At 72.5% G+C, this 57,671-nt stretch carries 49 protein-coding genes and 1 pseudogene (1 of these 50 running past the window's edge); 35 read left to right on the top strand and 15 right to left on the bottom strand.

Translation table 11 applies throughout. The features are described from left to right. From ACRYR2_RS14710 to ACRYR2_RS14695, 4 genes are all read left to right on the top strand, one after another. Positions 1-489, top strand: partial view of an ROK family protein gene (locus ACRYR2_RS14710; protein WP_432563627.1) — the 3' end only. 777 nt of this gene lie to the left of the window's left edge; 489 of the gene's 1,266 nt are visible here — the last part of the coding sequence; its start codon lies off the left edge, out of view; the stop codon is at positions 487-489. Between the two features lie 54 nt (positions 490-543). Then, a complete protein-coding gene (locus ACRYR2_RS14705) occupies positions 544-3,435 on the top strand; it encodes a family 78 glycoside hydrolase catalytic domain (protein ID WP_432563626.1) in 2,892 nt (963 codons plus the stop codon). A 120-nt stretch (positions 3,436-3,555) separates the two neighbouring features. Further along, positions 3,556-5,058 (top strand): MFS transporter, encoded by a 1,503-nt coding sequence (locus tag ACRYR2_RS14700; RefSeq protein ID WP_432563625.1) that lies wholly within the window; start codon positions 3,556-3,558, stop codon positions 5,056-5,058. A gap of 32 nt (positions 5,059-5,090) precedes the next feature. After that, entirely contained in the window at positions 5,091-7,919 is a 2,829-nt protein-coding gene (locus ACRYR2_RS14695; protein ID WP_432563624.1) for an alpha-L-rhamnosidase, read from the top strand. A 223-nt stretch (positions 7,920-8,142) separates the two neighbouring features. On the opposite strand, the gene ACRYR2_RS14690 is transcribed toward ACRYR2_RS14695, so the two are convergent. After that, the gene (locus ACRYR2_RS14690; protein WP_432563623.1) at positions 8,143-8,448 is read right to left on the bottom strand and encodes a transposase; all 306 of its coding nucleotides are present in this window, start codon (positions 8,446-8,448) and stop codon (positions 8,143-8,145) included. Between the two features lie 955 nt (positions 8,449-9,403). On the opposite strand from ACRYR2_RS14690, the gene ACRYR2_RS14685 reads away from it, so the two are divergent. The 7 genes from ACRYR2_RS14685 to ACRYR2_RS14655 are packed head-to-tail and all read left to right on the top strand — an operon-like array spanning position 9,404 to position 17,286. Continuing rightward, a complete protein-coding gene (locus ACRYR2_RS14685) occupies positions 9,404-10,735 on the top strand; it encodes an LLM class flavin-dependent oxidoreductase (RefSeq protein ID WP_432563622.1) in 1,332 nt (443 codons plus the stop codon). Further along, positions 10,735-11,229 (top strand): 2-oxo-4-hydroxy-4-carboxy-5-ureidoimidazoline decarboxylase, encoded by a 495-nt coding sequence (uraD, locus tag ACRYR2_RS14680; protein WP_432563621.1) that lies wholly within the window; start codon positions 10,735-10,737, stop codon positions 11,227-11,229. Before ACRYR2_RS14685 ends, uraD begins: the two co-directional genes overlap by 1 nt. Continuing rightward, positions 11,226-11,546: a hydroxyisourate hydrolase gene (uraH, locus tag ACRYR2_RS14675; protein WP_432563620.1), complete on the top strand. Its 321-nt coding sequence runs from the start codon at positions 11,226-11,228 to the stop codon at positions 11,544-11,546. The genes uraD and uraH overlap by 4 nt, the downstream gene beginning before the upstream one ends. 3 nt (positions 11,547-11,549) lie before the next feature. After that, positions 11,550-12,452, top strand: coding sequence for a factor-independent urate hydroxylase (gene pucL, locus ACRYR2_RS14670; protein WP_432563619.1), 903 nt, complete (start codon positions 11,550-11,552; stop codon positions 12,450-12,452). Between the two features lie 28 nt (positions 12,453-12,480). Next, on the top strand, positions 12,481-13,305 hold the full coding sequence (locus ACRYR2_RS14665; RefSeq protein WP_432563618.1) for an FAD binding domain-containing protein: 825 nt from the start codon (positions 12,481-12,483) through the stop codon (positions 13,303-13,305). After that, the gene (locus tag ACRYR2_RS14660) at positions 13,302-16,043 is read left to right on the top strand and encodes a molybdopterin-dependent oxidoreductase (RefSeq protein ID WP_432563617.1); all 2,742 of its coding nucleotides are present in this window, start codon (positions 13,302-13,304) and stop codon (positions 16,041-16,043) included. Before ACRYR2_RS14665 ends, ACRYR2_RS14660 begins: the two co-directional genes overlap by 4 nt. 31 nt (positions 16,044-16,074) lie before the next feature. Then, positions 16,075-17,286 carry an XdhC family protein gene (locus ACRYR2_RS14655; RefSeq protein ID WP_432563616.1) on the top strand — a complete coding sequence of 404 codons (1,212 nt, stop codon included), beginning with the start codon at positions 16,075-16,077 and terminating at the stop codon, positions 17,284-17,286. A gap of 71 nt (positions 17,287-17,357) precedes the next feature. On the opposite strand, the gene ACRYR2_RS14650 is transcribed toward ACRYR2_RS14655, so the two are convergent. After that, the gene (locus ACRYR2_RS14650; RefSeq protein WP_432563615.1) at positions 17,358-17,984 is read right to left on the bottom strand and encodes a nucleotidyltransferase family protein; all 627 of its coding nucleotides are present in this window, start codon (positions 17,982-17,984) and stop codon (positions 17,358-17,360) included. A 435-nt stretch (positions 17,985-18,419) separates the two neighbouring features. Then, entirely contained in the window at positions 18,420-19,481 is a 1,062-nt protein-coding gene (locus ACRYR2_RS14645) for an acetamidase/formamidase family protein (RefSeq protein WP_432563614.1), read from the bottom strand. Between the two features lie 66 nt (positions 19,482-19,547). Here ACRYR2_RS14645 and ACRYR2_RS14640 point away from each other — a divergent pair, with 66 nt between their 5' ends. From ACRYR2_RS14640 to ACRYR2_RS14625, 4 genes are all read left to right on the top strand, one after another. Further along, positions 19,548-20,825, top strand: coding sequence for a pyridoxal-phosphate-dependent aminotransferase family protein (locus ACRYR2_RS14640; RefSeq protein WP_432563671.1), 1,278 nt, complete (start codon positions 19,548-19,550; stop codon positions 20,823-20,825). Further along, a complete protein-coding gene (locus ACRYR2_RS14635) occupies positions 20,822-22,102 on the top strand; it encodes an allantoate amidohydrolase (RefSeq protein ID WP_432563613.1) in 1,281 nt (426 codons plus the stop codon). The genes ACRYR2_RS14640 and ACRYR2_RS14635 overlap by 4 nt, the downstream gene beginning before the upstream one ends. Before the next feature lie 29 nt (positions 22,103-22,131). Continuing rightward, positions 22,132-22,953 carry a MurR/RpiR family transcriptional regulator gene (locus ACRYR2_RS14630; RefSeq protein ID WP_432563612.1) on the top strand — a complete coding sequence of 274 codons (822 nt, stop codon included), beginning with the start codon at positions 22,132-22,134 and terminating at the stop codon, positions 22,951-22,953. A 112-nt stretch (positions 22,954-23,065) separates the two neighbouring features. Beyond that, entirely contained in the window at positions 23,066-24,667 is a 1,602-nt protein-coding gene (locus tag ACRYR2_RS14625) for an AtzH-like domain-containing protein (protein WP_432563611.1), read from the top strand. Positions 24,668-25,589: 922 nt separating this feature from the next. On the opposite strand, the gene ACRYR2_RS14620 is transcribed toward ACRYR2_RS14625, so the two are convergent. After that, positions 25,590-26,534, bottom strand: a complete 945-nt coding sequence (locus ACRYR2_RS14620) for a sugar phosphate isomerase/epimerase family protein (RefSeq protein ID WP_432563610.1) — start codon at positions 26,532-26,534, stop codon at positions 25,590-25,592. Between the two features lie 139 nt (positions 26,535-26,673). Between ACRYR2_RS14620 and ACRYR2_RS14615 the strand changes: the two genes are divergently transcribed. The 6 genes from ACRYR2_RS14615 to ACRYR2_RS14590 all read left to right on the top strand — a co-directional run bounded on the left by ACRYR2_RS14615 (position 26,674) and on the right by ACRYR2_RS14590 (position 33,383). Next, positions 26,674-27,723: an ROK family protein gene (locus ACRYR2_RS14615; protein ID WP_432563609.1), complete on the top strand. Its 1,050-nt coding sequence runs from the start codon at positions 26,674-26,676 to the stop codon at positions 27,721-27,723. Between the two features lie 57 nt (positions 27,724-27,780). Next, positions 27,781-29,307 (top strand): GMC oxidoreductase, encoded by a 1,527-nt coding sequence (locus tag ACRYR2_RS14610; protein ID WP_432563608.1) that lies wholly within the window; start codon positions 27,781-27,783, stop codon positions 29,305-29,307. A gap of 248 nt (positions 29,308-29,555) precedes the next feature. Continuing rightward, positions 29,556-30,866 (top strand): extracellular solute-binding protein, encoded by a 1,311-nt coding sequence (locus ACRYR2_RS14605; protein ID WP_432563607.1) that lies wholly within the window; start codon positions 29,556-29,558, stop codon positions 30,864-30,866. 2 nt (positions 30,867-30,868) lie between these two features. Then, positions 30,869-31,807 (top strand): carbohydrate ABC transporter permease, encoded by a 939-nt coding sequence (locus tag ACRYR2_RS14600; protein ID WP_432563606.1) that lies wholly within the window; start codon positions 30,869-30,871, stop codon positions 31,805-31,807. Between the two features lie 11 nt (positions 31,808-31,818). Next, positions 31,819-32,706, top strand: a complete 888-nt coding sequence (locus tag ACRYR2_RS14595) for a carbohydrate ABC transporter permease (protein ID WP_432563605.1) — start codon at positions 31,819-31,821, stop codon at positions 32,704-32,706. Positions 32,707-32,774: 68 nt separating this feature from the next. Next, on the top strand, positions 32,775-33,383 hold the full coding sequence (locus tag ACRYR2_RS14590) for a tRNA-specific adenosine deaminase (protein WP_432563670.1): 609 nt from the start codon (positions 32,775-32,777) through the stop codon (positions 33,381-33,383). A gap of 352 nt (positions 33,384-33,735) precedes the next feature. Here ACRYR2_RS14590 and ACRYR2_RS14585 read toward each other — a convergent pair. Both ACRYR2_RS14585 and ACRYR2_RS14580 read right to left on the bottom strand, forming a co-directional pair. Then, a pseudogene (locus ACRYR2_RS14585) lies at positions 33,736-33,903 on the bottom strand (LLM class flavin-dependent oxidoreductase); the annotation flags it as partial. A 488-nt stretch (positions 33,904-34,391) separates the two neighbouring features. After that, positions 34,392-35,033, bottom strand: coding sequence for a cupin domain-containing protein (locus ACRYR2_RS14580; RefSeq protein ID WP_432563604.1), 642 nt, complete (start codon positions 35,031-35,033; stop codon positions 34,392-34,394). A 248-nt stretch (positions 35,034-35,281) separates the two neighbouring features. Here ACRYR2_RS14580 and ACRYR2_RS14575 point away from each other — a divergent pair, with 248 nt between their 5' ends. Then, a complete protein-coding gene (locus ACRYR2_RS14575) occupies positions 35,282-35,746 on the top strand; it encodes an OsmC family peroxiredoxin (RefSeq protein ID WP_432563603.1) in 465 nt (154 codons plus the stop codon). On the opposite strand, the gene ACRYR2_RS14570 is transcribed toward ACRYR2_RS14575, so the two are convergent. Further along, positions 35,740-36,279: a helix-turn-helix domain-containing protein gene (locus tag ACRYR2_RS14570; RefSeq protein ID WP_432563602.1), complete on the bottom strand. Its 540-nt coding sequence runs from the start codon at positions 36,277-36,279 to the stop codon at positions 35,740-35,742. The genes ACRYR2_RS14575 and ACRYR2_RS14570 overlap by 7 nt on opposite strands. 71 nt (positions 36,280-36,350) lie before the next feature. On the opposite strand from ACRYR2_RS14570, the gene ACRYR2_RS14565 reads away from it, so the two are divergent. Genes ACRYR2_RS14565 through ACRYR2_RS14530 form a run of 8 tightly spaced genes read left to right on the top strand, consistent with a single transcriptional unit; the run spans position 36,351 to position 44,327 of the window. Continuing rightward, the gene (locus ACRYR2_RS14565; RefSeq protein WP_432563601.1) at positions 36,351-36,563 is read left to right on the top strand and encodes a hypothetical protein; all 213 of its coding nucleotides are present in this window, start codon (positions 36,351-36,353) and stop codon (positions 36,561-36,563) included. Beyond that, entirely contained in the window at positions 36,556-38,136 is a 1,581-nt protein-coding gene (locus ACRYR2_RS14560) for an ABC transporter substrate-binding protein (RefSeq protein WP_432563600.1), read from the top strand. Before ACRYR2_RS14565 ends, ACRYR2_RS14560 begins: the two co-directional genes overlap by 8 nt. Positions 38,137-38,140: 4 nt before the next feature. Further along, positions 38,141-39,070 carry an ABC transporter permease gene (locus tag ACRYR2_RS14555; protein ID WP_432563599.1) on the top strand — a complete coding sequence of 310 codons (930 nt, stop codon included), beginning with the start codon at positions 38,141-38,143 and terminating at the stop codon, positions 39,068-39,070. 14 nt (positions 39,071-39,084) lie between these two features. Further along, positions 39,085-39,993, top strand: coding sequence for an ABC transporter permease (locus ACRYR2_RS14550; RefSeq protein WP_432563598.1), 909 nt, complete (start codon positions 39,085-39,087; stop codon positions 39,991-39,993). Continuing rightward, on the top strand, positions 39,990-40,970 hold the full coding sequence (locus ACRYR2_RS14545; protein WP_432563597.1) for an ABC transporter ATP-binding protein: 981 nt from the start codon (positions 39,990-39,992) through the stop codon (positions 40,968-40,970). Before ACRYR2_RS14550 ends, ACRYR2_RS14545 begins: the two co-directional genes overlap by 4 nt. Beyond that, complete coding sequence (locus ACRYR2_RS14540) at positions 40,967-41,734, top strand: ATP-binding cassette domain-containing protein (protein ID WP_432563596.1); 768 nt, start codon at positions 40,967-40,969, stop codon at positions 41,732-41,734. The genes ACRYR2_RS14545 and ACRYR2_RS14540 overlap by 4 nt, the downstream gene beginning before the upstream one ends. Then, positions 41,731-43,059, top strand: a complete 1,329-nt coding sequence (locus ACRYR2_RS14535; protein ID WP_432563595.1) for an amidohydrolase family protein — start codon at positions 41,731-41,733, stop codon at positions 43,057-43,059. Before ACRYR2_RS14540 ends, ACRYR2_RS14535 begins: the two co-directional genes overlap by 4 nt. Then, positions 43,056-44,327 (top strand): amidohydrolase family protein, encoded by a 1,272-nt coding sequence (locus ACRYR2_RS14530; protein ID WP_432563594.1) that lies wholly within the window; start codon positions 43,056-43,058, stop codon positions 44,325-44,327. The genes ACRYR2_RS14535 and ACRYR2_RS14530 overlap by 4 nt, the downstream gene beginning before the upstream one ends. 43 nt (positions 44,328-44,370) lie before the next feature. Here the strand turns inward: ACRYR2_RS14530 and ACRYR2_RS14525 are convergent, their stop codons facing one another. Then, a complete protein-coding gene (locus ACRYR2_RS14525) occupies positions 44,371-44,838 on the bottom strand; it encodes an MmyB family transcriptional regulator (RefSeq protein WP_432563593.1) in 468 nt (155 codons plus the stop codon). A 173-nt stretch (positions 44,839-45,011) separates the two neighbouring features. Between ACRYR2_RS14525 and ACRYR2_RS14520 the strand changes: the two genes are divergently transcribed. Continuing rightward, positions 45,012-45,239 (top strand): Rossmann-fold NAD(P)-binding domain-containing protein, encoded by a 228-nt coding sequence (locus ACRYR2_RS14520; protein WP_432563592.1) that lies wholly within the window; start codon positions 45,012-45,014, stop codon positions 45,237-45,239. Between the two features lie 45 nt (positions 45,240-45,284). Here ACRYR2_RS14520 and ACRYR2_RS14515 read toward each other — a convergent pair whose 3' ends face one another. From ACRYR2_RS14515 to ACRYR2_RS14505, 3 genes are all read right to left on the bottom strand, one after another. Continuing rightward, complete coding sequence (locus ACRYR2_RS14515) at positions 45,285-46,961, bottom strand: thiamine pyrophosphate-binding protein (RefSeq protein ID WP_432563591.1); 1,677 nt, start codon at positions 46,959-46,961, stop codon at positions 45,285-45,287. A gap of 1 nt (position 46,962) precedes the next feature. Then, the gene (locus tag ACRYR2_RS14510; RefSeq protein ID WP_432563590.1) at positions 46,963-47,736 is read right to left on the bottom strand and encodes a cyclase family protein; all 774 of its coding nucleotides are present in this window, start codon (positions 47,734-47,736) and stop codon (positions 46,963-46,965) included. A gap of 89 nt (positions 47,737-47,825) precedes the next feature. Next, entirely contained in the window at positions 47,826-48,503 is a 678-nt protein-coding gene (locus tag ACRYR2_RS14505; RefSeq protein ID WP_432563589.1) for a GntR family transcriptional regulator, read from the bottom strand. Positions 48,504-48,726: 223 nt separating this feature from the next. Here ACRYR2_RS14505 and ACRYR2_RS14500 point away from each other — a divergent pair, with 223 nt between their 5' ends. Genes ACRYR2_RS14500 through ACRYR2_RS14490 form a run of 3 tightly spaced genes read left to right on the top strand, consistent with a single transcriptional unit; the run spans position 48,727 to position 51,745 of the window. Next, positions 48,727-50,028, top strand: coding sequence for an MFS transporter (locus ACRYR2_RS14500; RefSeq protein ID WP_432563588.1), 1,302 nt, complete (start codon positions 48,727-48,729; stop codon positions 50,026-50,028). Continuing rightward, complete coding sequence (locus ACRYR2_RS14495; RefSeq protein WP_432563587.1) at positions 50,025-50,798, top strand: HpcH/HpaI aldolase family protein; 774 nt, start codon at positions 50,025-50,027, stop codon at positions 50,796-50,798. The genes ACRYR2_RS14500 and ACRYR2_RS14495 overlap by 4 nt, the downstream gene beginning before the upstream one ends. After that, on the top strand, positions 50,795-51,745 hold the full coding sequence (locus ACRYR2_RS14490; RefSeq protein ID WP_432563586.1) for a C-terminal binding protein: 951 nt from the start codon (positions 50,795-50,797) through the stop codon (positions 51,743-51,745). Before ACRYR2_RS14495 ends, ACRYR2_RS14490 begins: the two co-directional genes overlap by 4 nt. A 32-nt stretch (positions 51,746-51,777) precedes the next feature. Here the strand turns inward: ACRYR2_RS14490 and ACRYR2_RS14485 are convergent, their stop codons facing one another. The 4 genes from ACRYR2_RS14485 to ACRYR2_RS14470 all read right to left on the bottom strand — a co-directional run bounded on the left by ACRYR2_RS14485 (position 51,778) and on the right by ACRYR2_RS14470 (position 56,542). After that, entirely contained in the window at positions 51,778-53,367 is a 1,590-nt protein-coding gene (locus ACRYR2_RS14485) for a phytoene desaturase family protein (RefSeq protein ID WP_432563669.1), read from the bottom strand. A gap of 68 nt (positions 53,368-53,435) precedes the next feature. After that, on the bottom strand, positions 53,436-54,764 hold the full coding sequence (locus ACRYR2_RS14480) for an MFS transporter (RefSeq protein ID WP_432563585.1): 1,329 nt from the start codon (positions 54,762-54,764) through the stop codon (positions 53,436-53,438). 195 nt (positions 54,765-54,959) lie between these two features. Beyond that, a complete protein-coding gene (locus ACRYR2_RS14475; RefSeq protein WP_432563584.1) occupies positions 54,960-55,160 on the bottom strand; it encodes a DUF6052 family protein in 201 nt (66 codons plus the stop codon). 32 nt (positions 55,161-55,192) lie between these two features. Beyond that, positions 55,193-56,542, bottom strand: coding sequence for a phenylacetate--CoA ligase family protein (locus ACRYR2_RS14470; protein ID WP_432563583.1), 1,350 nt, complete (start codon positions 56,540-56,542; stop codon positions 55,193-55,195). A gap of 161 nt (positions 56,543-56,703) precedes the next feature. Between ACRYR2_RS14470 and ACRYR2_RS14465 the strand changes: the two genes are divergently transcribed. Then, the gene (locus ACRYR2_RS14465) at positions 56,704-57,579 is read left to right on the top strand and encodes a PaaX family transcriptional regulator (RefSeq protein ID WP_432563582.1); all 876 of its coding nucleotides are present in this window, start codon (positions 56,704-56,706) and stop codon (positions 57,577-57,579) included. The last annotated feature ends 92 nt before the right edge of the window (positions 57,580-57,671 follow it).

The raw sequence follows: 57,671 nt of genomic DNA, 5'->3' as shown, positions 1-57,671 counted from the left end.
CTGGAGGCGTACGTCGGGGGTTGGGCCCTGCTGGACGAGGCGCAGCGCGCCGCCGCCGTCGGCAGCAGCCGTCACCTCGCCGCGGTCGCCGCGCGGCGTCCCGTCACGTTGGAGGACCTCGCCGCCGCCTCGGCGGCCGGGGATCCCGCCAGCGTCCAGATCGTCGTTCGCGCAGGCAACGCCCTGGGCCGCATGCTCAGCTACGCCGCCGCGCTCTTCGACCCCAGCGCGATCGTCATCACCGGCAACCCCGTCATCGACGACCAGCGGTTCGAGGCCGCGCTCCAGCGCGCCCTCCAGACGAACCTGCTGCCGGCCCTGGCCGACGGCATCACGCTGCGCGCGGGTGCGCCGGGCGGGGCCGACGCCCTCGCCGGGGGCGCTGAACTGGCTGTCCGGTCGTTGCTGTCGGCTCCCCACCTCGCGGTGTGGGCCGAGTCCGGCGCTCCCCGCGCCCTGGCCGGTGCGCGGCTGTCCGCCGCCGTCTGAACCGCCTTCCTCCACTCGCGCTCCACGGGCGCGGCCCACCTTCCGAGGACCCGCATGTCGATCCCCCTCGACGTCACCGTCGAACGCCTCCACGACCCCCGAGCCCTGTGGACGCCCCGTCCGCGGTACTCCTGGACCGTTCCCCGGGAACCGGGGTCCCGGCCTCCGGCCCAGCTGGCTCACTCCGTCCAGGTGCGCGAGGCGGGCACCGGGCGGGTGCTGTGGGACGCGGGTCGCGTCGCGTCCGGCGAGCAGGTGCTGCTCGCGCACGCAGGCGAGGACCTCGCCTCGAACTGCGAGTACGACGTGCAGGTCCGCACCTGGTACGACGACGGCAGCGAGCGGACCGGCCGCAGCCGGATCGGCACCTCCTTGCTGCACCCGGAGGACTGGAACGCCTCCTCCTGGGTCGAACCCGTCCAGGAACCCGTCACCCCCGACGGGGCCGAACGTTTCCACCAGATGTTCTCCTGGCGGCCGCAGAGCGCCCCCGAGGAGCGGTTGCACCCGCCGCTGAGGGTCCGCCAGGTCTTCGAGGTCCCCTCCGGCGTCGTGCGCGCCCGGTTGTACGCGACGGCCCAGGGCGTCTACGCGGCCTGGGTGAACGGGGAACGGGCCGGGGACGAGGAACTGGCCCCGGGGTCGGACAGCTACACCTCCCACCTGTCGTTCCAGGGGTACGACGTCACCGCCGCGCTGCGCCCGGGCACCAACGTGGTCGCCCTCGAGGTCGCCGACGGCTGGTTCGCCGGCCGTGTGGGGATGTTCGGCCTCAGCCGGGAGTACGGGGAACGGTTGCGCGTGCGCTGGCAGCTGCACCTGACCACCGCCGACGGCACGACGACCGTCGTGGGTTCCTCGGCCGCGGCCCGCTCGGGCACCGGCCCGATCCGGTACTCCGACCTGGCGATCGGGGAGTTCCACGACGACCGGTACGAGACGCCCGGCTGGGACCGACCGGGTTTCGACGACTCCGCCTGGGAGCCGGTGCGCGAGTGCACCGTCGGAACTCCCCTGGTGCCCTTCGTGGGCGAACCCGTCCGGCGGGTGGCCGAGCTGCCGGCCGTGGAGGTCCTCACCACTCCTTCGGGGGACCGGGTCGTGGACTTCGGCCAGGTCATCGCCGGGCGCGTCCGGCTGCGGACCCCCGGGGGCGGGGCGAGGGTCGTGCTCGAGCACACCGAGGTCCTCGACGCCCGCGGCGAGTTCTTCTTCAACCTGTTCGGTCCCAACAAGGACCAGACCGACGTCCACGTCGCCGGGCCCGGCGGACCGCGGTGGTGGGAACCCCGGCACACCTTCCACGGGTTCCGCTACGTGCGCGTCAGCGGCCTCGACGAGGTCCGGGCCGAGGACTTCGTCGCGGTCGTCCTGTCCTCCGACCTGCCCCAGCGGGCGGATTTCGCCAGTTCCGACCCCCGGCTGGACCGGCTGTTCCAGAACGTCGTGTGGTCACAGCGCTCGAACTTCCTGTCGATCCCGACCGACTGCCCCCAGCGCGAACGCCTCGGGTGGACGGGCGACGCGCAGGTGTTCGCCCCCACCGCGGCCACCCTCGCCGGGGTGGGGAACTTCTTCGCGCGCTGGATGGCGAACGTGCGGGCCGACCAGCGACCTGACGGCGCCGTCCCGAACATCGTGCCGTGGCCGCCGGCCCTGGAGTACCTGTTCGGTGAACCGGCCCCCAGCTACTCCGACGACATCATGGTCCTCACCACCTCGGCCGCCTGGGGCGACGCCGTCGTCCTGGTGCCGTGGGCCGTCCACGGCCGCGACGGGGACGTGGGGATCCTGCGGGAGAACTTCGAGGCCATGCGGCGCTGGGTGGGGTTCCAGACCGAGCAGTGCCGGATCCTGCCCGAACGCCTGCGCGGGACGGAACTGACCGCCGCGCAACGGGAACGGCAGGACCTGCTGTGGAACGGCGTCGCCGCCTTCGGCGACTGGCTGGCCCCGAGCACGCTGACCGTGGAGGGCCCGACCGCGATGATGGAGGCGCCGCGCCGGACGGGGGAGGCCGTCAGCGCGATCTACCACGGCTACGTCAGCGGGATCCTGGCCGACGTCGCCCGCCTGCTGGGTGAGGACGAGGTCGCCGACGCCTGCACGGCCCGCGCGCTGGCCGTGCGCGAGGCCGTGGCGGCGGAGTACCTCGACGAGCGTGGACGGTTCTCCAGCGACCTGCAGGGCGTGGCCGTGCTCGCCCTGCACGCCGGGGTCGTGCCCGAGCGCCTGCGGCAGGTGGTGGCCGACCGGCTGGCCGCGTCCGTGCGCGCGAACGGGAACCACCTCGACACCGGGTTCGTCGCGGTCCCGTTCCTGCTCGACGTCCTGGCCGACCACGGCCACCTCGACGTGGCGCGCGACGTGCTGTTCCAGGACACCTACCCCTCGTGGTTGTACGAGGTGGCGGCCGGGGCCACGACGATCTGGGAGAGCTGGGACGCGGTCCGCCCTGACGGGACCGTGCAGGCGACGTCCTACAACCACTACGCCTACGGCTGCGTCGCGGACTGGATGGTCCGCCGGCTCGGCGGGATCGCGCCGGCGGCCCCCGGGTACCGGGTGCTGCGCGTCGAACCCGACGTCCTGTGCGGGCTGGACCACGTCCGGGTCCACGTCGACACCCCCTACGGGCGGGCGGAGTCCGGCTGGCGGGTGTCGCAGGGGGCGTTGCGGCTGGAACTGACCGTCCCCGCCGGCTGCACCGCCGAGCTCGTCCTGCCGCCGGAGCTGACCGGTGTCCAGGTGCGGGGCGCCGACCTGCTCGCGCCGGGCGCCTGGACGGGGCTGGCCGCCGGGTCGTACGTGGTCACGGCCTCGCTGGCAGCTGGTACCCCGCAGCCGGTGGGGAAGTGCCCGGGTGATCGACGCCCGCTCTGCACGTCAGAGGCAGAAGAAGTGCTCGAAGAGGTCGCGAAAAGTCTCTGTCGTGCAGTAACTTGAGGTACAGCCCGAGAGGGCACCGAACCCGCACTGCCGTTCCGGTCGACACGATCGACGCGGTCGCCTCCGAGCGATCCGGGCTGGAAACCCCGCGACGGGCCCGAGACCGAGGACCCCGCCATGGAACCGCTCCCCACCCGCACCGACCAGACCGCCCCGCAGCGGCCGGACCACGTCCTGGCTCCGCGCCGGGGAGGTGCCGCGTCGGCCCCCGACCACCGCCTGCGCACCTGGACGCTCGTCGTCGTCTCGCTGACCCAACTGCTCGTCGTCCTCGACGGCACGATCGTCGGCGTCGCCCTGCCGCACGCCCAGGCCGAGCTGGGGCTGACCGACTCGGCCCGCCAGTGGGTCGTCACCGCCTACGCCCTCGCCTTCGGCTCCCTGCTGCTGCTCGGCGGACGCATCGCCGACTACGCCGGCCGCAAGCGCACCTTCCTCGTCGGTCTCGTCGGCTTCGGCGTCGCCTCCGTCCTCGGCGGGGTCGCCGCCGACGGCGCCACCCTGCTGGCCGCCCGCGCCGGGCAGGGAGCGTTCGCCGCCCTCATGGCCCCCGCCGCGCTGGCCATCCTCACCGTCACGTTCCCCAGCGGCCGTGAGCGCAACAAGGCGTTCGCCCTCTTCGGCGCCGTCTCCGGAGCCGGGTCCGCCATCGGTCTGCTCCTGGGCGGGGTGCTGACCCAGTACCTCGACTGGCGCTGGTGCCTGCTGGTGAACGTGCCGTTCGTCGTCGTCGGCGTCGTCGCCGGCCTGTCCCTGCTGCGCGAGAGCCGCGCCGAGGGCGACCGCCGCTACGACGTCCCCGGCGCCCTGACCGTCACGGCCGGTTTCGCGCTGCTCGTCCACGGCCTGACGCTGATCGAGAACGCCGACGGCCTCGGCCGGGCGGTCACCCTCGTCGCGGCCGGTCTGGCCTGCCTGCTGGCGTTCGTCGTCATCGAGCGCCGCAGCCCCAACCCGCTGCTGCCGCTGCGCATCCTCACCGACCGGGTGCGGGCCGCCGCGCTCACCGTCCAGGCCCTCGTCGGCGCGGTCATGATGGGCGCGATGCTCTACCTGGCCTTCCACCTGCAGCTCGTCCTGCACCTGGGGCCGCTGCAGGCCGGGGCCGGGACCCTGCCCATCACCATCTCGCTGATGGCCACCGTCCCGTTCTCGACCAAGCTCCTCAACGAGATCGGCCCCCGTCGCCAGCTCGTGTTCGGTCCGCTGATCTCCGCCGCCGGCGTCGTCCTGCTGTTCACCCGGATCAGCGCCGACGGCAGCTACTGGACGCAGGTCCTGCCCGCGATCGTCGTCTTCGGCGTCGGCATGGGCCTGACCATGGTCCCGCTGCAGAACCTCGCCCTCCTCGGCGTCGCCGGCCACGACGCCGGTGCCGCCTCGGCGGCCGCCACCGCGGCCAACCAGCTCGGCGGGTCCATCGGCCTGGCCGTCCTGACGTCCGTGTACGTCGCGGCCGTCGAGGGCCGCTCGGTGCCCACCGCCCTGGTCGACGGGTACGCCCACGTCTTCGCCGGCGCGGCCGCCCTGCTCGTCGTCGCCGGTCTGGTCGCCCTCGTGGTCGTCCCCCGCGCCACCCGGCTGCTCGGTTCCGACGCCGCCGCCCCCGCCGTGCACTGAGCACACCAACCCACCCTGAGGAGAACTCGACGATGAGTGCACACGACGTCCGGCTGCGTGCCGAACTGCGCACCGACACCCCGTTCGTGGCCACTCCGCGGCCCCGCCTGTCCTGGACCGTCCAGACGGCCGAGGAGAACTGGCTGCAGCGGTCCGTGGAACTGCGCAGCCACGACGAGCTGGTCCAGTTGCAGGACGGCCGGTCCGTCCTCCTGGACTGGCCGTTCACGCCGCTGGCGGCGGGGGAGGAGCGGACCGTCCAGGTCCGCGTCACCGCCACCTCCGGCAGCGTCACCGGCTGGAGCGAACCGCTGACCGTCCGGTCCGGGTTCGTCGCCGACGGCGCGTGGACGGCCCGGCCGATCGGCCTGTCAACTCCCGACCGGCCTGCCCAGCCCGTCCTGCTGAGGACCACGTTCACCGTGGACCAGCCCGTGCAGCGGGCCACCCTGTTCTGGAGCGCCCTGGGGGCGGCCGAACTCCTGGTCAACGACCAGCCGGTCGACGAGGACGTCCTGTCGCCGGGCTGGACGACGTACTCCGAACGCCTCGTGCACGAGACGGTGGACGTCACGGCCCTGGTCCACCCAGGCGTCAACGTTCTGGCCGCCTCCCTGGCCGGAGCCTGGTACACCGAGGTCTTCGGTTTCGGGGAGACCGCCACCCGGACCTTCGGGGAACAGCCGCGACTGCTCGCGCAGCTGCACCTGCAGTTCGCCGACGGGACCTCCCGCGTGGTGGCGACCGACGGCGACTGGCGCGTGTCCGGTGAGGGACTCGTCGTCGACAGCGGCATCTACGCCGGCGAGCACCAGGACGCCCGGCGCGCGGTCGTCGGCTGGGCCGGCACCGGTTTCGACGACGGCGACTGGGAACCGGCCGACGTGCTGGCCGCCGAGGTGCCGGTCCCCGAGGCACGCATCGCCCCGCCGGTCCGGCGCACCGACGAGTTCCCGGTCGCGCAGGTCACCCCGTCCGCCGGCGGCGGTCACGTCCTCGACTTCGGGCAGAACCTCGTGGGCCGCCTGCGGCTGCGGGTCGCCGGCCCCGCCGGGACGACGATCGTCGTGCGGCACGCCGAAGTCCTGCAGGACGGGGAACTGTGCACCTACCCCCTGCGCGGGGCCGCGGCGACCGACACGTTCGTGCTGTCGGGGCAGGGCGAGGAGGTGTTCGAACCACGGTTCACCTTCCACGGTTTCCGCTACGCCGAGATCACCGGCTGGCCCGGCGAGTTCGACCCGGCCGCCGTCACCGCCGTCGTGCTGGGCAGCGACAACGTCCGCACCGGCTGGTTCGACAGCTCCCACGCACTGCTGAACAAGCTGCACGAGAACGTCGTCTGGGGCATGCGGGGAAACTTCCTGAGCATCCCCACCGACTGCCCCCAGCGCGACGAGCGCCTCGGATGGACCGGCGACATCCAGATCTTCGGCCGCACCGCCGCCTTCCTCTACGACGTCGACGGGTTCCTCACCTCGTGGCTGCGCGACGTGGACCGCGAGCAGCACCTCACCGGCGGGTACGTGCCCATGGTGGTGCCCTCGGCCCAGCAGGGACTCGGGCGCAGCATCGTCGCGGCGTGGGGCGACGCGGCCACGGTCGTGCCCTGGACGCTGTACGAACGTTTCGGCGACCTGGGCGTGCTGCGCGACCAGTACTGGAGCATGCGCACCTGGGTCGAGACGGTGCTGGCCGAGACCGACGGCGACGGCCTGTGGGACGACTGCGTGCAGCTCGGCGACTGGCTGGACCCCTCCGCCCCCGCGGACAAGCCGGACAGGGCCAAGGTCGCGGCCGACGTGGTCGCGACGGCCTACCTGGCGCACTCGCTGCAGATCGTCGCCGACTCGGCCGCGCTGCTGGGCGAGAGCACCGACGCCGAGCGCTACGCCCGCCTCGCCGAGCAGAGCCGGCAGGCGTTCCGCGACGAGTACGTCACCCCGAACGGGCGGATCACCTCCGACGCCCCGACGGCCTACGCCCTGGCGTTGCAGTTCGACGTGGTCACCGATCCGGCCACCCGCCAGCGGTTGTCCGACCGGCTCGCGGAACTGGTGCGGGCCGACGGCTACCGCATCGGCACCGGTTTCGTCGGGACGCCGCTGGTCATGGACGGCCTCAGCGCCGGCGGGAACCTGTACGCCGCCTCCCGCCTGCTGCTCCAGACCGACTGCCCGTCCTGGTTGTACGCCGTCACGATGGGTGCCACCACCATCTGGGAACGGTGGGACTCGATGCTGCCCGACGGCAGCGTCAACACCGGCGACATGACGTCCTTCAACCACTACGCGTTCGGCGCGGTCGCGGACTGGCTGCACCGCGTCGTCGCCGGCCTCGCACCGGCAGAGCCGGGCTACCGGCGGCTGCGCATCGCTCCCACGCCCATCCCCGGGTTGGACCACGCCGCGGCCCGGCACCTGACGCCGTACGGCCTCGCATCCGTGGGCTGGCGCCGCGAAGGTGGGCACGTGGTCGTGCAGGCCGTGGTTCCCGCGAACACCACCGCGGTCGTCGACCTCGGGCCCGGGCGGACCGCCGAGGTGGGTTCCGGCGCGCACACGTGGACCATCGCGGCCCCGGCCGAGCCGTCGCCGGTGGCGGCGCGCTTCGACCTCGACACGTCGCTGTCCGACGTGATCGACGACCCGGAACTGCACCGGACCTTCGTCGAGCTCGTCCGTCACCACGACCCCGTGCGGGCGAAGAAGCTGGACGATCCGGTGTGGACCAAGGGCGTGACGGTGCGGTACTTCCTGCTGTTCGCGAGCATCGCGCTCACCGAGGCCGTGGAGCAGGCGCTGACCGAGGCCGCCCGCCGCCACGGCGCAGCGGTGGAGACGGCGGCGGCCGCCACCTGAGGCCGCCGGCGGTGCGCAGGGCCGTCGGGGAAGGCGAGGGCGGGCCGGGCCTGCGCCCGTCGCCTCCCGCCGACGAACCCGGGTGAGCGGAGGTGGTCCGCTCACCCGGGTTCCGTCGGGAGGGAACCTGTGTGCCGTTCGCACGGCGCGGGCACGAGGGGCTGCAGCCGGGTGCACCGGCTGGTCACCGAACGCGGCACGGCGTGCACCCGCGTGCAGTCGCTCACCTCGGTCCGCGCCGGTGGAGTGCGTTGGACGGGCCCGTCTCGTCCCGGAGAACCTGCCTCACGACCGCGACCGCCGCATCGACGACCAGCTCAGCGCGGTGGTGGCAGACCCCGGCCAGGCCGGCGCTGCGCAGCGACCGGGCGCTCCGCGTGCGCCCGCAGGCGATCCCCGATCCCAGACGCGGCTCGGCGTGCACCCGCGGTGCGCCGTACGTCGCCCGCGAAGCGGGGTGCACCTCGATGACCGTCTGGGTCAGGACCGCATCGGCCCTCGAGCGAGCCGAGGCGCCCGGCCGCGCCACTCGCAGCAGCCCGAGCGGGACACGCCCAGCACCCGGCAGGTCACCGCGACAGGCGGTCCGTCGGCGGTCGCCTGCACCCGCGCCCGTCGACGCAGCTCGAGCAGCTCAGCGTGTTCACTTCCGTCGAGGGCCGCAGTCGCGGCCTGCCCAGCACGGTCCCCGGCGCGGGTGCTGCCGCCTTCGGCCAGGAGGACCCAGCGGCGCAGGCGGACTCGCTGGTGCCGAGGCCGGCGGCGATCTCGCCCTGGGGCTGCTCACGCAGCTGAGCCACCTCCACGGCACGCTGCCGGAACTCCGGCAGGTGGGATCGGAGCATCGAAGGACCCCTTCCTGGGCGACACCGTCGCCTCGGGTCGGTGTCCGGAGAAGCGGGTCGAGCTCCGGGATTCCGTGGCGCAGGCGAGCACGGCTCCGGCCAGGTGGACCAGGGAGTCGCGGTCGGCGAGCCCTCAAGGCATCGGTGGGGCGGCGGAACTCCCGGGGCAGGCGCCACCGCTGCGGTGGACTCCACGCTCGTGGCTGCGGCTGTCACACAGCCGAAACATTGAGCGGGTATGGTCGGAAACGATCAGTTGGTGATGTGGATCGGAGGGTGGCCGTGCGGATGCTGTCGTACCGATCCACCACCGGTGTGGGTGTCGGGGGAGCGCATGATTCGGCATGGGCGCCGGGCCAGATCGCGCACGGTTGTTGACGGTGGACCGTTCCCCGCGCTAGGCGCTCCCTCTCGAGGTCGCTCGGGTAGCTTCCCGCCCGGGTAGTCGCGCGGGCCGGGTGCCTCGATCCCGAGCACCGCCACCTGTTTCCCCCGCTGGGCGGAACGTCGGACGGGGGCGTGCTGAAGGGGACGCGGACGAGCCCGGCAGCTCTGGGCCTGCTTCCCGGCGGGCAGCTGCCCAGCGCGTCGTCAGCGTGTCATGACACTCCACACCGACTCAGCAAGGACCCCCGAACCATGGCTGGAAAGACTCTGCGCCTGGCGCTGTTCCTGTTCCCCGGCTACCACCTCGGTGCCTGGCGGCTGCCCGACGCCGTTCCCGAACTGGACCTGGGGATCGAGCACTACGTGCGGGCGGCGCAGCTGGCTGAGGAGGCCAAACTCGACGCGTTGTTCTTCGAGGATCAGGCCGCGGTGCGTCGTAGCAACGACATCCTGTCGGGGGACACCTACGGTGCGGCGAACCCGCGCTCCATCCACTTCGACCCCAGCATGCTCCTGCCGGCGCTGGCGATGCGGACGACCCACCTCGGGTTGGCCGCGACTTCCACAGCGACCTTCAACGATCCCTACAACCTCGCACGCCGCTTCTCGACCCTCGACCACCTCAGTGGCGGACGGGCCGGCTGGAACTTGGTGACGTCGTTCAACGAGGACGAGGCGCAGAACTTCGGCCTGGACAGCCATGTCGAACACGCTCAGCGGTACCGGCGTGCTGAGGAGTTCGTCGATGTCGTGACCGGCTTGTGGGAGGGGTGGGAACCGGGTGCCATGGTGCGGGACAAGGAGAAGGGTGTCTACTTCGATGTGGGGCGCATGAACTTCCTGCAGCATCAGGGGGAGTTCTTCAAGGTCCGCGGTCCGCTCACCACCGGCCGCAGCCCGCAGGTTCGCCCGGTGATCTTCCAGGCCGGTGCCTCTGAGCCGGGGCGGGAGTTGGCGGCTCGCACGGCGGACGTCGTCTTCACCCTGCAGTCCGACGTGGTTGCCGGCCGGGCGTTCCGCGAGGACCTGCGCCGGCGCGTGGAGCGCTTCGGGCGGAACCCGGACGAGGTGAAGGTCCTCGTCGGGATGACACCGATCATCGGCGCCACCGACGCCGCCGCCCGTGAGTCCGCCCAGCGGATGCGTGACCTCATTCCCGAGGACCTGGCCGTCAGCAACCTGATGCCCCTGGCCGGTGGATACGACTTGCGGCAGCACGACCTCGACGGACCGATGCCTGATCTTCCGGAGAGCAATGCCGGGAAGTCTCACCGCGCGGCCATCCTCGACGTCGCCCGGCGCGGGAACCTGTCGATCGTGGAGACCGCACGCTACTTCGCCGAGGGCAGCTACCTCAAAGTGATCGGTTCGCCCAGTTCGGCTGCGGACACCATGCAGGAGTGGCTGGAGGCCGACGCCTGCGACGGGTTCCTCGCGGTACCGACGCACTTCCCGGCCGGTGTCGAGGACTTCACCCAGCTCGTTGTTCCGGAGCTGCAGCGGCGAGGACTGTTCCGGACGGAGTACACCGGAAGGACGCTGCGGGAGAACCTCGGTGTCCAGACGTACGGGGGGAACCGCTGATGGACGTCGAGGAACTGGACGCCGTCGGGGGGAGGCGCTGCGAGGAGTTGCTGCGCACCTGCTGCGACGCCCCCGCGTGGGCGGCGCGGACGACCGCGCGCCGGCCGTTCGGCACGCTCGAGACGTTGCTGGCCGTGGTCGAGGAGGAGCTGGCCGCGACGTCCGAGGACGACGTCGACGTGGCGCTGGCCGCGCATCCGCGCATCGGGGAGCGGTCCGACAGCGCCACCTCACGGCGCGAGCAGGCCGGTGCTCTGGGCGCCGGTGAGGACGTCCTGCGGCAGCTGGCCGACGGCAACCGCCGCTACGAGGAGAAGTTCGGTCACGTCTACCTGGTCTTCGCCTCCGGCCGCAGTGCGGAGGAACTGCTGGCGATCCTGGACGAGCGGCTCGGCAACGATCCGGCCACCGAACGCGCCGTGCTGCGCCGAGAGCTGGCGAAGATCACCCGACTGCGCCTGGAGAGGCTCCTCGCGAGCCGGAGGGCATCGTGACCAGTCTGTCGACGCACGTCCTGGACGCCGTCAGCGGAACCCCCGCCGCGGGGATGGTCCTGCTGCTGTCCGCCGCAGACGGAAGTCCCGTCGCGAGCGGCACCACCGACGCCGACGGCCGCGCCCGCCCGGCCGAGTCGCTGGACCCCGGCACGTACCGGCTGCGGTTCGAGACCGGAGCGTGGTTCACCGCCGCCGGCCGCGAGACGTTCTACCCCGAGGTCGTCGTCTCGTTCTCCGTCACGGCCGACAGCGGCCACCTGCACGTCCCCCTGTTGTTGTCCCCGTTCGCGTACTCGACCTACCGAGGGAGCTGAGCAATGACCATCGTCCTGGTGGGTCACCAGTACGGCAAGGCGGAGAACCGCGTCGTGCGGTTCCAGCGCGACACCCCGCGCCACGAGATCGTCGACCTCAACGTCACCTCGACGTTGCGCGGCGACTTCGCCGAGGCCTACCTGTCCGGCGACCAGAGCAAGGTCCTGCCGACCGACACGCAGAAGAACACCATCTACGCGTACGCCAAGGAGAAGGGCATCGCGAGCGTCGAGACCTACGCGCTCGACCTGGCCCGCCACTTCGTCGACGACGTCGAACCGGTGTCGCAGGCGCGCATCGACGTCGACTCCTACCTGTGGACCCGCGCGCTGGTCGGCGGGACCGAGCACGACCACACCTGGACCCGGTCCGGCAGCGAGATCCGCACGGCCGCCGTCACCGTCTCCGGCAAGGGGTCCGGGCAGCAGGCGCACGTCGTCGCCGGGCTGAAGGAGTTCACCCTCCTGAAGTCGACGGGATCGGCGTTCAAAGACTTCCTCGTCGACGACTACACGACCTTGCAACCCACCGAGGACCGCGTCATGGCGACCTCGCTGGTGGCGAACTGGCGCTACGACCAGACCGCGCTGGCCGACGGGTTCGACTACGACGCCGCCTACGACGCGGTGAGGTCCGCGTTCGTCGCCCAGTTCGCCACGGTGCACTCCCTGGCGCTGCAGCAGACGTTGTGGCACATGGGCAAGGCCGCGATCGAGGCCGTCCCCGCGGTCGCCGAGGTGCGGCTGGCCGCGCCGAACAAGCACCACTTCCTCTACGACCTGCAGCGCTTCGGCACCGAGAACGACGGCGAGGTGTTCCACGCCGACGACCGCCCCTACGGGCTGATCCAGGCGATCGTGGCGCGTGACGACACCCCGCCCGTCCCGCTGGCCTGGGAACGCTGAGCGGGCGGAACGCCGAGCGGGCGACGTCGTGGACCTGAACACCGTCGAGACCTACGCGGCCGTCACCGACCGCGCCGGGCTCCAGCGGCTGCACACCGGCGACGCGGCGACCGCCGTGGTGGCCGGCGGGACGTGGATCTTCTCGGTCCCCCAACCACACCTGCGTACCCTGGTCGACGTGAGCTCGATGGGCTGGGAGCCCTACTCGATCACCGAGGCCGGCCTGCGCATCGCCGCCACCTGCCCCATCGCCGTCCTGGAGACGATGCCCTTCCCCGCCGAGTGGAGATCGCGTCCGTTGCTGCGGCAGTGCGCCCGCGCGTTGCTGGCCTCGTACAAGGTCCGGACCGTCGCCACCGTCGGCGGCAACATCTGCGCGGCGCTGCCGGCGGGAGCCATGACCTCCCTGACGGTGGCCCTGGACGGGGTCGGTGAGGTGTGGGCACCGGACGGCGGGGTCCGCCACCTGCCGATCGCCGACCTGGTCACCGGCGACAACCGCACCGACCTGCGCCCCGGAGAGGTGCTGCGGGCCGTCGACCTGCCCTCCCGTGCCCTGAGTGCCACCACTGCGTTCCGGCGGGTGTCGCTGGCCCGGCTCGGTCGGTCGGCCACGCTGGTCGTGGGCCGGCGCGACCTGGACGGGCGGGTGGTCGTGACCGTCACCGCGTCCACGCCGCGTCCGGTGGTCTTGCGCTACGACACGCCGCCGACCGCGGGCGCGGTCGCCGCCGAGGTCGAGCACGTGGTCGAGGACGGGGTGGGGTGGTTCGACGACCTCCACGGCGCACCGGACTGGCGACGGGCCACCACCTTGCGCTTCGTGGCCGAGATCGTGGAGGAACTGGCGTGAAGATCACCGTGAACGGCCGCGAACGGACCGTGGAACCCCGCGCCGGGCAGTGCCTGCGGACCCTGCTGCGCGAGAACACGCACGTCGAGGTGAAGAAGGGCTGCGACTCCGGCGACTGCGGGGCGTGCACCGTCCTGGTCGACGGCAGCCCCCTGCACTCGTGCATCTACCCCGCGCAGCGGGCCGCGGGACGCGAGATCACGACGGTGTCCGGGCTGGGTAGACCGGAGGACCTGTCCGACGTCCAGCAGCGTTTCGTCGACGCGGCCGGTTTCCAGTGCGGGTTCTGCACCGCCGGCATGGTCGTGACCGCCTCCACCTTCACGGCCGAGCAACGGGCCGACCTGGCCGAACACCTCAAGGGGAACCTGTGCCGCTGCACCGGTTACCGGTCGATCCGCGAGGCCGTGACCTCCGGGGCGCTGGAACCGGCGGCGTTCAGCGGGACGGTGGGGGAGTCCGTCGCGGCGCCGGCCGCTGCCCGGATCGTCACTGGCCAGGAGCGCTACACCCTCGACCACGGTGAGGGGGAGGTGCCGGCGGGGTTGCTGCACCTCGCGGTGCTGCGCAGTCCCCACCCCCACGCCCGCATCGTCGGCATCGACGTCAGCGCCGCGCAGGCGGTCCCCGGTGTCCACCTGGTGCTCACCCACGAGGACGTCCCGCAGACGCTGTTCTCCACCGGCCGCCACCAGGACCGCCTCGACGACCCCGACGACACCCTGGTCCTGGACCCGGTCGTGCGCTACCACGGCCAGCGGGTCGCCGTCGCGGTCGCCGAGAGCGTGGCGGCCGCGGAGGAGGCGTTGCGTCAGGTCGTGGTCGACTACCAGGTGCTGCCCGCGGTCTTCGACCCCGAGCAGGCGCTGGCCCCGGGGGCGCCGGCCATCCACGGGGACAAGGACGCGGCCCGATCGCGCATCGCCGATCCGCAGCGCAACCTGGTGGCCGAGCTGCACGGGGGTGTCGGCGACGTCGAGCGCGCGCTGGCGGACGCCGAGGTCACCGTCAGCGGGACCTGGCAGACGCAGCGGGTCTCCCACGCCGCGCTGGAGACGCACGCCGCGGTCTCCTGGCTGGACGAGCAGGGCCGGCTCACGGTGCGGACCAGCACGCAGGTGCCCTTCCTGGTCCGCGACGAACTGGCCCGCATCCTGGGCCTGGACCGTGATGAGGTCCGCGTCCTGGCTCCCCGGGTGGGTGGTGGTTTCGGCGGCAAGCAGGAACTGCTGGTGGAGGACCTCGTCGGGCTGGCGACGTTGCGGACCGGACGGCCGGTGCAGTACGAGACGACCCGGCAGGACACGCTGAAGCACCTGCCGACGCGGCATCCCTTCCGCGTCACGGTCAGACTCGGCGCGGACAGCCGCGGGACGTTGACCGCCCTGGCGGTGGAGGTGCTGTCCAACGCCGGCGCCTACGGCAACCACTCACCGGGGGTGATGTTCCACTCCTGCCACGAGTCGCTGGCCACGTACCGCTGCGAGAACAAGCGGGTCGACGCCCGGGCCGTCTACACCAACACCGTGCCTTCGGGCGCCTTCCGCGGTTACGGCCTGGGCCAGGTCGTCTTCGCCATCGAGTCGGCCATGGACGAGCTGGCCGCCGAGCTGGGCCTGGACCCCTACGAGGTGCGCCGGCGCAACGTCGTCGTCCCGGGTGATCCCTTCGTGGCGACCTCCTACCCGCAGGAGCACCGCGAGGGTGACGACGGCCTGCGGTACGGCAGTTACGGCTTGGACCAGTGCCTGGACCTGGCCGAGCAGGCGGTGGCCCGCGGTGGTGCACCTGCTCCGCAGGGCGACAACTGGCGCACCGGGACGGGCATGGCGATCGCGATGATCGCCACGACCCCACCGCGCGGGCACTTCGCCGACACCGTCGTGCGCCTGCTGGCCGACGGCACCTGGGAACTGAACGTGGGCACCGCCGAGTTCGGCAACGGCACGAGCACGGTGCACCACCAGATCGCGGTGTCCGCCCTGGGAACCAGCAGCGATCGCATCCGCCTGCGGCAGAGCGACACCGACCTCGTCGCACACGACACCGGGGCCTTCGGATCGGCGGGGTCGGTCGTCGCGGGCAAGGCGCTGCTCATCGCCTGTGAGGAGGTCGCCGCCCAGGTGCGCACCTTCGCCGCCGAACTCCTGGGGTGTCGTCCGGACCAGGTGAGCCTGGAGCCGTCGACGGTCTCGGCCGCGGGACGGTCGATCGACCTGTCCCAGCTGCACGCCGCGTTCCACCGACGCTTCGGACACGGCCCGCGGGCCGAGGGGTCCGACGGCGCGCGGCTGCGTTCGGTCGCCTTCAACGTCCAGGCGTTCCGCGTCGCGGTCGACGTGGACTCCGGGCAGGTGCGCATCCTGCGCTCGGTGCAAGCCGTGGACGCCGGAACCGTCCTGAACCCGGCGCAGCTGCGGGGGCAGGTCGAAGGGGGAGTGGCCCAGGCCATCGGTGCGTCGTTGTTCGAGGAGGTCCGGGTCGGGCCCGACGGCCAGAGCCCGACGCAGTCGCTGCGGGAGTACTACCTGCCCCGCCTCGACGACGTCCCCGAGACCGAGGTCCTGTTCGCCGACACCTACGACACCATCGGCCCACTGGGGGCCAAGTCGATGAGCGAGGCGCCCTTCAACCCCGTCGCCCCGGCCCTGGCCAACGCCGTGCACGACGCGGTGGGACACAGGTTCCACGAGCTGCCGCTGTCGGCCGATCGGGTCTGGCGGGCGGTGAACGGGTGACGGCGGGCGCACCCGGCGCGGAGGGGGCGCAGTGAAGGACGTGCGGGTGGCGGTGGCAGAACTCCTGGGGGCCGGGCGTTCAGTGGCGGTGGCCACGGTCGTCCGCACGTGGTCCTCGGCCCCGCGAGGGCCGGGCGCGGCCATGCTGGTCGACGACCGGGCTCAGGTGGTCGGCAGCCTGTCCGGAGGGTGCGTCGAAGGAGCGGTCTACGACCTGGCGCTCGACGTGCTCGGGGACGGCCGGCCTCGGCTGGAGCACTTCGGGGTCAGCGACGAGGACGCCCTCGCCGTCGGGTTGACCTGCGGCGGGGAGATGGACGTCCTCATCCGGCGTTACACCCCTGCTGACCTCGGCCCGGTCTGCGCCGTGCGCCGAGCCGTCCTGGACCGGACACCGGTCGCCACGGCCACGGTCGTGACGGGGCGGACAGGCGCCGGCGTCGTGGCCGTCACCGAGGGGACGGTCACCGGGTCGACGGGTTCGCCGGGCCTGGACCGGGCCGTCGTGTCCGCTGCCCGTGCGTCCCTGCGAGCCGGCAGGACCGGCCTCGTGCGCCTGACCCGGCCGGCGGACGACCCTGCGGCGTGCGAGGGGGAGGACGCCGACGTGGACGTCTTCATCGAAAGCTCCTTGCCGCCGCCGCGGATGATCGTCTTCGGTGCGCTCGACTTCTCCGCCGCGTTGACGAGGCTGGCGGTGGCCTCGGGTTTCCACGTCACGGTGTGCGACGCCCGAGCCGTGTTCACGACCCCGGAACGGTTCCCGGAGGCGCACGAAGTGGTCGTGGACTGGCCGCACCGCTACCTCAGCCGGACGGACGTCGACGAGCGGACGGTGCTGTGCGTTCTGACCCACGACGCGAAGTTCGACGTGCCGCTGCTGGAGGTCGCCCTGCGGGGCCCGGCGGCCTACGTGGGCGCGATGGGTTCTCGGCGCACGCACGAGGACCGACTGCGCCAGTTGCGGGAGGCCGGCGTCACGGACAGCGAGCTGTCGCGTCTGCGGTCCCCGATCGGTCTGGACCTGCGGGCCCGCACCCCCGAGGAGACGGCCGTGTCGATCCTGGCCGAGGTCCTCGCCTCGCGTCGGGGGGGAAGTGGACGCCCCCTCCGCGAGACGATCGGGAGCATTCACCAGGCGAGCCCGGTGACGTCCACCACCGCGTCCACTCCTCCGGCGACCACGACCCCCCCAGCGGTGGGGACGACGCTGTCGGGTCGCGGGTGTGCGGTGCCTGGATGACCCGGCAGGACGCCGGCAGCCGGTGCACGTGGACCGCCGGACGACGACGTCCCGCGTCGGCTGTCGGAAGGTCACTTCGGAGCGTGTCGCCTGGCTCGACCGCGAGGCGGGGGTGGCAGCGCCGCCGGAAGCCGCGCACCGGCGGGCAGGTCGCCGGCACGGTCGACGTCGCGGGTGGCTCCGGTCACCTCGACCCGCACCGTGCTGGCGGTGGCCAGCAGGTCCTTCAGCCCGCGGCCGTCTCGGCTGAGCCGCGCGGCGGCAGCGAAGTGGTCTCGGCCGATGAGCACCGGGTGCCCCGGGCGTCCGCGTTCCACGGCTCGGACCACGGCGTTGCGGTGGGCCCGGGCCAGGACGTCCCCGACGCCGCGTCCGGTGACGTGCGGCAGATCCACCAGGGTGATCAGCAGGGCATCGACGTGGTCGAGTTCCGGGTGCCGCAGGACACGGGCCAGGCCGGCTCCAGGACCTGACTGCCACTCCGGGACGTGGACGGCGTGGGCGCCGGCGGGGAGGTGGGCTTCGACGTCTCGCGCCCGTGCGCCCGTGGTGACCAGGACCGGCGAGCACCCGCTGTCGATCAGCAGTTCACCGGCCCGCTGGACGAACGTCCTGCCGTCCTCGCTGCAGACCAGCGCCTTGGGCCCACCCAGCCGTCGCCCCGCACCCGCGGCCAGGACGACCCCCGCTACCCGCACGTGTCGATTGGACCACAGCCCCGGGGCCTGCGGCGCCTGAGTCCTTCCCTGAGCTCACCGCACTGCCTGACCGGAGCCGCATCGAGGTCGGGAACGTCGCCGACCTCGCCGTCGTCGCTCTCCAACAGCAGTGGACGGCCCACGCTGGGGACCCGAGGCACAAGAACGCCGTGACACCTCACGGAGGGCGCTCGCTGACCGGCGTGGGGCGTTCGACCTGGCGGCGGGGCCGGGTCATCGAGGTGGGCGACCAGGACGCCGCGCCGCGAGGTGAGCTCCTGCCGCGCCCGTGAGGGACGGCGCATCAGGGCTGCGCCTGGCCCGTACGTCGACTCACCCGAACCGGGGCCGTCGGACCGCTCAGCCGCCCGGTACCGGGCCCGCAGGGAACGGGCGGACCGGTGAGGTGGGGCCAGGGACCGATCGCTGACCGGCTCAGGTCGACCTGGGAACGCGTTCGCGCAGCTCGGCGAGGTCGGCCTTGCGGATGAGGCCGTGGACCCCGCTGACCCGGTCGACGACCTGGGAGACGGCGAAGTCGCCGGCGGCCGAGAGGTAGGCCAGGGCGTGGGCGGGGTCCATGCCGAGGTCGACGAGCAGGGCGATGGCGGTGCGGACGGCCTTGCGCACCGCCTCGTCCAGGTCCAGGTCGATCCCGATGGGCACCAGCAGGTCCGGGGTCTCTCCCCACAGCGCATCGCGGACCCGCACGGCGTCGGCGGGCAGGAGGTCGAGGCGGATCCTGGCCCGCAGCGGGGCCTCGAACGCGGTGAGCGCGACCTCGCCGTCACCCTGGGAGTAGTGCGGGTCGCCGGTGTGGAAGAGGGCGCCGTCGACCTGGACGGGCAGGTGCAACGTGGAGCCGGCCCCGAGGACCGACACGTCGAGGTTCCCGCCGTGCATCCCGGGGGGCACGGAGTGCAGGCGCTGCGGGCCGGGGGTGCCGACGCCGACGAGGCCGAGGAAGGGTTTCAGCGGGAACCGGACGCGCGCGTCGGTGCGGGGACCGGCCGGCATCGAGCCGCGCCGGGCGCCGGTGGCGGGGTCGGTCTCGACCCGGGCCAGCACGGAGAACACGTCGGCGCCTCCGGCGGGGTACTCCCCGGGCAGGGCGCCGCGGCCGTGGCGGTTGCTGACGATGCCGTGGTCGGCGCGCAGGACGAGGTCCTCGACGGTGACCGAGAGGACGTCGCCGGGCCGGGCACCGCGGACCCGGACGGGTCCGGTGACGACGTGCGGGCCCTGGACGGCGGGGTCGTGGGCGACCGAGCGGGCGATCTCGACGGCGTCGGGCAGAACCGCGGCGGGGTCGATGCCGCGGGCGGTGAAGAACCCCAGGGGGTCGCGGCCCTGGTCCTCCAAGATCCCCTCGTGGCTGACGGTGTCGACGATCACGACGTCGCCGGGGTCGACCTCGAGGACGGGTCGGTCCCCGGCGACGGGCAGGTCGCCCCACCGGACGGTGGCGGGGGTGGAGGGCAGGTGGTGGACCGTCAAGAAACTCTCCAGAGGGGTACCGGGGTGGAACGATCGTTGCATATGATCTCCCTCGTGGAACAGACGATGCACGATGTCGGCCTCCTGCGCACCGCCGTCGGAGCCCCCGTCGCTCCGCCGCCGCGGCTGCTCATGGGGCCGGGACCGATCACCGTCGACCCCCGCGTCCTGCGCGCCATGTCGGCCCAGCTCGTCGGCCAGTACGACCCGGCGATGACGGCGTACATGACCGAGACGCAGGCGCTGTACCGCGAGGTGTTCCGCACCCGCAACGAGGCGACGGTCCTGGTCGACGGCACCTCCCGCGCCGGGATCGAGGCCGCTCTCGTCTCCCTCATCACCCCCGGCGACAAGGTCCTGGTCCCCGTGTTCGGCCGCTTCGGGCACCTGCTGCGCGAGATCGCCGAACGCTGCGGCGCCGAGGTCCACGTCCGCGAGGTCCCCTGGGGGCAGGTGTTCACCCTCGAGCAGCTCGAGGAGGCCGTCCGCGAGGTCCGTCCCGCCCTCGTCGCCCTCGTCCAGGGCGACACCTCCACGACGATGAACCAGCCCCTGGAGGGCGTCGGCGCGATGTGCCACCGTCACGGCGCGCTGCTCTACGTCGACTGCACCGCGTCCCTGGCCGGTAACCCCTTCGAGATGGACGCCTGGGAGGTCGACGCCGCCTCGGCCGGTCTGCAGAAGTGCCTGGGAGGCCCCTCGGGCAGTTCCCCGCTCTCACTGTCCCCGCGGGCCGTGGCCGTCGTCGACGCCCGCCGCAGCGTCGAGGCGGGGCTGCGCGCCGACCCCTACGCCGATCCCCTCGCCGACGGGGCCTCGCCGGGGAACGCCCCCGCCCTGGCGCGGATCCGCTCGAACTACTTCGACCTGGCGATGATCCTCGACTACTGGGGCGAGAAGCGTCTGAACCACCACACCGAGGCCACCACCATGCTCTACGGCGCCCGCGAGTGCGCCCGGCTGGTGCTGGAAGAGGGTCTGCCGCAGGGGATCGCGCGGCACCGGCTGCACGGGGACGCGATGCTCGCCGGAGTCCGCGGGCTGGGGCTGGAGGTCTTCGGCGACGTGGACCACAAGATGCACAACGTCGTGGCCGTGCAGATCCCCGCCGCGGTGGACGGGGACGCCGTGCGCGCCGAACTGCTGCACGACTACGGCATCGAGATCGGCACCAGCTTCGGCCCGCTGGCCGGGCGGGTCTGGCGCATCGGGACGATGGGGTACAACGCCCGCAAGGACGCCGTCCTGGTGACGCTCGCCGCGCTGGAGGCGGTGCTGCGCGCCCACGGGGCGGTCGTCGAGCCCGGTGGGGGGACGACGGCGGCGCAGGGGGTCTACGCGTGAGCCCGCACCCCGCGCAGACCGGCGCCGTGAACTGCGCCGCGGATCCGGTGAGCGACGCCCGAGGGGTGCTGGACCGGTGTGACGAACTCGCTGCGGTCTCGGCGATCGAGCACGGCATCGAACGCGTCCACCTCTCGCCCGAACACGCCAGGGTCAACGAGATGGCCGCCGCGTGGATGGCCGAGATCGGGATGCGCACCTGGCGCGACCAGGCCGGCAACCAGTGGGGCCGGCTGGAGGGGCGCGAACCGGGACTGCCGGCGCTCGTCCTGGGCTCGCACCTGGACACCGTCACCGACGCCGGCCGCTACGACGGCGTCCTCGGCGTCACCAGCGCGATCGAGGTCGCCCGCAGACTCGCGCCCCGGGCCTGCGAACTCCCGTTCGCGCTGGAGGTCGTCGCGTTCTCCGACGAGGAGGGCACCCGGTTCTCGACCGCGCTGATGGGCAGCTTCGCCGTCGCCGGGAACTGGCACGAGGACTGGTGGGACCGCGCCGACCGCGACGGGACGACGGTGCGCGAAGCCGCCGAGGCGTTCGGTTTGGACCCCGCCCGCGTGCACGAGGCCGCCCGCAGGCGCGAAGAACTCGTCGGCTACCTCGAACTGCACATCGAGCAGGGCCCGCACCTCGAGGCCGCCGACCGTCCCCTCGCCGTCGTCACCTCGATCGCCGGGGCCCGGCGGTTCACCGGTCGGGTCGTGGGGGAGGCCCGGCACGCCGGCGGTACGCCGTACCCGAAGCGCCGCGACGCCCTGGTCGGCGCGTCGGAAGTCGTCCTGGCGGTGGAACGGCTCGCCGTCGAACGCGGCGGCATCGCGACCGTCGGCCGCCTGCAGGCCTTCCCCGGTGGGGTGAACGTCGTCCCGGGGCTGGTCGAGTTCTCCCTCGATGTGCGCGCCGAGCACGACGAGGACCGCGACGCCCTCGTCGAGGCGATCCGCGCGTACGCCGAGCAGTTCTGCGCCGGCCGCGGGCTGGAGTTCGAGCTCTCGGAGGTGCACAACGCGGCCGGGGTGTACTGCGACGCGGGGTTGGTGGAGTCCGTGACCGCGGCGATCACCGCCACCGGTGATGCCGAACCGTTGCGGATCTGGAGCCGCGCCGGCCACGACGCGATGGCGATCGCGGCCATCGCGCCGGTGGCGATGATCTTCGTGCGGTGCGAGGACGGCATCAGCCACGCGCCGGGGGAGAACGTCACGCCGGCCGACGTCGCCGCCGGCCTGGACGCGTTCGAAGCCGCGGTGCTCGACCTGGCCGCGCGCCGGTCATGACCGGGGTGCGACCGGGCGTGGAGAGCAGCGTGCGAGAACGCATCGAGAGTTCCTGGTCACGCCTCACCCCCTCCGAGCGGCAACTGGCCCGGGTGGTCCTCGAACGCGACGTCGACCTGGCCGGGTACAGCACCGCGGAACTGGCCGAACTGTGCGGGGCGTCCAAGGCGACGGTCAGCCGGTTCTTCCGCCGGCTGGGTTTCTCCTCCTACGCCCAGGCCCGCGCCGACGCCCGCGCCCTGCGCACCCGGGGAGTTCCGCTGGGGGGCCTGCCACAGGGGCGCAGTCCCCTGCAGGCCCACGTCGCCCACGACACCGAGAACCTCACCCGCGCCGCCGCTCACCTCGCCGACGTGGACCTCGACGCCGTGACGGACCTGCTGGCCCGGGCTCGCCGCGTCCTCGTCCTGGGCTGGCGCAACAGCTACCCGGTCGCGCTGCACCTGCGCGAACAACTCCTGCAGGCCCGGGCCGACGTCGCCGTGGGTCCCGTGCCCGGGCAGACGGTGGCCGAGGAGCTCGCCGGGCTCGACCGCCGCGACGTCCTGGTCGTGGTGGGTTTCCGCCGGCGGACGCCGTCCGTGGCGGCCGCGCTCCAGCACGCCGCCGAGCTCGACGTCCCCTGCGTCCTGCTCACCGACCCCGCCGCCGGCCCTGCGGCGGCACCGGTGGCTCACCGGCTCGTGGTCCCGGTCGAGGGGCCTGGTGCCTTCGACAGCTACGCGGCCGTCATGACCACCGCCGCGCTCCTGGCCGAGGGGGCGCTGGCCCGGCGGGGACGGCGCGGCCAGGAGCGGGTGCAGGCGGTCGCGCGGGCCCACGACGCGCTGGGTGAGCTCGAGCCCCGCTGAGCGGCTGCCGGCACCGGTGACCGGACGCGCCCTCACGGTGCCGTCGGCCGCCCCCCGCGAAGACCTCCACCGCCGACCCAGCCACCAACCCACCGATCAGGGGAGAAGACCCGTGCCCGACTTCGACGAAGGCGGTCTGCTCGCCGCCGCAGCGCGGTACGAGGAGGCGCTGCGGAAGGACGACGTCGAAGGACTCGACCTGTCCTTCCAGCCCGGGGGCGAGACCGTGCGCGCCGAGGCCGGTGCAGCACTGGTGGGGCACGAGCACATCGCCGCCTTCCGCCGCGCCCGGGGAGGTGCGCCCGCACGGTGGTTGCGCCGGGTGCACCTGCGTCCCGTCTCGGCCGATGCCGCGCTGACGATCTCCGAGACCGAACGCCTCGACGGCGGCCACGGGCTGCAGACCCAGTTGTGGCACCGCGGAACCAACGGCTGGCAGATCAGGGCCGCGCACGTCTCCAGCGCGCCACCGGCTGCCGGCCCGCCGCCGGACCCCGCACCTGGTGACCCCGCCACGTGGCGCACCGCCACCGAACCTGCACCGCTGCCCGGGGCGCGGGGGGACGGGCCGCTGGCGGGGGTCCGGGTCGCGGTGAAGGACCTCGTCGCCGTCGCCGGTCAGCGCGTCGGGGGCGGGGTGCCGCGCTGGCTGGCGTCGGCTCCCGTCGAGACCGCGAACGCCCCCGCCCTGCAGGTGCTGCTGAACGCCGGCGCCGAGGTCGCGGGCATCACGCACACCGACGAGCTGGCCTTCTCCCTCATGGGCGTCAACGCCCACTACGGCACACCGCGCAACACCGCCGCCCCGGGCCGGGTTCCCGGGGGGTCCTCCTCCGGCGCCGCGGCAGCGGTCGCCGCCGGCGCTGCCGACGTGGGCCTGGGAACCGACACCGCGGGTTCCCTGCGGGTGCCCGGTTCGTTCAGCGGCCTCTACGCCTGGCGGCCCACCCACGGTGTCGTCGACACCACCGGTGTGCTTCCTCTGGCCCCGTCCTTCGACACCGTCGGCCTCCTGGCCCGGCGCCCCGACGTCCTCGCCGCGGCCGCAGCGGTGTTGCTGCCGGTCGGTGCCCCCGCCCCGCTCCGACGGCCCCGAGCCCTGCTGCGCAGCGCAACCCTGCTCGGACTGGCCGAGCCCGCCACCGCGCGGGCCGTCGAGGCCGCCGTGCTGGCCCTGGCGGTGCAGACCGGCTGCCCCGTGCTCGACCTGCCCGAGGTGACCGGCCGGGACTTCACCGCGGCCGAGGTCGCGTCCTGGACGGCTGCGTTCCGCACGGTGCAGGCAGCCGAGGCGTGGGCGAGCCACGGCGGGTTCATCCGGGACAACCCCGGCGCCCTCTCCCGCGCGGTGGAGGCCCGGTTCCGGGTGGGTGCGGACGTCGGCGCCGGTGCCCTCGCCGCGGCGCGGGCGGTGATCGCTGCGACCCGCGAGCGCCTGGACGCGGTCCTGGAAGAAGGGTGGTTGTGCCTGCCGAGCACCGCGACCCCGGCGCCCCGCGCCGACGCCACCCCCGCGCAGTTCGAGGCCGCCCGGGCCGGGACGCTGCAGTTGTCGACCCTCGCCTCCCAGGCCGGTGTCCCCGCGCTGGGACTGCCGTGGGGCCGCGTCGGGGAGCTCCCGGTGGGTCTGTGCGTGCTCGCACCCCGCCACCACGACCGGTCGTTGGTGGGGTTGCTGGCCGATGTCGCGCCGACTGGACCCCGCACGGTGTGACATCGGGGCGGGCCTGGCCGTTGCTGCCGTCCTCACCCTGCTCTGTGCCGTACTGAGTCGAGTTCCCCGCTCCCAGCTGCACTCAGCCACGAGGTCGGTGACAGGTGGCCGGGTGATCGGAGTCTGCCGTCCGAGTGCGTGATGGGTTCGGTGGTGCGGTTGAACCGCTCCACCTTCTCGTCGGTCCACGGGTGGTCTGGATGGGGGAGTTCCTGCCCGGCCCCGACCGCGGCCCGGAACGCCACTGGCTCGCGGTAGGCGGGGACGTCGTCGGTCACCACTCGCTGAACGCGGGTGAAGAACCCCGCGCGCAGGTCTGGGCCCGTTCACCGGGGAGGACCTCGGCGTGGGCGCAGCGGTCGAGCAGGCCGGGCTCGCCTTCGACCTGGTACCGGTCGATCCCGTAGCAGGTGGTCCTGCGCCAGGCGCCCATCTCCTCGGCCCCGTGCGCCGGCGAGCGGCCTTCGTGCAGGACGCGGTGGACCAGCAGACGTCTGCCGTGCGGGACCAGGCAGGCGTTGGCCTGGGACGTGAGGGTCTCCGGTGGTCTTGATGGACGGCGTCAGAGACCTCCACCAAGCACCCGGGGCCTTCTCGTTCGCCAGCCACGCCTGTCGTCACCAACGTGTGCGCCCGGTACACCTGGTTCCTGTCGTCGGTCGACGGTTTCCCGACCGTGCGTGGTGCCCGCGGCTGACCGCGTCTGCGCATCCGTCGCGCAGTCCGCTCCGCCCGCACCCTGGGCCGGCTGCAGCTGACGTGTGCGCTGATCTGCGACCGCGAACTCCCGACCTCGCAGTGGGAGGAGTTGCAACACCGGTGGGCCAGGGCCGCCGACAGGGTGTGGGCCATGTGACTGTCCACCTCGCGGCGGGTCGTGCGACGAGCAGCAGCTCGCGATGTCCGGGCTGCGCGACGGGGACTACTCGGGTAGTTCCTCCGCGAAGGCGCGCGCAGCGACGACGTCAGCGACGGGGTTGGGAGCGGCGTCCAGTTCGATGAGTCGTACGCCGGCGGTGGCAGTAGTGGACATGACCTTCGCCCAGCCTTCGAAGTCGACGACTCCTTCGCCCAGGGGGCGCATGAAGCGGCGGTGGACGGCGTGCACGTTCTCGTCGAGGACGAGATCGGCGGGGAAGGGGCCGGAAGCGTCCTTCCAGTGCGAGATCACGACCCGGTCGGCGAACTCCCGTGCGATGGCCACGGGGTCACCCCCGGACAGCGTGATGTGTGCCGAGTCCGGGCACAGGCCGACGAGGGCTGGGTCGGTCAAGTCCATGATCGTGGCGATGTCCGCGTGCTGGACCGTGATCGAGTGCGACTCGGTGTGGATGGCGAGACGGATGCCGAGTTCGGCGAGCGACGCGCCGACCGCGTCGCAGTTGGCCGCCAGCGTCTCCAGCAGGGCCTGTCGGCCGGTGGCGTCGAGCGGCTCGACGGGGCTGTCGGGACCCCCGTGGGTCATGGGTGTACCGAGCACCAGGATGTCCGCTCCGAGCGCGTGCAGGAATCCGGCGTAGTCACGGACGTCGGCGACGGCTTCCTCCGGGGAGCAGGTGCCCCAGTGCGTGCCGTTGAGGAAGCCGGAGACCACCTTCACGCCACGACGGCCGAACGCTTCGCGGACCGCTTCAGCGGGTCCGTAGGCGGTGAGGGCGCTGCGGAAGTCCAGGGGTGGGAAGGTCACCTCCATCCGCGAGACGCCGGCCTCGGCGAGGGCGTCCAGCATGCGCTCCCACATCTCCCGCGGATGCGCGACGCACCAGGCGACCATGTCCTGCTCGGAGCTCAGGCCCCAGAAGCCGGGGTGGTAGAAGGTCACGAGGTCGACGCCGTACTCGATGGGGACGCCTTCGTTCTGCAACATTCGCGCAGAATAGCGGGGTGACCGCGGCTGGGCCAGGACCTAGCCTCCTTGCGTGCCAGCAGTCGACCCGGCGGTCATGCGCCGACTCAACGCCTCACTCACGGTGCGTCACCTCCTCGCGGTGGACCATCCTTTGACGATGGCTCGGCTGACGTCCTTGACGGGGTTGTCGCGCCGGACGGTGGAACTGATCCTGTCCGACCTCGTGAGCGAGGGGCTCGTGGAGGAGGTCGCGCCCGTCGCCGGTGGCGTGACCGGTGGCGTGGGGCGGCCACCGCGGGCTTACCAGTTCCTCGCGGAGAGCGTCCTGCTCGCCGCCGTGCAGATCGACACCGCTTCGGTGCAGGCGGCGTTGACGGATGTGCGGGGACGGATCCTGGCCCGGGAACGACGCGAGCTGCGGGACTACTACGACCCTCAGTCGTCGCTCGGCCAAGCCGTCGACGTCATGAACTCGGTCATCGTCACCTCGAGGCGGCCGGTGAGCCGCGTACGTGTCGGGGGGGTCGCCTCGGGTGGGACGATGGACTCCCAGGGGCGGGTGCTCTCGCTCGTCAACGCCCCCGCCTGGGTCGGCGTCTCTCCCGCCGAGGCCCTGTCCGGCTCCTTCCCCTTCCCCTTCGCCGGTGACAACGACGTCAACCTGGCGGCGCTGGCTGAGCGTGCCGTGGGCGCGGCGGTGGGGGAGGTCGACTTCACGTGGCTGCTGGCAGGCATGCGCGCCAGCGCGGGCATCGTCATCCGTGGTGAGGTGCACCGGGGCTTCCAGGGCGCCGCCGGCGAGATCGTGCACGCACCGACGCTGGGCCTGGTGAGCCTGGAGGATCACCCGCTGGGCCTGCTCAGCTCCCCCCTGCGCGCCCAGCAGGAGGAGGCCCTGGCGACGTTCCAGGCCGCCCGTGCCGGTGATCCCGGTGCCCAGGCCCTGGTGGACGAGTTCGTCACGCCCGTCGCAGCCGTCTTGCAGACGTTCGCCTGGACGCTGGCTCCACCGGTCGTCGTGCTCGGGGGGGCGATGGCTGAGGTGGCGGACGTCCTGGTGCCGCGGCTGGCGGAACGGTTGCGGGCCGCGGGCGCTCCACCGGTTCGGCTGCGGCCGAGTGCGCTGGGGCAGGACTGGCCGCTGCTCGGGGCGATCCAGCTGGCCCGGACCCGGGCCGAGGACGAACTCACGGGGGCAGGCACCTAGACCGCGAGCGACTTTCCCCCTAATCTGCTACCTCCGCGCATAACCCCGGAGGTCACCGTGCCGCGCACCACCGCACCCGCCGACCTGCTCGTGGTCGGCGGTGGAATCATGGGCGCCGCCCTGGCCCAGCAGGTCCGCACCGCTGTGCCCCGAGCCCGGATCGTGATGATCGACGCCGGTCCACCCATCGGGACGGTCCCCGGTCAGCACCTGCACGACTCCGCCGAGCAGGACGTCCGCGATGCCTACCTCGACCGCGTGCAGACGGGCATCCAGTCGCTGTACCTCGGCGCCGCGACCAGCCCCTCCATGGGCGGCGACGTGCGCGGTGTCCGGCCCGGCATGTACAACGTGTCCGCCTTCGGATCCGACGCCGGCGCCATGACCGACGCCGCCCTCGGCTGGAACGCGGGCGGCATGGGCGTGCACTGGACGGCCGCAACGCCCTGGCCCTGGGGCAGCGAGACGTTCGCCGGCCCCGACGCGGCGCAGTGGGACGTCGACCTCGAGACTGCGCGTGCTCTCCTCCACGTCCACCCACGCCCCTTCGGCACCAACGTCGTGGGCGAGCGCCTCCTCGGGATCCTCGAGCGCGTACACGGCCACGTCAGCGCCCCAGGTCGTCATCCCCAGCACATGCCGATGGCCGTCGCCCCCGGAGAACGCGGACCGCTGGCCAGGACGGGGCCGAACACCGTCCTGCCGCGCATGCTGGCACCGAACGGCGAGGACTTCGAGCGGCTCACAGGGACGATCGTCACCGAGATCCTGCACGACACCGCGAGGGCTTCCGGAGTTCGAGTTCGCGAAGTGGCCACAGGCGAGGAGTGGGACGTCCCGGCGCGCGCGGTCGCGGTGGCCGCCGACACCTTCCGGACTCCGCAGCTCCTGTTCGCGTCAGGAATCAGGCCCCCGGCCCTCGGCCGGTACCTCAACGAGCACGCGTTCCTCACCGGTCAGGTGACGGCGGAACTGCGCAGGTTCGGTGTCGGGCTGTCGGAGGTTCCGCTCCCCCTGGAGGGGGAGTGGGCGCTGGGTTCCTACTGGTTGCCGCACTCCGGGGAGCGTCAACCCTTCCACGGTCAGATCATGGACAGGGTCTTCGTCGACGAGTCGGGGGAGCGGCTCGCGTACTCCGTGGGAGTTTCCCTCTACGTCCCCAACGAAGTGCGGGCCGAGAACCGGTTGGAGTTCGCCGAGGACCGGCTCGACGCCGCCGGCATGCCGAGCATCTCCGTTCACTTCAGCTACAGTACAGGCGATCTCCAACTCATCGAACAGTCGAGGACTACGCAGGTCGAGATGGCCTCGGCGCTCGGTGAGTTCGATCCGGTCAGGGACTCGGCTCTGCTGGCGCCGGGTTCGTCGCTGCACTGGACGGGCACGACGCGCAGTGGCCCGAGTGATGACGGAACCTCGGTGTGTGATGCCTCGGGACGGGTCTGGGGGTTCGAGAACCTGCACCTCGCGGGTGGCGCGGTCGTCCCGACCGCCGTCGTCGGCAACTCCACGCTGACGGGTGTCGTGACGGCGGTGCGCGCCGCGCGAGCCGTCGCGCACCTCCTCGAGAGCGTTCCTGTCTGACCGCCGTCGAAGACCCCCGTCAGTGCCGGTCGGGTCTGCGCGTCCGAACACGTTACAGGGATGTGAACTTTCCACCGGATCGGGGAAAACCAGAGATTTCCAGGTACCGTCACCACAGACGCACCGAGGGACCACGTTTCGTCCTGGTCGGCACCGCCGACCGTTTCCGGATCTTCGCGTCGTACCTCCGGTCCAGTTCGACCGTCATCGAATCGTTCGCTCAGAACCCATCCGAGGGGATCCGGCCCATGTCGACCCACGCTGAACGCGTTCCCAACCGTCGTGCCGTTCTGACCGGCGTCACGGCCCTCGCTGCCGCCGGCGCCCTCGCGGCCTGCGGTCGCAGCGACCCCAGCGGCACCAGCGACTCCTCCGCCACGGTCTCCGACGGACCCGCGACGGGCACGGTCGAGTTCTGGGCTGGTGCCCCCGACGGTGACTCGCTGCCGGACTTCGTCGCGGCGTTCACCGAGGAGAACCCCGACGTCAGGATCAACGTCACGACCATCCCCTCGGAGGACTTCGACACCAAGCTCACCGCAGCCATCGCCGCGGGCAAGGTGCCGGACCTGGTGTCGCTCTACTCCCAGACGCAGTCCTCGATCCTGGCGACCGGCGCCTTCCAGACAGTGCCCGACGGGTTGCTCGACATGAGCTCGTTCTACGAAGCGGCTGTCCAGGGCGTCACGTCCGGCGGTGCGCCCAAGGCTGTGCCGTGGTACGCCTACGCCAGGGTGAACTACTACCGCAAGGACATCGTGGACGGCTTGGGTCTGGTCCCGCCCACCTCGTGGGCTGAGAACGAGGCCTTCTGCCAGTCCCTTCTCGATGCCGGACACAGCACCCCGTTGGGCCTGGCGGTGGGTTGGGACGAGTACTCCGCGGAGGCGCTCCTGGAGTACGTGCACCAGAACGACTCGTCCCTGCTCAGCGACGACGGCAGTCGGTGGACCCTCAACACATCCGCCAACGTGGCGGCTCTGGAGTACTTCGGCTCCATGTTCACCAAGGGCTACTCGTCAGCCGACGGTCCGGCGTTCCTGGACACCGTGCCGTGGCTGACCTCGGGTCGGAACGTCGTCAACGTCTCCAACGGGCCGTGGCTGCCGGGCTGGATCGACGAGGCCAACGGCGCGGACTGGACGAAGGCGAACATCGCCGCCTACGCCATGCCGGCCGGACCGGGAGGAACCAGCGCCGGTGCGTTGGGAGGCGGCAGTCTCGCCGTCCTCGACGGCGGCGGCAACGCGTCCTCGGCTTGGAAGTTCGTGGAGTACATGTCCCGCCCCGAGGTCCAGGTGCAGTGGTACCAGACGTTCGGCAACCTGCCCGCCGTCGAAGCAGCCTGGGACGACCCGGCCATCGCCGACGACGCTCTCCTCGCTCCCGTACGGGACTCGCTGGACAGCACCTTCACGACGCCCACCGCCGCGACGTGGAGCCAGGTGGCCAACATCATCGGCGAGCAGATGGAACGCGTCGCCCGCGGGACCGCGACGGCTCAGGAGGCGCTGGACGAAGCCCAGAGCCAGGCCGAGTCAGTCGGCACAGGGGCCTGACCGTGGCCGTCACCGCACCCGGCACGTCCGTCCCGACCACCCCGCCCCCGGCGTCCCGCCGCCGCGGTCGGGTCTCCTCGCACCAGACGACCGGTTGGCTGTTCGTCACGCCGTTCGTCGCCGTCTTCCTGGTGTTCAGCGTGGTCCCAGCCCTCATGGCGGTCTTCCTGAGCCTGACGGACATCGGGGTGGGTGACCTGCGCACCCCGCTGGCGGTGACCTTCACGGGTCTGGAGAACTTCCGGACGATCCTGGGCAACCCCGGCTTCCAGCGCGCCATGCTCAACACCGCGCTCTTCGTGGTGGTCGGCGTACCCACCACGATGGCCACGGCGTTCGTGCTGGCCCTGGCGCTCGACTCAGGGATCCGCAGGTTGCGCAGCGTCTTCCGGGCCGTCATCTACGTCCCCGTCATCGCGAACATCGTCGCGGCCGCAGTGCTCTGGCAGTACGCCTTCACGCGGGAGGGGCCGGTCAACGGTTTCCTGTCCGTGCTGGGCGTCGAAGGACCGAACTGGCTGGGCCGGCCCGGCTGGGCCGTCTTCGCCGTGCTCCTGCTCACCGTCTGGCGCAACATCGGAACGTGCATGGTGCTGTTCCTCGCCGGTCTGCAGTCGGTGCCCGAGGAAGTGCACGAGGCGGCGGCCCTCGACGGCGCCGGGTACTGGCGGCGGGTCCTCACCATGACCGTGCCTCTGCTGCGACCCACCACGCTGCTGGTGTCGGTGCTGATGAGTGTGTCCTTCCTCAACATCTTCGACGAGCCCTACCTCGTGACGAACGGTGGTCCCCTGAGTGCGACCGAATCGGTGGCCAAGTGGGTGTACGACCAGTTCGGCTACGGCAACATCGCCCACTCCATGGCCGGCTCCATGATCCTGCTCGTCGTCGTGCTCGTCGTGAGCATCACGCAGGTGCGGCTGCTCCGCTCGAGAGATTGAGGGTCCACGTCATGAGCGCCGCTAACACGGCCGCATCCCCGGCCGAGCCCGCCGCTTCCACGTCGGCGACGGCCCGGACGTCCCCCGGAGCCGTCACCGGGATCTACATCCTGCTCCTCGTGGTGTCGGTCCTCATGCTCGCCCCCTTCGCGCTCGTCCTGTTCGGGTCCTTCAAGGACCAGGGCGAGTTCACCGCGAACCCGGGTGGCTGGCTGCCGGAGTCGTTCACCAACCTGCACAACTACGTCGTGCTGTTCACCGAGAAGAACTTCGGTCGGTACTTCGTCAACAGCGCCATCGTGTCGGTCGTCACGGTGGTGGCCAACGTGGCGTTCTCCGCCATGGCGGGGTACGCGCTGGCGAAGATCCCCTTCCGCGGGCGGGGCGTCGTGTTCGCGTGCGTCGTCCTGGCCATGACGATCCCCTACGTGGCCGTGTTCGTTCCGCAGTTCGTCATCATCGTCCAGTTCGGTCTGGTCGACAGCCTGGCGGGCATCGTCCTGCCGATGCTGGTCATGCCCATCGCAGTGTTCATCATGCGCCAGTTCGCGAGCTCCATCCCCGACGAGCTCCTGGAAGCCGCGCGCATCGACGGGGCCAGTGAGTTCGGCATCTTCTTCCGGATCTTCCTGCCGCTCCTCGGACCCGCCATCGCCACGGTGGCCATCTTCACGTTCCTCAACAGCTGGAACTACTTCCTGTGGCCGCTGGTCGTGGCCCAGTCGGTCGCGAACTACACCCTGCCCGTGGGGCTCGCGGTGGCCTCGGCTGCCGCGAACACCACCGACTACGGTGTGCTGCTGGCGGGGTCGGTGACGATCCTCCTGCCCGTCCTCGTCCTGTTCCTCTTCCTGCAGAAGTACTTCATCCAGGGCATCGCCACGACCGGCCTGAAGTGATGATCGACGAAGTCGACCCCGGACACTCCGCCCACCTCATCGTCACCACCCCAGAAAGGGCGCACTCGATGCTGCTGTCCAAGACTCTCGCGCACGCCTTCACCATCGCCCTGCCCGCCTGGGTCGACGACGAACTCGCCGACGTGCCGACCGTGCTGCCCAGCCGTGAGGACCGGATGGCCCTGGTGCACCGCCTGGCCGCCCGCAACTTCCGCGAGGGCAACGGCGGCCCCTTCGCCGCGATCGTCGTCGACAGCGACACCGGGCAGGTCGTCTCGGTCGGCGTCAACGTCGTGCTCTCGACCGGCATCTCCTCCGGCCACGCCGAGGTCACCGCGCTCGGCCTGGCGCAGGCCCGCACCGGTTCCTGGGACCTGGGTGCCGGTGGTGCCCGCCGCGAGCTCGTCGTCAACTGGCGTCCCTGCGCCCAGTGCTACGGCGCGACGCTGTGGTCGGGGGTGCGCACGCTGGTCGTCGCCGGCTCCGGCCCGGAGCTGGAGGAGATCACCGGTTTCGACGAGGGCCCCGTCCGCGACGACTGGGCCGAGCAGTTCGAGGCCCGCGGGATCGCGGTCGTCACCGACGTCCTGCGCGCGGAGGCGCTGGACGTCTACCGCGACTACGCCGCGCACGTCGCCGCCACCGGGGCCACGGTCTACAACGCCCGCACCGACTGAGAGCGTGCTGGGCAACCCCGTCGAGCGATCGTGATGTTGGAGGCGGCGCGTCGTCGTGATCATGCACGGCTTCGCCTCCGAGATCACGTGACTGTGTGCCTGCTCTCGCGCTGACGCGAGAACTGGAGATCAGCTCGCCGGCCGCACGGCACTGCCGCACCGCATCCGCTGTCCTGCTGCACCGCAACCGCCACGAGCCGAGCACCCGAGCGCCGGCGATCGCGGAAGCGACCCTCGTCGACGGCACCGCCGACGCGGCCAGGTCCGAGGGACGGCACCGCCCGCGGGCAGGACGGAGCCCCACCTCCACGCAGGCGATCAGCGGAGCGAAGCCCTCCCTTCCCCTCCTTGCTCAGTGCTGGGCGCTGGAGGCGGGGACGATCTGCTCGACGAACAGCGCGAGGGAGGTGCGCTCCTCCTCGTGCGACATGCTGTTGTCGACCCAGAAGCTGAACTCGTCGACGCCGCGTGACTCGCAGTACCGGATCCGCTCGATGACCTCCTCAGGCGTTCCGACCATCGCGGCGGCCGCAGGAGAGCGGCGAGCAGGGACAGGCAGTGCCGGCTGGTGCACCGCCTTCCTGCCGATGCAGGTGAGGGCGGCCAGGCTCCTCAGGCCCAGCAGAGGGGCCGGTACCTGCGACAGCCCGATGCCCATCGCGCCCTCGGCGCCGGCGTGCCCGATCAACTGCCTCACCAGGGCGCCGAGGAGGTAGACCATCGTCACCAGCGAAGAGATCACGTACTGGGTCTCAACCAGATCGCTCCCGCCCGCATCGTTGGTCACCACCTGCAGCGGCGATGGCTCACCTCCCACCTGGTTGCCCGAGCTGGCAGCGGCGATGGAGTTCCTCCGGGGTGCTGGAGTGCGTCCTGGACCGCTGGCAGTCGTCGACCGGGACCTACCGCGTGACCGACCTCGCCAGCGACGCCATCCCTGGCCGGGGGCGGCGCCGCCGGGGGCGCGGCCCCCGCCGGCACCGCCCTCGGGTGGGAGACCTGCTCGCGTCAGGCCGATGCGTGACGCGCGATGGCGTGCGGGACCGCGGTGTCCTCGTGCGGCAGGTAGGTCGCCGACGGGCTGCTCGCCGGCAGCAGCAGGCCGAGGACGAGGACCGGTTCACAGCCGGGGTTCTCGTTGACGTGCAATGCGCGCGAGGGGATGAAAACGGCATCGCCCGGCTTCATGTCCCGCATCCCGCAGGCGTCGTGGAACGTCGTGCTACCGCTGAGCAGGACCATCAGTTCCGCGTACTGGTGGAAGTGCCAGGGGGCCGCACCGGGAGGCACGACGCCGACGAACAAGGTGGCCAGGCAGCACCCCTGCGCAGGGCCGAGGAGGACCTCGAAGGTCCGGTCGCTCGTGGCCGCCTCGCGGCCGGGTTCGGACAGGGACGACCAGCGTTGCCGTCGCCCGAGCGGGGCGTGCCGGTCCGAGCTCAACGGTACGGAGAACTGCAGAACCACCACCGGTGCCCCGGAGGAGGTGATCTCCACCACGTCGCCGTCCACCGCGTGCACGGCGGATCCGTTGCCCGCCCTCCGGGACTCGCCCTGCACGCTGAGGATCGCCTCCCCGCTCAGCACGTACAGCAGCAGTTCGGCCCCTGCGGCCGCCACCGTGTGGGCGCAGTGCGCTGGCAGGGTCAACCTCGTCAGGGTCGCACCGTCGGTCCCCTCCGTTCGCAGCAGTTCCTCCACCAGGGCGTGTCCGGCGGGCTTGCCAGTGACTGTGGTTCCGGCCGGCGCGGCGGCGGACGGCATGTGGTTCACGGTATTCCCCTCGTGCTCGTAGCGTAGGTTCTACCGGGGGACGGATCTCCCGGCGAGTCGGCGTCCGACCGTTTGCTGCGAGATCCGCAGCACCCTCCAAACCCCTCACGACGAAGGAGAGTTCGATGGCGATGCAGATCGTGCGCAGGGCCACTGCAGGCTGGACCGGCAGTGACAGCGCGGGTTCGGGAACGATCGCGCTCGGCAGCGGTGCGTTCGAGGGAGCGTACTCGTTGCGCAGTCGGGTCGGGGATGAACGCCACACCAATCCCGAGGAACTGATCGGTGCCGCGGTCGCCGGCTGCTTCACGATGTCGCTGGCGAACAAGCTCACCGAGGACGGTGCGGAGGTCGTTCAGCTGGAGACCTCCGCCGCGACCAGGATGGCCGGGGGTGACGGTGGGTTCTCGATCACCGAGGTGGCGATGACCCTCACCGCGAAGGTCCGGGGAGCCAGCGTGGAACGCGTGGAGGAACTGGCGCGGCAGGCGCACGAGAGCTGCCCCGTCGCCAGGGCGCTGGCGGGCACGAACGTGACGCTCACCGTGCGCGCCGAGGTGACCGACTCCGCGGTGGGCGCGGCTCAGTAGCTGGGCGGGGTGACGGCGACGAGGAACTCCGTCGTCGCCGTCGTCTCGTTGACCAGCCGGTGCGGCAGGCGGCTGTCGAAGGAGCAGCTGTCCCCCTCGTCGAGGTGGTGGAACTCCCCGTCCACCTCGACGAGGAGCCGGCCGCGCACCACGATCACGCACTCTTCCGCCGGATGGCTCCAGGCTTCGTCGTGGGAGACGCCGCCGGCCTTCAGGCGCCCCCGCAGCACCTCCAGCTGGCCGTGGGGTGCCGACATGCGGGTGTAGGAGGTGTCGCCGTTGGGGGTGGTGATCGTGACCTCCTTCCCCCGCCGGATGACGGCCACCCGCGAGGCCCGCGGCGCCGACTCGAACAGGTCGAACAGCGGGACCGACAGCGCCCGGGCGACCTGCCTCAACGTTGCGAGGCTGGGGTCGGCCAGCCCGCGTTCCACCTGGCTGATCAGCGCCGCCGACACGCCGGCCGCCTCGGCCAGGGCCGCGATGGTCAGGCCGCGGGCCACGCGCAACTCGCGGATTCGGAAGCCGTCCACGTTCCCTCCTTGTGTTAAATCCTGTTTACGTTCGTTGACCCCGGTTGAAGTTCCACCCTACGGTCGGTGACGTGCCGATCAACACGTCCCTCGCGCCGAGCTGGACGCCCTTCGACGCCCGCGCCGCCGGCCCGTCCCGCCGGTCGCGCCCGCAGCCGCCGGGAATCGCCTCCCGCGGCGATCTGCTGCCCACGCCCGCGTCCAGCCGCATCCTGCCCGAGGGTCCCGATCGAGCGATCACCGCACTGCTCGGAAATCCGGAGAAGGTGGCCAACCATGCCTGAAGCGCACCACGAGCTGCCGCGTCCGCGGCGCCGGACCGTCCTCGCGGCCACGGCCGCCGCCGGGCTGCCGGTGCTCGCCTCCTGTTCCTACGGGCCGGTCGACGACGGGGAGGTTTCGGCGGCGTCCGGCGAGACCGGCACCGTCACCATCGCGCAGGGCGTCGATCCGACGACCATGGATCCCCTGCAGCAGAGGGAGACTTCCACGGCCAACGTGCTGCAGCACCTGTACGACCCGCTGGTCCGGCGGAACCGCGAGGACCCCACGGTCTACGAGCCGGCGCTGGCCGAGGAGTGGACCCAGGTCGACGACACCACGTGGGAGTTCGGACTCCGTCAGGGCGTGACGTTCTCCGACGGGACACCGTTCACCGCGGCCGCGGTCAAGTACACCGTCGACTACCTGATCGGCGAGATCACCGGTGACCCGGCGCTGCTGTCGGCGAACTTCGCCAGCCTCTCGGGGGCGGAGGTCGTCGACGACTTCACCGTGCGCCTGACGACGTCGTCCCCCGCCCCCCTGCTGATGCCGCGCCTGCCGGGCCTTTTCATCGTCAAGGAAGGTGCGGTCGACAGCGACCCGGAAGCGTTGGCAGGCAACCCGATCGGCACCGGCCCGTACACGCTCGAGGCCTGGGACCGCAACGCCCAGGTCGTCCTGCGGGCGCGTGAGGACCACTTCGGAACCACCCCGGCCATCTCGACCGTCGTGTTCCAGACCGTTCCCGACGCCGCGGCGCGCATCGCCGGGCTGAACGCAGGTTCCCTCGACATCGTCACCAATCTCGCGCCGGACAACGCCTCCGAGGTCGAGGCGGCCGGAACCGCCGCGCTGGCGAAGGTGCCCAGCGCGCGGATCGCCTCGGTCTGGCTCGACACGCTCACCGCCGGCCCGCTGGCCGACCCCCGCGTCCGGCTGGCCCTGAACCACGCCGTCGACGTCCAAACCATCATCGACACCGTCATGGGCGGGTACGGCACGCGTGTCGCCACGTTCATCCCCGACTACTTCACCGGCCACGACTCCGCGAACGAACCCCTGGCCTACGACCCGGCGCGGGCGCGCGAACTGCTGCAGCAGGCCGGCCACGGCGACGGTTTCGACATGCAGATGATGGTCCCGTCCGGGCGCTACCCCTTCGCCGAGCAGGTGGCGCAGGCGATCCAGTCCTACGTCGGCGACGTCGGCGTGCGACTGAGCCTGGAGGTCGTCGACTTCGGGGTGTTCTCCGACGCCACCAACAGCGGCAACGTGCCCGACTCCTACTTCGCCGCCTACGGGAACTCGACGTTCAACCCGTTGGCGCACTTCCAGCTCGCCGTGCGCACGGGGGACTCCGGGTATGCGTTGTTCAGCGACCCGGCGGTCGACGACCTCATCGACGAAGCGTCCCGGACGACGGACCAGGACGCCCAGGACGCGCTCGTCTCGCAGGTCGAGGCGGAACTGCTGGAGCAGGCGCCGTTCATCTTCCTGTACGCGCAGGTCGACCTGTACGGCGTTGCCAAGCGTGTGGAGTGGAAACCCAGCACCGACGAGTCGGTCTACATGATCGACGCCCGGATCGTCTGATCACGTGGCCAGGTACCTGCTGCACCGCTTCGTCCAGGGAGTGGTCGTCCTCGCTCTCGTGGCCGTCGTCGTGTTCGTCGTCTCCCGCCTCTCGGGAAACCCCGTCAACCAGATGCTGCCCGAGAACGCGACGCCTGAACAGCGCGAAGCGCTCACCCGCAGCCTCGGGCTGGACCAGCCGCTGACCACGCAGTTCGCGCGCTTCGTCGGCGGCATCCTGACCGGCGACTTCGGCCACTCCCACCGCTTCGCGGCGCCCGCCCTCGACCTGGTCCTGTCGCGGGTGGGGAACACCGTCGCCCTCGCGCTGGCCGGACTGGCGCTGGCGGTCGTCGCCGGCCTGACGCTGGGGGTGCTCTCCGGCCTGCGCCAGGGGTCGCACCTGGACCGCGTCATCACCGCGGTCGTCACGGTCGGGCAGTCGGTGCCCTCCTTCTGGATCGGGATCTTGCTCATCCTCGTGGTGGGCGTGCAGTTGAAGGCGCTGCCCTTCGCCGGGGCGAGCACACCGGAGTCGATCGTGCTGCCGGCACTGACCCTCAGCGTGGTGCCGACCGTGAGCATCGCCCGTGTCACGCGGTCCAGCGTCGTGGAGACGCTGCAGATGGACCACATCCGCACCGCCCGCGCCAAGGGTCTGCGCACCGGCGAACTGGTGCGCCGGCACGTCCTGCGCAACGCGGCGGTGCCGGTGCTGACCATCACAGGTCTGCTGCTCACCGAAGCCGTCGGCGGGGCCGTCATCACCGAGCGCGTCTTCGCCTGGCCCGGGATCGGTTCGCTGGCGGTGGAGGCGATCGCGGTGCGCGACTACGCCGTCGTGCAGACGATCACCCTCGTCGTGGCGGCCGCCGTCGTCGTGGTGGGCGTCCTGGTGGACCTGGCGTACATGGCGGTCGACCCGAGGATCCGGATGACGGGAGCAGCACGGTGACCAGCCTGTCCGGCGTGACGCCGCCCACGGGACCCCCGGCGGCACCTCCCGCGGCAGCGGTGGACGCCCTCGCCGCGCTGCGGCGACACGGCAGGGGCCTGAGAGGTAGGCGCACCGCCCTGGTGGCCGGGGCCTGCGTCCTCGCCCTGGTCCTCGTCGTCTCCCTGCTGACCGCCGTCTTCGGCCCGGCCACCACCGGGCAGGACCTCCTGCAGCGCCTGGCCGCGCCGTCGTGGTGGCCGGGCGGGAGCCCCGGTCACCTGCTGGGCACCGACTCCCTGGGGCGTGACGTCTTCGCGCGCATCGCCGAGGGAGCGCGGACCTCGCTGCTGATCGGGCTGGCCGCCGTGGCCATCGCGGTCGTCTTCGGTGTCGCGGTCGGCCTGCTGGCCGGGTTCGCCGGCGGCTGGGTCGACGCGGCGTTCATGCGGCTGGCCGACGCCGTCCTGGCCATCCCGACCGTGCTGCTCGCCCTCAGCGTCATCGCGGTCGTCGGTGGCGGGATCCGCAACCTGGTGCTGGTCATCGCGTTCTCGCAGTGGATGACGTTCGCGCGCAACACCCGCGCGGTGACGCTGGTGCAGCGCGAGAAGCTGTACACGACCGCCGCCCGCGCCGCCGGGGCCGGCAACGCCCGCATCGTGCTGCGCCACGTGCTGCCGCACACGCTGCCCTCGACCATCGTCCTGGCCACGCTGAACGTGTCCTCGGCGATCCTGGTCGAGGCCGGGTTGAGCTTCCTCGGCATCGGGGTCCAGCCGCCGGCCCCCTCGCTCGGCGGGATGCTCAGCGAGGGCCGGCAGTACGTCACGGGCGCGCCGTGGCTGGCGCTGTTCCCCGGCCTGGCCATCTTCGTGCTGGTGCTGGCCGTCAACGTCCTCGGCGACGGCCTGCGGAGCCACCTCGACAGGGAGCGTCCATGAGCCCCGACCCCGAACCGCTGCTGTGCGTCGAAGACCTCGACGTGGGTTACGTCGGTGCCCGCGGCATGACCTCCGTCCTGCGCGGTGTCTCGTTCACCGTGGCGCGCGGGCAGACACTGGCCCTCGTCGGTGAGTCCGGCAGCGGCAAGTCCACGACCGCGATGGCCGTCGCGGGCCTGCTCCCGCCGACCGCGCAGGTTTCCGGGCGGGTGCGCCTGGACGGTCTGGACCTGCTCGGCCGTTCCGAGCGGCAGCTCACCGACGTGCGCGGCAAGCAGGTGGCCGTCGTGTTCCAGAACCCCATGACCTGCCTGAACCCCACGATGCGCATCGGGACGCAGATCTGCGAGCAGCTGGTGCGCCACGGGGTGCGCTCACGCGGTTCGGCGAAGGCCCGGGCCCTGGAACTGCTGGACGACGTGCGCATCCGCGACCCGCGACGGGTCTACCGCAGCTACCCGCACGCGCTGTCCGGCGGGATGCGGCAGCGCGTCATGATCGCCATGGCCGTCTCGTGCGAACCGCGTCTGCTCATCGCCGACGAGCCCACGACCGCTCTGGACGTGACCGTGCAGGCGGAGGTCCTGAACATCCTGCGGGAGTTGCAGCGCGAGCACCGGATGGGACTGCTGCTGGTCACCCACGACATGGGCGTGGTCGCCGAGAACGCCACCGACGTGGCCGTCATGCACGACGGGCACCTGGTGGAACTGGCCCCCGCACGCGACCTGTTCCGCACACCGCTGCACCCGTACAGCCAGGGGCTGCTGCGCGCGCACCCGGACCTGCACGACGCGCAGGCCCGCCACCGCCGCCTGCCGACCGTCCAGCGCCCGGTGCCGGAACTCGCCGACCTGCCCAGCGGCTGGACCCGCAGCCCCGGCTCGGCGCGCCTGGTCCGCTGTGCCGGTGCCCTGCACCCCGTGCTGCCGGTCGGCGCGGCCGTCACCCGATCCGCTGGGGGGGAACTGCCGTGACGTTGCTGCAGGTCGAGGGTCTCACCAAGCGCTACGGGCACGGCTCGTCGTCCGTCCTGGCGGTCGACGACGTGTCCTTCACCCTCGACGCCGGGCGCACGCTCGGGGTCGTCGGCGAATCGGGGTCGGGGAAGTCGACCACCGCGTTCTGCGTGCTGCAGCTCGTGCGCCCCACCAGCGGATCGGTGCAGCTGGACGGCCGTGAACTCGTCGGCTTGCGCCCACGGCAGCTGCGTGCGGTGCGCTCCGAGATGCAGGTCGTGCTGCAGGACCCGTACGAGTCGCTGAACCCGCGCATGCGTGTCGGCGACATCGTCGATGAACCCCTGGTCGCACACCGACGGGGGAGCCCGGCCACCCGTCGGCGGCGGGTGGCCGAACTGCTGGAACTCGTCGGTCTGCACCCCGACGACGCTCGGCGCCTGCCGGCGTCGTTCTCCGGTGGTCAGCGCCAGCGCATCAGCATCGCCCGGGCACTGGCGCTGGAACCGCGCCTGGTGGTGTGCGACGAGGCGGTCAGCGCCCTCGACGTGTCCATCCAGGCGTCCATCGTCAACCTGCTCAGGGACCTGCAGGACTCCCTGGGCGTGGGGTACCTGTTCATCAGCCACGACCTCGCGGTGGTCCGCGCGGTCGCCGATTCGGTGGTGGTCATGAGAAACGGTCAGGTCGTCGAGTCCGCTGCGGCGGACGAGGTGTTCGAGCGTCCGGCGACGGCGTACACCCGTTCGCTGCTGGACGCGGTCCCTTCGGCGGCGCGGTGAGCGCCCGCACGACGCTGTTGCGCGACGTCGTCCTGGTGGACGTCGACGCCCGGCGACTGCGTCCTTCCTCCGCGATCCTCGTCCGGAACGGCCGGATCGCGGCCACCGGTCCCGTGCAGGAGTTCACGCACCCGGTGGACGAGGTGGTCGACGGCGGCGGCGCCTACGCCGTCCCCGGCCTGATCGATGCCCACATCCACCTGCGCGCCAGCGCGCACGTCGGTCCCAGCGACGCCGCGCCCACCCCGCGGCTGGCACCCGGATCGCACGAGAGCGTGGACGTCTCGGCGCTGGTCCGCCGCGCGCAGACGTTCCTGTGGGCCGGTGTCACCAGCGTCTTCGACGCGGGCAACAACAGCGTGCTCATCCGCGCGGTACGGGCGGCCGAACGCAGCGGGGACGTCGTGGCGCCCCGCATCCACTGCACGGGCAACCTGTTCACCGCCCGCGGCGGACACGGGGAGACCGCCTCGATCCCCGTGGACGACGACTCCGACATCCCCCGGCTGGTCGCCGAGCACGCGAGCCTCGACCCCGACGTCGTGAAGATCACCTACGACGAGCACGGTTGGGGAGTGCGCCCCCTGGTGCCGGTCCTGCGGCAGCAGACGCTGGCCCGGCTCATCGCCGAGGTGCACCGTCATGGCCGCAAGGTGACCGTCCACGTCTCCCACGAACTGCGCGCCCGCCAGGCCCTGGACTGCGGCGCCGACGTCCTCGCCCATCCCGTCATCCAGTCCCCGGTGACCGACGAGTTCACCGAACGGCTCAGCCGCGACCGGATCCCAGTGGTCTCCACCCTGACCATCGGCGAGCGGTACCACCGCCTGGCCGACGCGCCGGAGTTCCTCGATCAACCCTTCTACCGGGCGTGCGAGGAACCGGAGGAACTGCACCGGCTGCGGACGCAGGAGAGCGTGTTCCAGCGGGGCAACCGGTGGGCGGACTGGATGCGGGTCATGACTCCCGTCGCGCAGGCCAACATCGCCCAGCTCGTGCAGGCGGGCGGGGTGCTGGGCGCGGGGACCGACCAGTCCTTCGGGCCGGACTTCCACCGTGAGCTGGAACTGCTCGCGGCGGCCGGGCTGTCCACGTGGCAGGTCCTGCGTGCCGCGACGACCGGCGCCGCCGCCGCGATCGACCGCAGCGGGGAACTGGGCACCTTCGACGTCGGCGCGCACGCCGACGTCCTGCTCGTGGCGGCCGACCCGGTTGCCGACGTCGCCCACCTGCGCCAGATCACGGCCGTCTTCAAGGGCGGGCAGCGCGTGGACCGCGATGCGCTGGACCTGCCGGTGAACCGGACCCGCGCGGTGACGGCGTGAGCGCCTCGCGTTCGGGTGCGGCCCGGGACCGCGGGACGGTCGTCGCCGCCGACCGGGTCGTCACCGCTCCCGGGCGGCCCGTGCTGCGCCGGGCCGCGGTCCTGGTCCACGACGGCCGGATCGCCGCCGTGGGCGCACGGGACGACTTCGGTGCACCCGACGTCGACCTCGGTGAGCGCACCCTCGTGGCCGGGCTCATCGACGCGCACGTCCACCTCGCCAAGTGGCCGGAGGGCGGTGGCCCGCTGCCGCACCAGCAGACCGTCGAGGGTCAGTTGCTGCAGACCGTCAGCCACGTGCAGCGCTTCCTGCGTCAAGGGGTGACGGCGGTGCGCGACCTCGGCAGCCCGAACGGCGTCGTGGGCACCGTCCGCGACGCCGTCGAGGCTGGCACGGTGCTGGGCTGCCGCGTGCAGACCGCCAACGAGGTCATCACCATCACCGGCGGGCACGGGAACTCCTTCGGCATGGAGTGCGACGACGACACGGCCCTGCGCAGGGCCGTCCGCACGCACGTCAAGCAGGGCTCGGACTGGATCAAGATCATGGCTTCGGGAGGGTTCACCAACCCCTACCGCTCCGAGCGCGAGACGCCGTACGCACCGCTGTTCGACGAGCACCAGGTGCGGCTGCTCGTCGACGAGGCGCACCGCTTCGGATTGCCGGCGACCGCCCACTGCCAAGGGCGTGAGGCGATCGCGCAGGCCTTCGAAGCGGGCGTCGACACGCTGGAACACCTGAGCTTCGCCGCGAAGCCGGTCGCGGTCGTGGACCAGGACCTGGCCCGTGCCATCGGCCAGGCGGGCACACCGGTCGTTCCGACGACGAACAACTACTGGCTCACCGTCGGGGTGCCCTGGGCGCCGAAGGACGTGGCGCTGGCGAACCTGAAACTGCTCCACGACTGCGGCATCGCCCTCGCGGCCGGGACGGACATGGGCCTGCCCACCACCACTCCGGAGACCTATGCCGCCGGCCTGGAGGTCATGGCCGTCGCGGGCCTTCCGCTGGAAGACGTCCTCGCCGCCGCCACCACCGTCGCCGCGCGCGCGATCGGGCGGGAGGACTCGATGGGCCGGCTGGACGTCGGTCTCTGCGCCGACATGGTCGCCCTCGACGGCAACCCCCTGGACGACGTCAGCGCCTACTCCCGGCCCACCTGGGTGATGGTGGGGGGCCGTACGGCCCCGAGCGCCGCGGACGAGGCGGTGTGGCGGCCTGAGCCGGCCGGAGCGGCCTGGAGCGGGGTCCACCTGTTCGGCGACTGACCGCTCCCCGCCAGCGCGCTGGCGCATCTCCCCGGTCCCCGCATCAGCTGAGCGGGGCCAGCACCGCCAGGCCGTCGGCGGACGGAGTGCCCGGCTCGGCGTGGTGGGAGACGACGACGAGGGAGGCGGTGCCGAGGACGGCGAACGCCTCCCGGTGCAGCACCAGTTCCCCGACGACAGGCTGGTGCACGACTGCTGTGGGGGAGCCGCCGGCCTTGACGTCGTGACGGACCCGCAGCCGGGGGAACCGGTCGGTCTCCACCGACAGCTCACCGACGAGGGCCTGGGACCGTGGATCGTCCTCGTCGGCGCCGATGTCGGCGCGCAGTTGCGCGACGACGCCGGGGGTGTTCTCCGGCCCGCCGCGGTGGCTGCTCCGCACCCCTGGGTCGGTGAACGACGACACGAGCCGGTTCGAGCGCGGTCGCGAGCGGTCGATCGCCAGCACGTCCCAGTCGCCGTCCACGACGAATGCCGGGCACGTTGACGGTGTCGAGCAGCATCCGGACACCGCCGGCACCCGTTCCGGCCGCTGCGTGGGCGCGGAACAGCTCCAGCCGGAGGTACTACTCGTTGCTGATCTCCGCCAGCAGCGCCGTTTCCCCCCGTCGCAGCCCACGGACCCGGCGCGTCGGGGGTCCGCCTGCCGAGCCCCCGGCCGCTCGCGACGGCACGCCGCCGGCGATGAGCCGCGGCATCCGGAACCCGGCCCTGCCGACGGTGAGCGGACCGGCCAAGGTCGGCGCCGAACTCATCGCCGGCGTCGAGCAGAGCCCGGCTCCGCAACGGCTGGTCAACGGCAGCGACTCCTTCGCCATCGTCCGGGCCGCGCTGCGCGAGCGGCTGACCGACGTCGGAGCGCAGGAGGCCGGTGCTGCCTCGACCGGCCTGACCGGCGCCGTGGCCGGCTGAGCGCGCGGCACCAGGGTTGGCGTCGACCGGGTGCGGGTGCCGCGGTCAGTGCCCGCGGAACGCCTCGGCCAGCCACCACGCCCCGCCGTCGGTGGCGATCTTCGCGTCGAGCACGAACGGCACGCGGCGGGGCCCGGCGAGCCAGGCGTCGAGCGCGTCCAGGTCCGCCACCGAGCGTACGACGACCCCCTCGGCGCCGAATCCGCGGCCGATGGCCGCGATGTCGGTGTCGGGGAACGTCACCGTGGAGACGTCGGCCCCGCCAGGTCCGAAGTGGTGGACCTCCGCGCCGTAGGCGGCGTCGTCGTAGCAGACGACGAGCAGCCCCAGCCCCAGGCGGACGGCCGTCTCGAGTTCGGAGACCGCCATGAGCAGGCCACCGTCGCCGGTGCCCACGACCGGGAGGCGGTCCGGGCGGGCCAGCGCCGCGCCGATGCCCGTGGCCAGTCCGAGCCCGATCGACTGGAACGCCTGGGTGAAGCAGAAACCCTGCTCATCGGGGACGGCGAGGTAGGCGCTGGGGTAGCCCATGAAGTTCCCCGAGTCGACCGCGACGACGCGTTCGGCGGGCAGGCGCCGGTCCAGTTCACGGCTGAGGACCCGTGGGTCGATCGTCGTCGCCGTGGACAGGTCCGGGGTTTCCACGTCGACCCAGCGGACCGACGCGGCGATGCGGTCACCGACCTCGGGGGTGCGGTAGCCCTCGACGGGTTTCTCGTCGCGGGCCAGCAGTTCGGCCAGCACGTCGGTGGCGGTCTGCGCGACGTCGCCCAGAACGCCGAGGTCGACGGGGCGGTTCGCGCCGAGGGACTCGTCCTCCAGGTCCACCTGGACGACCACCGCGCCCGGGCCGATGAGTGTTCCGTGCCGCATCGTCCACATGTTCAGCGTGCATCCCCAGCCGACGACGAGGTCGGCCCCGCGCACGAGTTCGGCGGTCAGGGGGGAGGAGAAACCACCGGAGATCCCGAGGTTGAACGCCTCGCCCTGGAACAACCCGTTGGCCACCGCCGAGGTCGCCAGCAGCGCGCCGCTGCGTTCGGCCAGGGCGCGCAGTTCCGGCCCGGCAGCCCGGGCGCCGCGGCCGGCCACGAAGACGGGTCGTTCGGCCCGCTGCAGCAGGTCGGCCAGTTCGGTGGTCGCGGCCCGGCCCGGACGCACCGCGGCGGGGCGGCGCAGCGGGGCCGCGGTGGCACCCGGGGGAGCGGGCTGGGCCTGCACGTCGAGGGGGAGGCTGAGCACGACCGTCCGGCGTTCGTGGACGGCGGTGCGCACGGCGCGGGTCACGTCGGCGACGGCGCTGCCGGCGGAGTGGACGCGTTCGGCCACGGCCCCCACGCTGCGGACCAGGGCGTCGGTGTCGATGCGGAAGTTCGACCGGACCGCGGCGCCGGCGGTGTCGGCGGTCAGGACCAGCAGGGGAGTGCGGCTCTTGGCGGCTTCCCCGATGCCGGTGAGGGCGTTGGTCAGCCCGCACCCCTGGTGGGTCGTGACCGCCGCGAGCCGGCCGCTGGTGCGGGCGAAGGCGTCGGCCATGGTGGCCGCGCCGCCCTCGTGCCGGGCGGCGGTGAACGGGACACCGGCGGCGACCAGGGCGTTGGTGAGGGCGAAGTTCCCGCTGCCGACGACGCCGAAGACGTGCGCCAGACCCAGGTCGGCCAGAACCGTCCCGACGAGTTCGGCGACGGTCCGGCCGCCCGCGGCGGTGTGCGGCTCGGCCACGTCAGGACCTCTCGACGAACGCGTAGACGCGGGCGGGGCTGCCGGTCCCGCCGACGACGGGCAGCGGTGCGACGAGGATCAGCGCCCCGCTGGTGGGCAGCCGGTCGAGGTTCTGCAGCTGGGTGATGCCGTACTTGTCCGCGCCCAGCAGGAAGTGGTGGGCGGGGAACGGCGGCTCGAAGCCCCCGGCCGCCCCGGCGTCGATGCCGACGGTCTCCACGCCGAACCCGGAGATTCCCGAAGCGGCCAGCCACTGCGCGGCGGCCACGGACACACCGGGGGTGTGCGGGCCCTGCTCGTCGGCGTTGAGGAACGTCTCCTGCGATCCGCCGCGAGCGCTCCAGCCGGTGCGCAGCAGCAGCCACGCCCCTTGCGGCAACGGCCCGTTCTGCGTTTCCCACTCCTGCAGGTGCCCGGGTTCGAGCAGGAAGTCCGGGTCGGCCCGGACCTGCTCGGTGACGTCGAGGACCGCGAGGGGGCCGACCAGGCGCGCGGGTGGGATCTGGTCGACCGAACGCCCGCTGCGTCCCGTCGCCCAGTGCGTCGGGGCGTCGAGGTGTGTACCGGTGTGCTCGCCGGTGTGGATGTTGTTCCACCCCCACGCGGGGCCGGCCTCGTCGAAGTCGCTGACGGGTTCCAGGCTGAGCGGGATGGTGTTCGCGAACGGCGGCGGCAACTGCAGCACCGGGGTGCTGGGGCTCAGCGGGGCCGTGAGGTCGATGACCTCGACGTCGCCGGTGCTCAAACCCTTCTGCAGGGCGTCGAGAGTGCTCATGGGTGCTCCTCCAGTCCCTGCCGATCTTGGGGGCCGGAACTGGCGCATGTCAACAGATTGGCGTGCGTTACATGTTTGACATGTCCCGGTCACAGGGCGCCGGGGCACCCCATGCCCTCCAGGACGTGCGCCTCCAGTTCGGCGATGACCGCGCCCGGGTCGTGTGAGGCCACGGCGGCGCGCAGTTCGCGCAGCAGGCGGGCGTGGCGTTCGACCATCCCGCGCTGGCCGCGGGCGTAGGCGTTCGTCTGCTGCATGGCCAGTTGCACCTGGTCCCGCAGCGAGGCGTAGGCCGTGTCGAGCCGCCGGGATCCCGCGCAGTGCACGAGGGCCTCGTGGAAACCGCGATCGGCGCGCACGACGGCCGTCGCGACGCCGGAGTCGACGGCCGCGCGCAGGTCCTCCAATCCCGCCGCCGCCGGAGCCAGGGACCTCCGGCCGCGCACCACGAGCCGCGCGGCGAGGGTTTCCTGGGAGATCCGCAGGCCCGCGAGTTCGACCAGGTCGGCGTCGGTGAAGCGGGCGACCGAGTACGAGCGGTTCGGAGGTTTCACGACCAGTCCGGAGTGCTCCAGCAGGCGCAGCGCCTCGCGGACCGGTGCCCGGCTCACGCCCAGCGACGCCGCCAGGACGGAGTCGCGCAGGCGTTCCCCGGGGGCGAGGTCGCCGCCGAGCACGGCCTCGCGCAACCGGGCGTGCACGTGCGCCACGAGCAGGCCCGAACGGCCCCCGGCCTCGGCTGCACCTTCGTCGACGTCGCTGAGCACGCAGGGATCGTCTCACGAACACCCTTGACGAGTGTCGACACTTTGACCAGAGTGTCGACATCCCGGTCTCGTGGCCGGATTCACGACGCCACCGGCTCGACGCGGAGCCGACCGCGGGCAGCCACCTCCCGCAGCCACCTCCCGCAGCCGCCCGAAGTTCCCGCAGCACCTCCGCAGCACCGCCCCGCTGTCGTGACGCCCCGCGCGTCGGAACGGAGATCCCGTGCACGCCAACGCAACCCGCAAGGCCGCCGGCAGACTGGTCCCCCTGCTCGGCCTGTGCTTCTTCGTGAGCATCCTCGACCGCACCAACGTGAGCATCGCCGCGCTGGAGATGAACGCCGACATCGGACTGTCGGCCACCGCCTACGGTCTGGGGGCCGGAGTCTTCTTCCTCGGCTACTTCCTCTTCGAAGTGCCCTCGAACCTGGCTCTGGAGCGGTTCGGCGCCCGCCGTTGGATCTTCCGCATCATGGTCACCTGGGGCCTGCTCGCCGCCGCGATGGCCCTGGTCCAGGGCCCCACCTCCTTCTACGTCCTGCGCTTCCTGCTCGGCGCCGCCGAAGCGGGGTTCTTCCCCGGCGTGGTGCACTACCTGCACCAGTGGTTCGGTCGCCGCGAGTACGCGAAGGTCCTGGCGGCGCTGTCGGCCTTCGGGCCCGCGGCCAACGCGCTCGGCGCCCCGCTGTCCACCACGATCCTCACCAACCTCGGCTGGCACTGGGTCTACGTGCTCGAGGCGCTTCCCGCGCTCGTGCTCGCGGTCGTCGTCCTGCGCGCGCTGCCCGACCGGGTCGCGGACGCCCGCTGGCTGAGCGAGGCGGACAAGCAGGCACTGACGGCCCACCTGGCCGCCGAGGACACCGTCAGCGCCCACGTCCCGCTGCGACAGGCGCTGCGCGAGCGCCAGACCGTGCTCATGTGCGTGCAGTACCTGCTCATCATGACCAGCAGCTACGGCCTGGTGCTGTGGCTGCCGCAGGTTGTGCAGGCTCTCGGTGTCAGCACCACCGCCACCGGCTGGTTGAGCGCCATCCCGTTCGCCGTCGCGGCGGTGGGGATGGTCCTGTGGGGCCGGCACTCCACCCGCACCGACGAGCAGCGGTGGCACGCCGTGGTCCCGTGCGTCCTCGGCGCAGCGGCCTTCGCCTTGGGGGCCGTGGCCGGCACCCCGCTGCTGTCGATGGTCCTGCTGAGCGTCGCGGCCTTCGCCGTCTACACCGGCGCCAGCGCCTTCTGGGCCCTGCCGCGGCTCTTCGTCACCGGAACCGCGGCAGCTGCGGCGACCGCGCTGACGAACAGCTTCGGCAACCTCGGTGGTTTCGTCGGTCCCTACCTCACCGGGTACGTCCGCGACGCCACCGGCAGCTTCACCCTCGCGCTGGCCCTCCTCGCCGTCCCGTTGCTGGCCGGCGGGTCGATGGCCCTCGTCACTGGACGCGGTCCCGGCCGCGGGGCCCGGGCGGGCATCGACCGCACCGCCGTGCCGACCGGAACCACCACCACCACTGGAGGCTTGTCGTGATCAAGATTCCGCTGCGCACCCGCCTGCAGGAGGGACCCGTGCTGGCCACCTTCGCAGGGCTGGCCGCCCCGTCCGCCGTCGAGGTCCTCGCCTGGTCCGGTTTCGACACGGTCTGCGTCGACGCCGAGCACTCGGCGCTGGATCCCTCCACGCTCGCCGGGGCCGTCCGGGCCGGCGACGCCGCGGGCTGCGACGTGCTGGTGCGCGTGCCCGAGCTCGGCGCCGACGTCGGGCGGGCCCTGGACCTGGGCGCGGCCGGGATCGTCGTCCCTCGGGTGGAGAACGCTGCGCAGGCCGAGGCCGCCGTCGCCGCCGTCCGCTACCCCCCGCGCGGCGCGCGCGGGGCCGGACCGGGGCGGGCCGCCCGCTACGGGGCGACGATCCCGCAGGTCGTGGCCACCGCGGACAAGCGGGTCGTCCTCGCCCTGCAGGTCGAGACGCGCCGGGGGGTCGAGGCCGTCGGGGACATCGCCGCCGTCGACGGCGTCGACGTGCTCTTCGTCGGTCCCGGCGACCTGGCCGTCTCCCTGGGCGCCCCACCCGGCTCCGCCGAGCACGACGCGGCGGTCACCCGCGTCCTCGACGCCGCGCGCGACGCCGGGCGCCACGCCGGCATCTTCTGCCGGGACCCCGAGCAGGCCGGGCGCTACGCGGCGCTCGGCGTGCGGCTGCTCGTCCTGGGCTCGGACGCCGGCTTCCTCACCGCCGCGGCGACCACGGTGCACCAGCGGGCCCGGGCGGCCCTCGCGGCGGGACGGGTGGACGCGTGAAGGTCGTGAAGACGGACGGTCTGCTCGAGGTGTCGCCGGAGGACCTGCGGTCGTTCGCCGGCCTGCCGGTGGACTTCAGCGAACGCACCTGCCTGACCGAGGACGAGCTCATCGAGACCTGCCGCGACGCGGCCGGCCTGCTCGTGCTGCGCGAACCCCTCACGGCGCGCGTGCTGGACGCCCTGGAGGGTTGCCGGGTCATCGCCCGCTTCGGCATCGGCCTGGACTCCATCGACGTCCCGGCCGCCACCGCCCGCGGCATCCGGGTCACCCACGTTCCCGCGGCGAACGGGGTGGAGGTGGCCTCCCACGCCGTGGCGATGGTCATGGCCCTGACCCGCCGGCTGCCCGGGTACCACGCCGAGGTCGCCGGCGGCGGCTGGGACTTCGAGGGGCCCGGGCTCGGGGTGCGGCGCACCACCGAGCAGACCGCGGGTCTGCTCGGGTTCGGCCGCATCGGCCGGCGCGTCGCCGCGGCGCTGGCGGCGATCGGGTTCACCGTCCAGGCCCACGACCCGAACCTGCCCGACGAGGCGTTGCGCGCCCAGGGCATCCGCCCGGTGGGCCTGGAGGAGCTGCTGGCCGGGTCGGACGTGCTCTCGGTGCACGTGCCCCTGACCGAGGCCACGCGCGACCTCCTCGACGCCGCCGCGCTGGCCCGGCTGCGCCCGGGCGCCGTCCTGGTCAACGTCTCGCGCGGCGGCATCGTCGACGAGGCGGCCCTGGCCGAGGCCGTGCGCACCGGGCACCTCGGCGGTGCCGGGCTGGACACGTTCGCCGTCGAGCCGCTGCCGGCCGACAGCCCGCTGCGGGGTGTCCCGGGCATCCTGCTGAGCCCGCACGCGGCGCACTACTCAGCCGACTCCTACGCCGAGACCCGGCGCACCGCGTTCGAGGACCTGGCCCGGGTGCTGCGGGGCGAGGAACCGCGCTTCCCCGCCAACTGACCGCTGACCGGCGCGCGTCGGGCCGGCGCCGGTCAGCGGCCGCCGACCCGGCGCAGCACCGCCCAGGCGGTCCGTGCGCGTGCCCGTCGCCGCTCCAGCGCCTGCACCTCCGCGGCGACCAGGTGCCCCGAACCACCGCCGAGGCCGGGGCCGGGGTGGGTCGAGGCGCCGAGGTGCCACAGCCGGTCGACCGGGGTGCGGTGGCGGCCGCTGCCGGCCAGCGGCCGCCAGGCGAAGTTCTGATCCAGTTGCGCCGAGCCGCCGTACGGGTCACCGCCGACCGCGTTGACGTTCGCGCGCTCCAGGTCAGCGGGGGAGAGGACGTCGATCCCGAGGACGTTCTCGCGCAGGCCCCCGACGTGGCGGGAGAGCCGGGTCAGGACGCGGTCGGCGTAGGCGCGGGCGAGGTCGGCGGTCCAGCCGTCGCGGGTGTCGAGCTCACCGGCGGCGTCACCCACCGGGGTGCCCGGCAGTTCCTGCAGCTGCAACCACAGCGTCGCCGCACCGCGCGGGGCCCGCGAAGGGTCCAGCAGGCTCTGCTGCCCCACGGCCACCGTCGGGTGGCGCGGCAGCAGGCCCGCGTCGGCTTCGGCACAAGCGATGCCGGTGCTGGCCGACCCGTCGGACAGGTGCACCAGCGGCACCTCGTCCAGGCGGGAGTCCTTCCAGTGCAACGGTTCGGCGAGGGCCACGTGCACCTGCATCGCGGCCCGGCCGTACCGGAAGCGGGAGGCCTGGTGCCGCAGAGCGGGTGCGACGGCCGCCGGCGCGAGCAGGTCGCCGTAGAGGGCGGTCGAGGTGACCGAGGCCAGCACCGCCCGCCGGGCGCCCAGGCGGGTGCCGTCGGCCAGTTCCACCGCGTCGGCGGACCCGTCCCGCACGGTGATGCGGCGCACGTCCGCCCCGGTGCGGACCACGACCCCGCGCTCGCGCAGCAGGGCGCCGAAGGCGTCCACGAAGCGCCCCGCGCCGCCCACGACGACCGGCAGCCCGGCCCCGTGCAGCGTCGCGGCGAACACCGGGAGCATGAGCCCGCCGGAGGCGTGGTCGGGGGACAGGCCCGCGTGCAGGAGCCAGGGGGTCCACAGGTGGTCCACCTCGGGTCCGCTGAACTCCCGGGCGGTGAAGGAGCGTCCGCTGGTCACGGCGTCGCGCACCCAGCCCTCGGTGCCCCGACGGCCGTTGGCGCGCAGCAGCCCCAGGAGCGGTCCCAGGGCGGAGACCGACCGCAGTTCCCCGCCGAGCAGACCGCCGACGGCGCTCGCGCTGCGGCTGAAGTGGTCCAGGTGCGCCAGGTAGGTGCGCGCGTCCCCGGGGTCGGCGAAACCCTCGGCGGTGTGCACGGGATCGCGGTGGGCGACGGTGACCCGGCCGTCGTCGGCGACGCTCGCGGTGAGCCGGCCGTCGGTGTTGGCGTACCGGAGCCCGTGCCGGTGCAGGTCGGCGCCGAGCGCCGCGTAGGCGCCACCGGTGACGAACAACGGGTGCCAGGAGGAGAACGTGTCGTGCACGTAGCCGGGCAGCGTCCGTTCCCCGGAGGCGATGAAACCGCCGATCCGCTCGGAGCGTTCCAGCAGCGTCACCGACCAGCCCGCGGCGGCGAGCTCGGCGGCCGCGACCATGCCGTTGACGCCCGCCCCGACGACGACGGCATCGGGGGTCTCGGGGTGCCCCGTTCCCGGCGGCGGGCTCACGCCGGCACCTGTTCCCGCACCGCCTTCGGTTGCCGGGGCACCGCGGCCACGGCCAGCGTCGCCGCGACCCCCACGACGGCGAAGGTGGCGAAGCTGACCTCCCGCCCGAAACCCTGCTCACTGATCCACCCGCCGATGAGCGGGCCCGAGATGGCACCGATGCGGGCGAACGACAGGGCGAAACCGGTGCCGGTGGCGCGTACCGCGGCGGGGTAGTAGTCGGCCACCCAGCCGGTCAGCACCAGGGACGTCGAGATGGAACCGATGCCGGCGAGGGAGACGAACAGGTAGTTGACGACGAGGGCGTTGGGGAACATCAGGCACAGCACCCCGGCGGACCCGAGGCTGTAGAAGACCAGCAGGACGAGTTTCTTGCCGTGGCGGTCGGCGAGCCGGCCGAGGACCACGCCGCCGATGGCGGAGGCGAGGCTGAAGACGACCAGGAACATCAGGGAGGACCCCAGTTCGTACCCGGCCGAGCGCATGATGGCCGGCAGCCAGGTGTTGAGGCCGTACACCAGGAGCATGCCGCAGAACAGCGAGAGCCAGAAGAACACCGTGGCCCGCAGGTAGCGGCTGGAGAACAGCGACGCGATCGAGCGGCGCAGGTCCGGGCGGTCCCCGGTGTCCGGTGCGCTCGTCCACTGCTCCTCGACGAACGGTTCGATGCCGAGGCGGCCGGCCAGGGCCCTGGCCTCGGTGGCCCGGCCCCGGGCGAGCAGGCTCTCGATCGACTCCGGCAGCACGCGCCACAGCACGGGGGCCATCAGCGCGGGCAGGGCGCCGACGGCGACGACGCCGCGCCAGCCGATGTGCGGCAGCCCGACGAGGGCGACCAGGGCCGCGACGAGGATGCCGAGGGAGTAGCCGGAGTACATGAGGCCGTAGTTGAAGGAGCGCCGGCCCGGCGCCGAGTACTCGATGGTCATCGCCGCGGCGACGGGGATGATCCCGCCCATGCCGATGCCGCCCAGGAGCCGGAAGACCCCGAAGAGCTCGGGGGTCGGCGCTGCCGCGGCTCCGGCCTGGGTCAGCGAGAAGACCAGCAGGGACGCGATCAGCATCCGCCGGCGGCCGATGCGGTCGGAGACGGTGCCGACGACGGAGGCCCCGATGAGCATCCCGACCAGGGCGTAGGAACCCAACCCACCCAGTTCCAGCGGGGTCAGCGACCAGTCCGGGTCGTCGGCCAGGCTCGGCAGGACGGCGCCGAGGACACCGACGTCGTACCCCTCGGCGAGGATCGCGGCCCAGCAGGCGAGCAGGACGCGCCGGGTGGTGCGGGGGTCGACGGGCCAGTCGGGATCGGTGGTGGACGGGTGCACGGCGACTCCTCGTTCACGTGTTCGTCCGCGGGGAAGGCCCGCGAGGACGGCGGGAAGGTCCGTCGGGTGCGGCGCGGCCTCGTCACCGCTGCGTCCCACGGCCTCGTGGGGGCGGTGTCCCGCTGCAGCGCTGCCCCGACCTGAGGTGACGTCCACTCCTCGGACGTCACGGTGGGGTTGCGGGAGTGCGGCGCCTCAGCAGGCGAGGTCCGCCAGGTGCTCAAAGTCGAGGGCGAGGTCGGTGACGGCCACGGCCACGGCGGCCAGCGCCGCGCGGACGTTCGCGGCGGCGCAGGGGGGCAGGTCTCGGGCGGCCAGGTCCTTCAGCGTCGTGTACACCTCGACGAGCGTGTGCTCGTCGGCGGTCAGCGGGGTGCCCAGCAGGTCGGTGCTCATGGTCCTCACGTCTCTCCGTCGTCGGTCGGGTCTCAGGCGAGCACGGGGGCCGGTGCGGCCGGCCGCAGGTCCACGAGGCGTTTGGCCTTCAGCTCGAAACGCGGCAGTTCACCGGTGGCGGCGCGTTCGACGATGAACCGCAACCCCTCGTGCGCGTCGGCCAGGTCGGTGCCGATGCGGGCGGCCATGCCGTCCCACTCCGCCTCGCTGAGGTCGGCCGCCGGTTCGACACGCAGGTAGATCTCGTCGCGGATGCCCTCGCGGACGATCCTGAGCTGGAACTCCTCGACGTGCGGGTAGGTGCGGACGATGCCTTCGACGGCCCGCGGGTACACGTTGGTGCCGCGCACGAGCTTCATGTCGTCGACCCGGCCGAGGATGCCACCGGCGTACAGGTCCCAGGTGCGGCCGGAGTTCGACGCCGTGTGCGGGACCTTCACGACGAGGTCGGCGGTGCGGTAGCGCAGCAGCGGGATGGTGCCGCGGCCGAAGCTGGTGCAGACCCGTTCGCCCTGTTCGCCGTAGGGCAGTTCCTCGCCGGTGGCGGGGTCGACGACCTGCTCGATGAAGTGGTCCTCGATGACGTGGCAGCCGCCGGGCTGGTCGGCGGGTTCGAACATGGAGATCGTGGAGACCTCGGTCATGCCGGCGGTGTCGTAGGCCTTCGCGCCCCAGGCGGCCTCGATGAGGGCCTTGGTCTCGGGGATGGAGCCGGCGGGTTCGCCGGACAGGATCACGGTGTGGACCTTCGAGCCCTTGAGGTCCAGGCCGAGGGCCTCGGCCTCCTGGGCCATCCGCAGCGCGTAGGTGGGGGTGGAGGCGACGACGGTGACGTCGAAGTCGAGGATCTGCCGGACCCGCGTGGTGGTGGTCTGCGCGCCGCCGGGGATGGTCAGGGCGCCGATCTTCTCCAGGCCGTTGTGCAGGCCCCAGAACCCGATGAAGGAGCCGTAGCCGAAGGCGACGTACCCGGTGTCGTGCGCGCGCACGCCGGCGCCCCACAGGGCGTAGCACCACATCTCCGCCGACCAGGCCCAGTCCTTGCGGCTGTCAAGCGCCCGCAGGGGGGTGCGGCCGGAGGTGCCCGACGTGGTGTGCAGCCGGACGGCGCCGGCGGTCCCGGTGACGGGCAGCTCCCCGAAGGGCGGGTGGGCCTCCTGGCTGGCCATCCACGCCTCGCGGGTGAGGAAGGGGATGCGCTGGAGGTCGTCGAAGGTGCGCAGCTGGTCGGGGGAGAACCCGGCGGCGGCGAAGGTGCGCCGGTAGTGAGGGCTGCGCTCGGCCGCCCAGGTGGCGGTGCGCCGCAGCTTCGCCAGTTGCAGCGCGCGCAGCTGCTCGCGGGGCAGCGTCTCGGTCTTGGGGTTCCAGAAGGGCGAGTCCATGGCGGTCCTCCGGGGGTGGGGTTCCGGTGAATGTAACGACGGTTTGACGCCCGTCACAAGGGGGCGATGTTAAAGTTCGATTACGTGGTTCCGGCGTCGCGTCGCCGGGCGGTCCGCCGTGGAACGGTGTTCGTCACCCAGCTCGCAGGAGGTCAGCCGTCGTGCCCACCCCCACCGCCGCAGCCCCCCGGACCCGGACCCGGGCCCCCGGCGCCGACGGGTCCCCCTCGGCCGCCGCGCACCCGCGCACCCTGCTGGTGGAGTTCCTCGGCGCCTTCGTCCGTCAGCGCGAGGGCTGGGCGCCGGTGTCGGCCATCGTCTCCCTGATGGGTGAGGTCGGACTGGACGGGCCCAACGTCCGGACGTTCGTCTCGCGCCTGAAGAGCCGGGGCTGGCTGGAAGCGGACAAGCGCGGACGCACCAGCGGTTACCGGCTCACCGGTACGGCGCTGGCCTCGCTGGCCGAGGGGGACGAGGTCGTGTGGCGGGCCCGCCAGGAAGTGTCCCTGGAGGAAGGGTGGGTGCTGGCCACCTTCTCCGTCCCCGAGTCCGAGCGGGCCAAGCGCCACCTGCTGCGCTCGCGCCTGAGCGGGCTGGGTTTCGGCAACATCGGTGCCGGGGTCTGGATCGCCCCCGCCCGCATGCTCGCTCCGGCGCGCAACCTGCTGGGGAGGCTGGACCTGCTGCAGTTCGTCGACCTGTTCATCGCGCAGGTCCCGCCCGGTGGTGACGTGGAGGACCTCATCCGTCGCGGGTGGGACCTCGCCGAGCTCGACGCCGAGTACCACGCCTTCGTGCGTGACCGGGAGGGCGTGGCGCGCCGGTGGGAAACCGTTCCCGGCAGCGACGCCGAGGCGTTCCGCGACTACGTCCTGGCCCTGAACCAGTGGCGGTTGCTGCCGTTCAAGGACCCCGGGCTTCCGCACGAGCTGCTGGGTGAGCGGTGGGCGGGGTTGCGCGCGGGCGAGTTGTTCGTGCACCTGGTGAGCCTGCTGGAGGTCCGGGCCCAGCGCCACGCCGCGACGTTCTGGCCCTGACGGGCGCGGGGGGGGGGGGGGGGGGGGGGGGGGGGGGGGGGGGGGGGGGGGGGGGGGGGGGGGGGGGGGGGGGGGGGGCGGGGCGGGTTTTT

The sequence above is a fragment of the Kineococcus deserti genome, from assembly GCF_050871945.1.
Taxonomy (GTDB): Bacteria; Actinomycetota; Actinomycetes; order Actinomycetales; family Kineococcaceae; genus Kineococcus.
Note: the sequence above shows the minus strand (reverse complement) of the source record. Positions and strands in the feature narration are given on the sequence as shown.

Bases quoted from the DNA above. Each gene is read 5' to 3' on its own strand.
- ACRYR2_RS14545 (WP_432563597.1), top strand. From the start codon at position 39,990: ATGAGCCCCGACCCCGAACCGCTGCTGTGCGTCGAAGACCTCGACGTG.
- ACRYR2_RS14510 (WP_432563590.1), bottom strand. From the start codon at position 47,736: ATGAGCACTCTCGACGCCCTGCAGAAGGGTTTGAGCACCGGCGACGTC.
- ACRYR2_RS14615 (WP_432563609.1), top strand. From the start codon at position 26,674: ATGGCTCGGCTGACGTCCTTGACGGGGTTGTCGCGCCGGACGGTGGAA.
- ACRYR2_RS14620 (WP_432563610.1), bottom strand. From the start codon at position 26,534: ATGTTGCAGAACGAAGGCGTCCCCATCGAGTACGGCGTCGACCTCGTG.
- ACRYR2_RS14485 (WP_432563669.1), bottom strand. From the start codon at position 53,367: ATGGTCGCGGCCGCCGAGCTCGCCGCCGCGGGCTGGTCGGTGACGCTG.
- ACRYR2_RS14590 (WP_432563670.1), top strand. From the start codon at position 32,775: ATGCTGCTGTCCAAGACTCTCGCGCACGCCTTCACCATCGCCCTGCCC.
- ACRYR2_RS14605 (WP_432563607.1), top strand. From the start codon at position 29,556: ATGTCGACCCACGCTGAACGCGTTCCCAACCGTCGTGCCGTTCTGACC.
- ACRYR2_RS14595 (WP_432563605.1), top strand. From the start codon at position 31,819: ATGAGCGCCGCTAACACGGCCGCATCCCCGGCCGAGCCCGCCGCTTCC.
- pucL (WP_432563619.1), top strand. From the start codon at position 11,550: ATGACCATCGTCCTGGTGGGTCACCAGTACGGCAAGGCGGAGAACCGC.
- ACRYR2_RS14475 (WP_432563584.1), bottom strand. From the start codon at position 55,160: ATGAGCACCGACCTGCTGGGCACCCCGCTGACCGCCGACGAGCACACG.
- ACRYR2_RS14685 (WP_432563622.1), top strand. From the start codon at position 9,404: ATGGCTGGAAAGACTCTGCGCCTGGCGCTGTTCCTGTTCCCCGGCTAC.
- ACRYR2_RS14640 (WP_432563671.1), top strand. From the start codon at position 19,548: ATGCACGATGTCGGCCTCCTGCGCACCGCCGTCGGAGCCCCCGTCGCT.
- ACRYR2_RS14695 (WP_432563624.1), top strand. From the start codon at position 5,091: ATGAGTGCACACGACGTCCGGCTGCGTGCCGAACTGCGCACCGACACC.
- uraD (WP_432563621.1), top strand. From the start codon at position 10,735: ATGGACGTCGAGGAACTGGACGCCGTCGGGGGGAGGCGCTGCGAGGAG.
- ACRYR2_RS14520 (WP_432563592.1), top strand. From the start codon at position 45,012: ATGAGCCGCGGCATCCGGAACCCGGCCCTGCCGACGGTGAGCGGACCG.
- ACRYR2_RS14575 (WP_432563603.1), top strand. From the start codon at position 35,282: ATGGCGATGCAGATCGTGCGCAGGGCCACTGCAGGCTGGACCGGCAGT.
- ACRYR2_RS14700 (WP_432563625.1), top strand. From the start codon at position 3,556: ATGGAACCGCTCCCCACCCGCACCGACCAGACCGCCCCGCAGCGGCCG.
- ACRYR2_RS14705 (WP_432563626.1), top strand. From the start codon at position 544: ATGTCGATCCCCCTCGACGTCACCGTCGAACGCCTCCACGACCCCCGA.
- ACRYR2_RS14470 (WP_432563583.1), bottom strand. From the start codon at position 56,542: ATGGACTCGCCCTTCTGGAACCCCAAGACCGAGACGCTGCCCCGCGAG.
- ACRYR2_RS14560 (WP_432563600.1), top strand. From the start codon at position 36,556: ATGCCTGAAGCGCACCACGAGCTGCCGCGTCCGCGGCGCCGGACCGTC.